Annotated in this window: 50 protein-coding genes, 1 other RNA gene and 1 pseudogene; 35 read left to right on the top strand and 17 right to left on the bottom strand. The window is 61.0% G+C overall.

Features of this window, described 5'->3' with window-relative positions; genetic code table 11:
- The 9 genes from KBF66_RS06535 to KBF66_RS06495 form a co-directional block, all read left to right on the top strand.
- Positions 1-651: chemotaxis protein CheW (locus KBF66_RS06535; protein WP_296654276.1), on the top strand; the 651-nt coding region annotated here is incomplete at its 5' end.
- A 145-nt stretch (positions 652-796) separates the two neighbouring features.
- A complete protein-coding gene (locus tag KBF66_RS06530; protein WP_296654273.1) occupies positions 797-2,452 on the top strand; it encodes a methyl-accepting chemotaxis protein in 1,656 nt (551 codons plus the stop codon).
- 11 nt (positions 2,453-2,463) lie between these two features.
- The gene (locus KBF66_RS06525) at positions 2,464-3,024 is read left to right on the top strand and encodes a chemotaxis protein CheW (RefSeq protein ID WP_296654271.1); all 561 of its coding nucleotides are present in this window, start codon (positions 2,464-2,466) and stop codon (positions 3,022-3,024) included.
- Between the two features lie 58 nt (positions 3,025-3,082).
- Positions 3,083-4,588, top strand: a complete 1,506-nt coding sequence (locus tag KBF66_RS06520) for a methyl-accepting chemotaxis protein (protein ID WP_296654269.1) — start codon at positions 3,083-3,085, stop codon at positions 4,586-4,588.
- Positions 4,589-4,694: 106 nt separating this feature from the next.
- The gene (locus KBF66_RS06515; RefSeq protein WP_296654267.1) at positions 4,695-5,504 is read left to right on the top strand and encodes a protein-glutamate O-methyltransferase CheR; all 810 of its coding nucleotides are present in this window, start codon (positions 4,695-4,697) and stop codon (positions 5,502-5,504) included.
- 1 nt (position 5,505) lies between these two features.
- A complete protein-coding gene (locus KBF66_RS06510; protein WP_296654265.1) occupies positions 5,506-6,048 on the top strand; it encodes a chemotaxis protein CheD in 543 nt (180 codons plus the stop codon).
- A 1-nt stretch (position 6,049) separates the two neighbouring features.
- Positions 6,050-7,117 (top strand): chemotaxis response regulator protein-glutamate methylesterase, encoded by a 1,068-nt coding sequence (locus KBF66_RS06505; RefSeq protein ID WP_296654263.1) that lies wholly within the window; start codon positions 6,050-6,052, stop codon positions 7,115-7,117.
- A gap of 73 nt (positions 7,118-7,190) precedes the next feature.
- Positions 7,191-7,577 carry a hemerythrin domain-containing protein gene (locus tag KBF66_RS06500; protein ID WP_296654261.1) on the top strand — a complete coding sequence of 129 codons (387 nt, stop codon included), beginning with the start codon at positions 7,191-7,193 and terminating at the stop codon, positions 7,575-7,577.
- Positions 7,578-7,595: 18 nt separating this feature from the next.
- Positions 7,596-8,447: a TatD family hydrolase gene (locus tag KBF66_RS06495; protein WP_296654259.1), complete on the top strand. Its 852-nt coding sequence runs from the start codon at positions 7,596-7,598 to the stop codon at positions 8,445-8,447.
- Here KBF66_RS06495 and KBF66_RS06490 read toward each other — a convergent pair.
- Together KBF66_RS06490 and KBF66_RS06485 are read right to left on the bottom strand one after the other, a co-directional pair.
- On the bottom strand, positions 8,422-9,447 hold the full coding sequence (locus KBF66_RS06490; protein WP_296654257.1) for a hypothetical protein: 1,026 nt from the start codon (positions 9,445-9,447) through the stop codon (positions 8,422-8,424). The two genes, KBF66_RS06495 and KBF66_RS06490, sit on opposite strands and share 26 nt — an antisense overlap.
- A 203-nt stretch (positions 9,448-9,650) precedes the next feature.
- The gene (locus KBF66_RS06485) at positions 9,651-10,145 is read right to left on the bottom strand and encodes a hypothetical protein (protein ID WP_296654255.1); all 495 of its coding nucleotides are present in this window, start codon (positions 10,143-10,145) and stop codon (positions 9,651-9,653) included.
- Positions 10,146-10,315: 170 nt separating this feature from the next.
- On the opposite strand from KBF66_RS06485, the gene KBF66_RS06480 reads away from it, so the two are divergent.
- A complete protein-coding gene (locus tag KBF66_RS06480; protein ID WP_296654253.1) occupies positions 10,316-10,834 on the top strand; it encodes a hypothetical protein in 519 nt (172 codons plus the stop codon).
- Between the two features lie 35 nt (positions 10,835-10,869).
- Here the strand turns inward: KBF66_RS06480 and ffs are convergent.
- An RNA gene (ffs, locus tag KBF66_RS06475) (signal recognition particle sRNA small type) lies at positions 10,870-10,966 on the bottom strand.
- 53 nt (positions 10,967-11,019) lie between these two features.
- Here ffs and dnaX point away from each other — a divergent pair.
- From dnaX to recR, 3 genes are read left to right on the top strand one after another with little or no spacing between them, the layout of a single operon-like run.
- Positions 11,020-12,888 (top strand): DNA polymerase III subunit gamma/tau, encoded by a 1,869-nt coding sequence (gene dnaX, locus KBF66_RS06470; protein WP_296654249.1) that lies wholly within the window; start codon positions 11,020-11,022, stop codon positions 12,886-12,888.
- Between the two features lie 59 nt (positions 12,889-12,947).
- Complete coding sequence (locus KBF66_RS06465) at positions 12,948-13,280, top strand: YbaB/EbfC family nucleoid-associated protein (protein WP_296654245.1); 333 nt, start codon at positions 12,948-12,950, stop codon at positions 13,278-13,280.
- A 30-nt stretch (positions 13,281-13,310) separates the two neighbouring features.
- Positions 13,311-13,901, top strand: coding sequence for a recombination mediator RecR (gene recR, locus KBF66_RS06460; RefSeq protein ID WP_296654242.1), 591 nt, complete (start codon positions 13,311-13,313; stop codon positions 13,899-13,901).
- Between the two features lie 17 nt (positions 13,902-13,918).
- Here the strand turns inward: recR and KBF66_RS06455 are convergent, their stop codons facing one another.
- The gene (locus KBF66_RS06455) at positions 13,919-15,481 is read right to left on the bottom strand and encodes a transglycosylase SLT domain-containing protein (protein ID WP_296654240.1); all 1,563 of its coding nucleotides are present in this window, start codon (positions 15,479-15,481) and stop codon (positions 13,919-13,921) included.
- On the bottom strand, positions 15,478-16,245 hold the full coding sequence (gloB, locus tag KBF66_RS06450; RefSeq protein ID WP_296654238.1) for a hydroxyacylglutathione hydrolase: 768 nt from the start codon (positions 16,243-16,245) through the stop codon (positions 15,478-15,480). Before gloB ends, KBF66_RS06455 begins: the two co-directional genes overlap by 4 nt.
- On the opposite strand from gloB, the gene KBF66_RS06445 reads away from it, so the two are divergent.
- The 4 genes from KBF66_RS06445 (at position 16,244) to KBF66_RS06430 (ending at position 19,285) form a co-directional block, all read left to right on the top strand.
- Positions 16,244-17,056: a methyltransferase domain-containing protein gene (locus tag KBF66_RS06445; RefSeq protein WP_296654235.1), complete on the top strand. Its 813-nt coding sequence runs from the start codon at positions 16,244-16,246 to the stop codon at positions 17,054-17,056. The genes gloB and KBF66_RS06445 overlap by 2 nt on opposite strands.
- 13 nt (positions 17,057-17,069) lie before the next feature.
- Positions 17,070-17,519, top strand: a complete 450-nt coding sequence (gene rnhA, locus KBF66_RS06440; protein WP_296654231.1) for a ribonuclease HI — start codon at positions 17,070-17,072, stop codon at positions 17,517-17,519.
- Positions 17,520-17,590: 71 nt separating this feature from the next.
- Positions 17,591-18,109 (top strand): DUF6795 domain-containing protein, encoded by a 519-nt coding sequence (locus KBF66_RS06435; RefSeq protein ID WP_296654228.1) that lies wholly within the window; start codon positions 17,591-17,593, stop codon positions 18,107-18,109.
- Positions 18,110-18,130: 21 nt separating this feature from the next.
- Positions 18,131-19,285 carry a lipase family protein gene (locus KBF66_RS06430; protein ID WP_296654224.1) on the top strand — a complete coding sequence of 385 codons (1,155 nt, stop codon included), beginning with the start codon at positions 18,131-18,133 and terminating at the stop codon, positions 19,283-19,285.
- Between the two features lie 29 nt (positions 19,286-19,314).
- Here the strand turns inward: KBF66_RS06430 and KBF66_RS06425 are convergent, their stop codons facing one another.
- The 5 genes from KBF66_RS06425 to KBF66_RS06405 all read right to left on the bottom strand — a co-directional run bounded on the left by KBF66_RS06425 (position 19,315) and on the right by KBF66_RS06405 (position 26,424).
- Complete coding sequence (locus KBF66_RS06425; protein ID WP_296654221.1) at positions 19,315-20,886, bottom strand: PAS domain-containing methyl-accepting chemotaxis protein; 1,572 nt, start codon at positions 20,884-20,886, stop codon at positions 19,315-19,317.
- A gap of 199 nt (positions 20,887-21,085) precedes the next feature.
- Complete coding sequence (gene glp, locus KBF66_RS06420) at positions 21,086-22,381, bottom strand: gephyrin-like molybdotransferase Glp (protein ID WP_296654218.1); 1,296 nt, start codon at positions 22,379-22,381, stop codon at positions 21,086-21,088.
- Positions 22,378-23,013 carry a molybdenum cofactor guanylyltransferase MobA gene (mobA, locus tag KBF66_RS06415; RefSeq protein WP_296654212.1) on the bottom strand — a complete coding sequence of 212 codons (636 nt, stop codon included), beginning with the start codon at positions 23,011-23,013 and terminating at the stop codon, positions 22,378-22,380. The genes glp and mobA overlap by 4 nt, the downstream gene beginning before the upstream one ends.
- A 1-nt stretch (position 23,014) precedes the next feature.
- Complete coding sequence (gene moaA / locus KBF66_RS06410; RefSeq protein WP_296654208.1) at positions 23,015-24,175, bottom strand: GTP 3',8-cyclase MoaA; 1,161 nt, start codon at positions 24,173-24,175, stop codon at positions 23,015-23,017.
- A gap of 170 nt (positions 24,176-24,345) precedes the next feature.
- On the bottom strand, positions 24,346-26,424 hold the full coding sequence (locus tag KBF66_RS06405; protein ID WP_296654204.1) for a sodium-translocating pyrophosphatase: 2,079 nt from the start codon (positions 26,422-26,424) through the stop codon (positions 24,346-24,348).
- Between the two features lie 233 nt (positions 26,425-26,657).
- On the opposite strand from KBF66_RS06405, the gene ppa reads away from it, so the two are divergent.
- Together ppa and KBF66_RS06395 are read left to right on the top strand one after the other, a co-directional pair.
- Entirely contained in the window at positions 26,658-27,194 is a 537-nt protein-coding gene (ppa, locus tag KBF66_RS06400) for an inorganic diphosphatase (RefSeq protein ID WP_296654199.1), read from the top strand.
- Positions 27,195-27,321: 127 nt separating this feature from the next.
- Positions 27,322-28,176, top strand: coding sequence for a fumarylacetoacetate hydrolase family protein (locus tag KBF66_RS06395; RefSeq protein WP_296654197.1), 855 nt, complete (start codon positions 27,322-27,324; stop codon positions 28,174-28,176).
- A 6-nt stretch (positions 28,177-28,182) separates the two neighbouring features.
- On the opposite strand, the gene KBF66_RS06390 is transcribed toward KBF66_RS06395, so the two are convergent.
- From KBF66_RS06390 to KBF66_RS06375, 4 genes are all read right to left on the bottom strand, one after another.
- The gene (locus KBF66_RS06390) at positions 28,183-30,138 is read right to left on the bottom strand and encodes a bifunctional diguanylate cyclase/phosphodiesterase (protein WP_296654192.1); all 1,956 of its coding nucleotides are present in this window, start codon (positions 30,136-30,138) and stop codon (positions 28,183-28,185) included.
- Positions 30,135-31,301, bottom strand: a complete 1,167-nt coding sequence (locus tag KBF66_RS06385) for a hypothetical protein (protein WP_296654189.1) — start codon at positions 31,299-31,301, stop codon at positions 30,135-30,137. The genes KBF66_RS06390 and KBF66_RS06385 overlap by 4 nt, the downstream gene beginning before the upstream one ends.
- 151 nt (positions 31,302-31,452) lie before the next feature.
- Positions 31,453-31,815 (bottom strand): carboxymuconolactone decarboxylase family protein, encoded by a 363-nt coding sequence (locus tag KBF66_RS06380; RefSeq protein ID WP_296654184.1) that lies wholly within the window; start codon positions 31,813-31,815, stop codon positions 31,453-31,455.
- Between the two features lie 28 nt (positions 31,816-31,843).
- Positions 31,844-32,569: a hypothetical protein gene (locus KBF66_RS06375; protein ID WP_296654181.1), complete on the bottom strand. Its 726-nt coding sequence runs from the start codon at positions 32,567-32,569 to the stop codon at positions 31,844-31,846.
- Positions 32,570-32,882: 313 nt separating this feature from the next.
- Here KBF66_RS06375 and KBF66_RS06370 point away from each other — a divergent pair, with 313 nt between their 5' ends.
- The 6 genes from KBF66_RS06370 (at position 32,883) to KBF66_RS06345 (ending at position 38,580) form a co-directional block, all read left to right on the top strand.
- Positions 32,883-33,548 carry a TetR/AcrR family transcriptional regulator gene (locus KBF66_RS06370; RefSeq protein WP_296654177.1) on the top strand — a complete coding sequence of 222 codons (666 nt, stop codon included), beginning with the start codon at positions 32,883-32,885 and terminating at the stop codon, positions 33,546-33,548.
- Between the two features lie 115 nt (positions 33,549-33,663).
- On the top strand, positions 33,664-34,242 hold the full coding sequence (locus tag KBF66_RS06365) for a TRAP transporter small permease (RefSeq protein WP_296654174.1): 579 nt from the start codon (positions 33,664-33,666) through the stop codon (positions 34,240-34,242).
- Between the two features lie 15 nt (positions 34,243-34,257).
- The gene (locus KBF66_RS06360) at positions 34,258-35,538 is read left to right on the top strand and encodes a TRAP transporter large permease subunit (protein WP_296654171.1); all 1,281 of its coding nucleotides are present in this window, start codon (positions 34,258-34,260) and stop codon (positions 35,536-35,538) included.
- A gap of 86 nt (positions 35,539-35,624) precedes the next feature.
- On the top strand, positions 35,625-36,632 hold the full coding sequence (locus KBF66_RS06355) for a TRAP transporter substrate-binding protein (protein WP_296654169.1): 1,008 nt from the start codon (positions 35,625-35,627) through the stop codon (positions 36,630-36,632).
- A gap of 103 nt (positions 36,633-36,735) precedes the next feature.
- Positions 36,736-37,569, top strand: a complete 834-nt coding sequence (locus KBF66_RS06350; RefSeq protein WP_296654166.1) for a ThiF family adenylyltransferase — start codon at positions 36,736-36,738, stop codon at positions 37,567-37,569.
- Between the two features lie 84 nt (positions 37,570-37,653).
- A complete protein-coding gene (locus tag KBF66_RS06345; protein WP_296654163.1) occupies positions 37,654-38,580 on the top strand; it encodes a hydroxymethylglutaryl-CoA lyase in 927 nt (308 codons plus the stop codon).
- A gap of 95 nt (positions 38,581-38,675) precedes the next feature.
- Here the strand turns inward: KBF66_RS06345 and KBF66_RS06340 are convergent, their stop codons facing one another.
- Positions 38,676-39,779, bottom strand: coding sequence for a beta/gamma crystallin-related protein (locus KBF66_RS06340; RefSeq protein ID WP_296654162.1), 1,104 nt, complete (start codon positions 39,777-39,779; stop codon positions 38,676-38,678).
- Positions 39,780-40,104: 325 nt separating this feature from the next.
- Here KBF66_RS06340 and citC point away from each other — a divergent pair, with 325 nt between their 5' ends.
- From citC to KBF66_RS06300, 8 genes are all read left to right on the top strand, one after another.
- Positions 40,105-41,193 (top strand): [citrate (pro-3S)-lyase] ligase, encoded by a 1,089-nt coding sequence (gene citC, locus KBF66_RS06335; protein WP_296654161.1) that lies wholly within the window; start codon positions 40,105-40,107, stop codon positions 41,191-41,193.
- Between the two features lie 167 nt (positions 41,194-41,360).
- Positions 41,361-41,657, top strand: coding sequence for a citrate lyase acyl carrier protein (gene citD, locus KBF66_RS06330; RefSeq protein WP_296654160.1), 297 nt, complete (start codon positions 41,361-41,363; stop codon positions 41,655-41,657).
- Positions 41,654-42,526, top strand: a complete 873-nt coding sequence (gene citE, locus KBF66_RS06325) for a citrate (pro-3S)-lyase subunit beta (protein ID WP_296654159.1) — start codon at positions 41,654-41,656, stop codon at positions 42,524-42,526. The genes citD and citE overlap by 4 nt, the downstream gene beginning before the upstream one ends.
- A 20-nt stretch (positions 42,527-42,546) precedes the next feature.
- On the top strand, positions 42,547-44,085 hold the full coding sequence (citF, locus tag KBF66_RS06320; protein ID WP_296654157.1) for a citrate lyase subunit alpha: 1,539 nt from the start codon (positions 42,547-42,549) through the stop codon (positions 44,083-44,085).
- Positions 44,086-44,141: 56 nt separating this feature from the next.
- Positions 44,142-44,693, top strand: coding sequence for a citrate lyase holo-[acyl-carrier protein] synthase (citX, locus tag KBF66_RS06315; RefSeq protein ID WP_296654154.1), 552 nt, complete (start codon positions 44,142-44,144; stop codon positions 44,691-44,693).
- Positions 44,665-45,582 carry a triphosphoribosyl-dephospho-CoA synthase CitG gene (gene citG, locus KBF66_RS06310; RefSeq protein ID WP_296654151.1) on the top strand — a complete coding sequence of 306 codons (918 nt, stop codon included), beginning with the start codon at positions 44,665-44,667 and terminating at the stop codon, positions 45,580-45,582. The genes citX and citG overlap by 29 nt, the downstream gene beginning before the upstream one ends.
- A 3-nt stretch (positions 45,583-45,585) precedes the next feature.
- The gene (locus tag KBF66_RS06305) at positions 45,586-46,188 is read left to right on the top strand and encodes an alpha/beta hydrolase (RefSeq protein ID WP_296654118.1); all 603 of its coding nucleotides are present in this window, start codon (positions 45,586-45,588) and stop codon (positions 46,186-46,188) included.
- Positions 46,178-46,921, top strand: a complete 744-nt coding sequence (locus tag KBF66_RS06300) for a sulfite exporter TauE/SafE family protein (protein WP_296654114.1) — start codon at positions 46,178-46,180, stop codon at positions 46,919-46,921. Before KBF66_RS06305 ends, KBF66_RS06300 begins: the two co-directional genes overlap by 11 nt.
- A gap of 61 nt (positions 46,922-46,982) precedes the next feature.
- On the opposite strand, the gene KBF66_RS06295 is transcribed toward KBF66_RS06300, so the two are convergent.
- Positions 46,983-48,002 (bottom strand): malate dehydrogenase, encoded by a 1,020-nt coding sequence (locus KBF66_RS06295; protein ID WP_296654111.1) that lies wholly within the window; start codon positions 48,000-48,002, stop codon positions 46,983-46,985.
- 165 nt (positions 48,003-48,167) lie between these two features.
- Here KBF66_RS06295 and KBF66_RS06290 point away from each other — a divergent pair.
- Positions 48,168-48,454: pseudogene (locus KBF66_RS06290) on the top strand (acyl-CoA thioesterase); the annotation flags it as partial.
- A gap of 12 nt (positions 48,455-48,466) precedes the next feature.
- Positions 48,467-48,784, top strand: a complete 318-nt coding sequence (locus KBF66_RS06285; protein WP_296654107.1) for a YkgJ family cysteine cluster protein — start codon at positions 48,467-48,469, stop codon at positions 48,782-48,784.
- 43 nt (positions 48,785-48,827) lie between these two features.
- Here KBF66_RS06285 and mfd read toward each other — a convergent pair.
- Positions 48,828-50,894, bottom strand: a 2,067-nt coding sequence (gene mfd / locus KBF66_RS06280) for a transcription-repair coupling factor (RefSeq protein WP_296654105.1), incomplete at its 5' end; no start/stop codon positions are given.

Here is a 50,894-nt window from a genome sequence, read left to right as displayed (position 1 = left end):
CGTGGTCTGGTCGAGGCCGGCCACCACATGAGCGAGAGCGAGATCTTCGGGTTGATCTTCGAGCCCGGCTTTTCTACCGCCGAAAAGGTGACCAACCTCTCGGGCCGGGGGGTGGGGCTGGACGTGGTCAAGCGCAACATTACCGCGCTGCGTGGCACGGTGGGCATCAGCAGCGAAGACGGCGTCGGCACTCGTGTCACCGTGCGCCTGCCGCTCACACTGGCCATCATCGACGGCTTTTTGGTGGGGGTCGACAAGGCGGTGTACGCCATTCCACTGGACATGATCGAAGAATGCATTGCCTTCTCGGCCGAGCCAGGGCACGACTACACCAATCTGCGGGGTCAGGTGCTGCCGTTTATCCGGGTGCGCGAGCTGTTCTCGGTGCCGGGCAAGCCGGCCAAGGGTGAAAACATTGTGGTGCTCAAACACGCCGGGCAAAAGGCCGGGCTGGTGGTGGACACCCTGCTGGGCGAGTTCCAGACGGTGATCAAACCACTGGGGCAGATGTTTGCGCAGAGCCAGTGCATCAGTGGCTCCACCATTCTGGGCAGTGGAGATGTGGCGCTGATTCTGGATGTGCCCTCACTGGTCCGCCAGGCGGTGGCCAAGGGCGGGCAGGGCATACAAGAGCATGCCGCGCTGGCCTAGCCAGCCCCTGCCTGACAGAAAGCAGCTATGAAGTTTAAAGCGATTAACCCAAGTGGATAAAGCGGTACAGGGATAAAAGGCTTGAAATCTCAAGCCAAAAGTCGGTTTCAGATAGTGATCTAAACAGTTTCTAAAGGGGTTTGACATGTTTGCAAATATGAAGATTGGCCTGCGTTTGACGCTGGGTTTTGCCGTCGTGCTGATACTGATGGCGGCGCTGGCAGTGGTGGGCATCAACGGGATGTCCAGTGTCCAGGGACGTCTCGATGAGATCGTCAAGGACAACATGTACAAGATCGATCTCAATAACAAAATGGCTACTGAGCTGAACAACGTTCAGCGCATGATCCGCACTCTGATGCTGGTCAAAGACCCGGCGGCACAAAACGCCCAGCGCCAGGCCATCGACAAGTCTCGGGCTGCTTACAACGAAGCCTTTGAGGAACTCAGCAAAACACCCGCCAGCGAAAAAGGCAAGGCCATGCGTGCCAAGATCAAAGACGCGGCACAGGTGGTTCGCCCGCTGAACGACAAGGTTGTTGAGCTAGGTACGACTGGAAAATCTGAGGAAGCCATTGCCCTGCTGATGGGCGAGGCCCGTCCGGCAGCCGCCAAATGGCAAGCTGCCCTGGACGAGAACATTGCGTTCCAGGAAGAAGGCACCAAGGCCGACTATCTGGCGGCACAGGCGGCTTATGAGTCAGCCAACCGGCTGATGCTGACCCTGGCAGGCGTGGCGATTGTCTTGGGCGCATTGATTGCCTGGGTGTTGACCCGTTCCATCGTTCGCCCGGTGAATGAAGCCCTGACGGTCGCCAATCGCCTGTCCGAGGGCGACCTGACCGTGCGCATTGACAACCCGTCCAAAGACGAAACCGGCCAGATGTTGCAAGCCATGAGCAACATGATCACCAAGCTCGGCCAGGTGGTGACCGATGTGAACGGCGGCGCACAAGCCCTGGCCAGCGCCTCCGAAGAGGTGAGCGCCACCGCACAAAGCCTGTCGCAAGCGGCCAGCGAACAAGCCGCCGGTGTGGAAGAAACCAGTGCCAGCATTGAACAGATGACATCGAGCATTGCGCAGAACACCGAAAACGCCAAGATCACCGACGGCATGGCCAGCAAAGCTGCCAAAGACGCCGCCGATGGTGGTGAGGCCGTGAACGCCACGGTCGAGGCCATGAAACAGATTGCCAAGAAGATCGGCATCATTGACGATATCGCCGCTCAGACCAACCTGCTGGCGCTAAACGCTGCGATTGAAGCCGCCCGAGCCGGTGAGCATGGCAAGGGTTTTGCCGTGGTGGCTGCCGAAGTGCGCAAACTGGCCGAACGCAGCCAGGTGGCCGCGCAAGAGATTGGCGAAGTGGCAGGCAACAGTGTGGAACTGGCCGAAAAAGCTGGCCGCCTGCTGGCCGAGATCGTGCCCAATATCCGCAAGACCAGCGACCTGGTGCAGGAGATCACGGCGGCATCCACCGAGCAAAGCAGTGGCGTAGGCCAGATCAACTCGGCCGTAAGTCAGCTCAACACCACCACGCAGCAGAACGCCAGCAGCTCGGAAGAACTGGCCGCGACCAGTGAAGAGATGAGCAGCCAGGCTGAGCAACTGCAACAAACCATGTCGTTCTTCAAGCTGGACAGTGCATCGCTTGGCGGTGGAGGCAGCTTTGCTGTGCACAAGAGCACCGCCAGCAGCAAGAAATCGGCAGCCAAGGCCGCCAAAGTTAAACCGGTACCCAAGGTGGTGGCATCCGCACCCGCCGCCGAGTTGGACGAGTCCCAGTTCACCAAGTTCTAAAGGAGTCTGCCATGACTGCTCTGGTGAAAACCGACAAGAAGCTGCTGCCGGCGCTGGCTGCCACGCAGGCTGCGGTGGAAGAAAAACAGTACCTGACGTTCATGTTGGGTGGTGAGATGTTCTCGATCAACATCCTGTGCATCAAGGAAATCATCTGGTACGCCAACCTGACCGAGGTGCCGATGATGCCCGAGTGCATTCGCGGCGTCATCAACCTGCGCGGTGCCGTTGTGCCGGTAATGGACCTCTCAAGCCGCTTTGGCAAGCCGTCCACCCCGGTGACCAAGAGCACCTGCATTGTCATCATCGAGGTGGAAACACAAAACGAGGGTGAGCGCCAGAACATGGGTCTGGTGGTGGACTCGGTGCAGGCGGTGCTGGAAATCGCCTCGAGCGAAATCGAACAGGCGCCCAGTTTTGGCGCCAAGATCAGGCCCGACTTCATTGAGGGTATCGGCAAGGTCAACGGCAAATTTGTGATCCTGCTCAACGTCAACCGGGTGTTGTCGATGGAAGAAATCGGGCAGATGGGCCAGGTGGCGGCATCGGCCCAAACCACGGGCGGGACCTGATCCGTCTCGGGCAGGCCGCGGCAGGCGGTGTCATTCACCCAACTCACTGGAGATAAAAATGGGCAACACAATGAAATTAGGAGTCAGGCTGGGGCTGGGGTTTGCTGCCGTGCTGGCGTTGACTGTGATCATGGCCGTGGTCAGCTATGTGCGGTTGGCAGGGCTGAACGCCGAAATCGAGAACATGGTCACCGACAAGTTCCCCAAGACAGTCATGGCCAATGATGCGGTGGATCAGATCAACATCACCGCGCGGGCCATTCGCAATGCCATGCTGGTCAAGTCGCCAGACGAGGCAAAAAAGGAGATTGACCGGCTCATGGAGGCCCGCCAGAAAACCGGTGAAATATTTGACAAGCTTGACAAGCTGATCACCTCAGAAGCGGGCCGGGCTGTTTTTGCGAAAGCCATGGAGGCGCGCCGACTGGCCTTGGTTGATCAAAACCAGGTGCTGGAGTTGTACAAGGCGGGCAAAAAAGACGAGGCGGTAGAAGTTCTGATGACGAAGGTGCGCAAGTCTCAGGGTGATTACCTTAAAGCGGTGGGTGATCTGATCACGTTCCAGGCAGATTTGATGGCCAAGTCTGGCGCAGAAGCTGATGCCCAGGCGGAGGGTGGTCAACGGCTGATGCTGATTCTGGGCGCAGTGGCCGCTGTGTTGTCAGTTGCCACAGCATGGTGGATCATTCGCAGCGTGTTGAAACAGCTGGGTGGCGAGCCCGACTACGCTCGTGATATGGTGACGCGGCTCTCCCAGGGCGACCTGACCATGAAGCTGGTTACACATCCCAAAGACAACTCCAGTCTGCTGTTTGCCATGAAAACCATGATTGGCAAGCTCAGCCAGGTGGTGACCGACGTCAACAGTGGTGCCCAGGCCCTGGCCAGCGCCTCTGAAGAGGTGAGCGCTACCGCCCAAAGCCTGAGCCAGGCTGCCAGCGAACAAGCTGCCGGCGTGGAAGAAACCAGTGCCAGCATTGAACAGATGACTTCCAGCATTGCGCAGAACACCGAAAACGCCAAGATCACCGATGGCATGGCCAGCAAAGCCGCCAAAGACGCGGTGGACGGTGGCGAGGCGGTGAATGCCACGGTCGAGGCCATGAAACAGATCGCCAAGAAGATCGGCATCATTGACGACATCGCCGCGCAGACCAACCTGCTGGCCCTGAACGCCGCCATTGAAGCGGCCCGGGCTGGCGAACATGGCAAGGGCTTTGCCGTGGTGGCCGCCGAAGTGCGCAAACTGGCCGAACGCAGTCAGGTCGCCGCGCAGGAGATTGGCGAGGTGGCCAGCAACAGCGTGGGCCTGGCAGAAAAAGCGGGTCGATTGCTGGCCGAGATCGTACCCAATATCCGCAAGACCAGTGATCTGGTGCAGGAGATTACGGCGGCATCCACTGAGCAAAGCAGCGGCGTGGGCCAGATCAACTCGGCGGTGAGCCAGCTCAACACCACCACGCAGCAGAACGCCAGCAGCTCTGAAGAGCTGGCGGCCACGTCTGAAGAGATGAGCAGCCAGGCCGAGCAACTGCAGCAAACCATGATGTTTTTCAAGCTTTGATGAGTGTTTCTAGCTGCGAGAGCATGGTGAAAATGTAGGTGTCAATACCCATGAAACATGGGCCGATGCCCAAAAGACACCTCGTCAATGAAGTCAGGAGTTGTTTGTGCAGGTTACGTCGATCTCTGATGCCGAGTTTGCGCAGTTTCAGCGTTTCATTTTCGACGCCGCCGGTATATCCATGGCCGACGCCAAGAAAGCACTGGTCACGGGGCGGCTCAACAAACGCCTGGCGGCGCACCAATTGGCGAGTTTCGGCGACTATTTTCGTCTGCTGTCGTCCGGCAAACACCCACAAGAGGTGCAGATGGCGGTGGACTTGCTCACCACCAACGAGACCTACTTCTTTCGGGAAAACAAGCATTTTGATTTTCTGAGGGTGCAGGCCATCAAGGCGCGCAACGCGTCGCAGCCGTATCGGGTCTGGAGTGCTGCAAGTTCAAGTGGTGAAGAGGCCTACAGCATCGCCATGGTGCTGGCCGACTGCATGCAGACCACGCCGTGGGACATTGTGGGCACCGACATCAGCACCCGTGTGCTTGAAGGCGCGCGCCGTGCGCTGTATTCCATGGAGCGGGGTCGACATATCCCGCCCGAGTTTCTCAAGCGCTATTGCCGCAAAGGGACCGGCCAGTACGACGGTACCCTGTTGGTGAATCAGGACTTGCGGCAAAAAGTAACATTCCGCCATGCCAACCTCAATACCGCGCTGCCAGAGATGGGCCGGTTTGACATCGTGTTCTTGCGCAATGTGATGATTTATTTCAATAACGAAACCAAACGCCAGGTGGTGGCGCGGGTCATTGCCACCATCAAACCGGGCGGCTATTTTTTCATCGGCCACTCCGAGAGTCTCAACGACATCAGCACCGCGGTGCAGATGGTGGCACCGTCGATTTACCAGAAACCGGGCTGATATGGTGCGCATCCCTGAACTGATGGACATCTTTTTGTCGCCAGGCGAGCTGTTTGTGGGCGACGCGGGCTTCCAGATTCGCACCATTTTGGGTTCGTGTGTGTCGATCACGCTTTGGCACCCGATTTTGCGCATTGGCGGCATGTCGCATTTTTTGTTGCCGACCCGTGGCGCAGCCAAAGGACCAGAAGGGCTGGACGGGCGTTACGGCGACGAGGCGCTGGAGCTGATGTTTGCCGACCTCAACGCGCATGGCGCGAACCCCTTGTTATGCGAGGCCAAGGTGTTTGGCGGCGGCAACATGTTTCCGGGCAACCAGCATGCGCGCGGGCATCAGAACATTGGTGTGTCCGTGGGGCGGCGCAACGGTGAGGCAGCGCGCGCACTGCTGCAGCACCATGGCATCAAGCTGGTGACCGAGAGCCTGTTTGGCATCGGGCACCGCCAGATTATTTTTGATGTCAGCAAGGGTGACGTCTGGTCGCGCCAGGTGCGGCCGTCGTCCGTCGAGATCGATGCTGAAACTTCGGCACAAGGAAAATGATATGAGTCGAATCAAGGTCATGGTGGTGGATGATTCTGCGGTTGTGCGGCAGGTGGTGGCCGGTTTGCTGGCCGCTGACCCCGATATCGAGGTGATCGCGGCCGTGGCCGACCCCATTTTGGCGATTGCCCGCATGAAGGTGCAGTGGCCCGACGTGATCGTGCTCGACATCGAGATGCCACGCATGGACGGCATTACTTTTCTCAAGAAGGTGATGGCCGAAAAGCCGACGCCGGTGGTGATCTGCTCCACGCTGGTGGAAGCGGGGGCGCAAACCTCCATGGCGGCGCTGGCTGCGGGTGCCGTGGCCATCATCGCCAAACCCAAGGTAGGCTTGAAGCAGTTTCTTGAGGATGCCTCCGAAGACGTGGTGGGGGCGGTCAAAGCCGCGGCGCATGCCAACGTCAAAGTGTTGCGCGCCAGTGCCAAAAACACGGCGGATGTGATTCTGAGCGCCGCCGACAAACATTCGGCCATGATCCAGACCACCGAGCGGGTGGTGGCCCTGGGCACTTCCACCGGGGGGACCCAGGCGCTGGAAGTGGTGCTGACCGCACTGCCACGGGTGACGCCCGGCATCGTGATCGTGCAGCACATGCCTGAAAAATTTACTGCGGCCTTTGCCGAGCGCCTCAACAGCCTGTGCCAGATCGAGGTGAAAGAGGCGCAGAACAACGACCGCGTCATCAATAGCCGGGCCCTGATCGCACCGGGTGGCAAACACATGCTGCTGCGCCGCACCGGTGCCCAGTATTACGTCGAGGTGATGGACGGCCCGCTGGTGAACCGGCACCGCCCGTCGGTGGACGTGCTGTTCAGGTCGGTGGCCAAATGTGCCGGTGCCAACGCGCTGGGTGTGATCATGACCGGCATGGGCGACGATGGTGCCGCCGGTCTGCTCGAGATGCGCAAGGCAGGTGCGCACACGGTGGGGCAGGACGAGGCCAGTTGTGTGGTCTACGGCATGCCCAAAGAAGCCGTCAAACGCGGTGGAGTGGAAAAGTCCGTGCCCCTGAACATGATCGGGCGCGAGATCATGCAGCAGCTCTCGGGCGTGATGGTTCGGTAGGCTGTTGTGGCATGCCCACAAAGGCATCGCCGGGCGGTATATAGTGGTCGGCTTAATTGTTGGAGTAACGCACATGAGTATTGACTGGAAAGACAGCTACAAGATTGGTGATCCGGACGTGGATGCGCAGCATGAGCATTTGTTTGATCTGACCAATCAGTTCATTGCTGCCGACGGCCTGGGTGCCATGCGTGCCCTGATGATCCTGCTGTACAAGCACACCCGCGAGCATTTTGAAAAAGAGGAACAACTGATGCGCACGGTCGGCTTTCCGGGGCTGGCGCAGCACCAGGAGCATCACAACAAGCTGCTGTGCCGTTTGAGTGAGCTGAGCATGGACGTGGGCAAGGGATACATGAACAAGCCCGCCATCGTTGGTTTGATGACGGACTGGGCGACCAAGCACATTCCGCTCGAAGACGCGCTGGTCGTGGCGCACCTGCAGAAGCAGCCCGGCTGAACCAGGCCGTGGCGCGCGGTGGACTGGATCGACACCCATTGCCACCTTGATGCACATGAATTTGGTGGCCTAGCCCATACGGTGCGGGAGCTTGCAGCTACACAAGGTGTAGCGAAATGCGTGCTGCCGGCGGTGGAACCCGGCAATTTTGATGCGGTCCGCACGCTCGCTCACGCCTTTGGCGACGGCTATTGCCTGGGCATTCACCCGCTGTATGTGGCGCAGGCCAGCGAGCAGGCGCTGGCGCAGCTGGCCGACGCACTTGCCCTGCACCATGGCGATCCTCACCTGGTGGCGGTGGGCGAGATTGGCCTGGACTATTTTGTTTCTGAGTTACGCCAGCCCCCCTTGCGTGAGCGGCAAATGCATTTTTTTGTCGAACAGCTCAAGCTTGCGCGTTTGCACGATTTGCCAGTGGTGCTGCATTCACGCCGAGCGGTGGATGCCGTGCAGCTGGCGCTGCGAACGACCGTTGGGCGAACCGGACCCTGGCATGGCATTGCGCATGCCTTCAATGGCAGCCTGCAGCAGGCAAACGGCTTGATCGGGCTGGGTCTGAAGTTGGGCTTTGGCGGTGCGCTGACCTATCCGCGCGCCTTGCAGCTGCGTCGCCTGGCCAGCGAGCTGCCCTTGAGCGCGCTGGTGCTGGAAACCGACGCACCCGACATGGCGCCGCAGTGGTTGTATGTCAACGCCGAGCAGCGCGCGGCAGGCCTGGTGCAGTCGCCCAATTCCCCGGTAGAACTGCCCCGCATTGGTGCCGAGCTGGCTGAACTGCGTGGCATCAGCGTGGCCGATCTGGCGCAGGCGACTTGCCAAAATGCGTTGGATGCGCTGCCACGGCTCAGTCGGTTACCCGCTGCATCATGATCATGTTCATCTCCTTGGCACCGATGGTGCGTGCCACCGAATCGTTGCACAGGTGAACATTCAAGGCCGCATTGGCGCGAACAGCGTCGTTACTCTGCTGTTTGGCATTCAACGCGTTCCATGCCAGCGCAGCAGCTTGTTCACAGGGGAAGGAGCGAATGTGGCGCTTGATGCCAGCAATCGTGCCATGAACCTCCCCGGATGGATCGATGTTGTTGCCCCAGAGCTGGTAGACATTGATGCTGTCCTGGCAGGCGGCAATGCCAGGCCCGCCAGAAAACAGCGGATCGTCTTTGTCGAGTGCCGCGTCGCCGACACAAAGGTAGCGACCGCTCAGGCCGAGTTGGGTGTAAAGGCCGTTGGCAACCATCAGGGCAATCTTGCCACCTGAACTGAAGCCGCGGATCAGAACGCGGTCGATACGTATACCTTGCCGTTTCATGCGTCCGGTCTCGCCGAGCACCTCACGCACGACTTTGTCGCGTGCGAGGTAGTGGGTTGTGTAGTCGAAGGTTTTAAGCGGGTGGTGCGTGCGCAGGTATTGCGCCGTGTTGACACGCTGCGCCAGCGCGGTCAGCGCGGTGTTGTCGCTGGTGACGGTCCCCCCTTCGAAACTCATGCAGATGTCTTGCTTGAGTGAGTCGGTGTCTTCGATGATCAGCCGACCGGTGCGCTGCTTGCTGTTGAGCCACTCCAGGTCCATTTTGCGGATCGTGCCGGTTCCGACAATCTTGTCGGCAACGGTCTGGCCGGGCCCAAAGATGCGCCGCTTGTTCTTGTAGGCGGCCACTGCATTGGCCGTGTCTTCGCCGTACTCCTGTTTGTTGAGTTCGGTGGCGCTGATGTTGGCCTGGTCCAAGTCCTGAAGCGCTTGCTGAATGGCTCTGACGTGGGGGCCTCGCTCGCGCGGGGACTTCAGCATCACATGAGCCACATCGCGCTCGGCGCAGTCTTGTAGCCGGGCAATGTCTTTGAACAATTCGGATTGGAGCATGCCCATGGGGTTGTCCTGTGAAGAGGTGGCGAAGTTCCGCGACTTTATCGGTAAACGCCAAAGTGCGTTGGCCAACCCATCGGCTGCACACATTGTGCTACCTCAGAAATCGATCACGGCTCCGGCACTGACCGCCTGGACCCCAACCGCAAGGCTGCCAGCTGGGCGCGCGAGGGGCGCGATGAATAGCAGTGATCTCCAGCCCTGTTTCAGGGTATGTAGACCTCGTCGTGACCCATGCACTCAGGTGGCTGGCCGTAGCCGGTTGAGCGGACCTTCTGGTCCTGCGTCAACTCAATCTGAAACCATTGGCAGGCATAGTTGTCGTAGCGGTAACTCCACACTTGACCGCGCGAACGCGCCAATCCCTGTACCTCGCCGGGCGGACCGAGCCGATGGCGAACCTCGTCTTGGGGCATGTCCGGGGTGATGGCATTGAAGTTGGCCTCGGTCAAGACCTGCTCGACCCGGATCACCTGACCTGCCGCATCCACATCGACAAACCAGGTGTGCTTTCCGTACGGTCCTCTGGGAAACTGCAGTCGAGTGCCGTTGGCTGTTGGCAGCACCGCGCCAGGTGAACCCATCCGGGCCAGCAGCGCGTCCCGGTTCATGCCGATTGCCTGGTCGGGTGGCGCATAACTGCTGCATCCAACCAGAACGGGCAATGCAAGAATCCAACTCAAGAGAAAGCGAAATTTCATCTGAAGTCAACCGTTTGTGTGTGCTGCGCATTTTGCATGGAGGAGCCACTATAACCACCCGCGCTTGAGGCGCCAATGGACAGGCATCCAGGGGTCAAATCCTGCATCGTCCGGTTGATAACAGACGCCGGTTGACCACAGGATTGCCCACAATCGTCTATGCTGGCAGCATGAACCCCATCCCCTGGTTACTTCAATTGCTGAAAAATGCTGCCAGTGTGCTGATTGCGCTGCTGGTGCTGTTTGAAGAGTGGGGTTGGGAGCCGCTCAAGAAACTGCTGGCGTGGGTGTCGAGGCTGCCGCTGCTGCGGCAGCTGGAGCGCTGGATTGTGTCTTTGCCGCCTTATGCCGCCCTGGCGGTTTTGCTGGTGCCCAGCCTGCTGCTGTTGCCGGTGAAGCTGTTGGCACTTTGGCTGATGGCCAGGGGCATGGTGTTGGCCGGCGGCATGGTGATCGTGGCGGCCAAACTGGCGGGCACGGCGCTGGTGGCCTACCTGTTCGGGCTGACGCAACCGGCCTTGATGCGGCTGGCCTGGTTCGAGCGCATCTACCACCGCTGGACCGGCTGGAAGACTTACTGGCTGGCGCAGGTGCGTCAGTCCTGGGTCTGGCGAGTTGGAAGAGTGTTCAAGCGGCGCCTGCGTGACCGCTGGCAACGTTGGCGCACGGCCTGGGGACTGGGTCGATAGTCCGCATCGCAGGCTCTGCACGCAATCAAAAAGGGGGTGACGAGCCTTGACCCCGGCACTGGCTCCACAGTTAGGGCTGCTTGGTTCCCCACCTGACCCGGTTGGCCGCTTTACCATGCGGGAAGGCCCGTCGGGGTGCATTGTAGCCACAGCGTCGGGCTGACCCGGCCCTTAGAATCGCGGCCATGTCTTACCTCGTGCTCGCCCGCAAGTACCGCCCCCGCAATTTCTCCGAGATGGTTGGGCAGGACCATGTGGTGCAAGCCCTGAGCAACGCGCTGACCAGCCAGCGCCTGCACCATGCCTACCTGTTTACCGGCACGCGCGGGGTGGGCAAGACCACGGTGTCGCGTATTCTGGCCAAGTCGCTCAACTGCCAGGGCGCGGACGGCAGTGGTGGCATTACCGCAACACCCTGCGGCGTATGCCAGGCCTGCACCGACATCGACAGCGGCCGGTTTGTCGATTACACCGAACTCGATGCGGCCTCCAACCGCGGTGTTGACGAGGTTCAGACCTTGCTGGAACAGGCGGTCTACAAACCGGTGCAGGGGCGCTTCAAGGTCTTCATGATCGACGAAGTGCACATGCTGACCAACACGGCGTTCAACGCCATGTTGAAAACGCTGGAGGAGCCGCCCGACTACCTCAAGTTTGTGCTGGCCACCACCGACCCGCAAAAGGTGCCGGTCACGGTATTGAGCCGCTGCTTGCAGTTCAATCTGCGTCCGATGGCGCCTGAAACCATCCGCGAACATCTGCAACGCGTGCTGCTGGCCGAGCAGGTGCAAGCCGATACCCAGTCGCTCAAGCTTCTGGCACGGGCAGCGCGTGGCTCCATGCGCGACGCCTTGAGCCTGACCGATCAGGCCATTGCCTTTGGTGCGGGAACACTGGGGGAGCTGACGGTGCGACAGATGCTGGGCAGTGTGGACCGCAGTTATGTGTTTCGTCTGCTGGATGCGTTGGCCACGGCCGATGGCAAAACGGTGGTCGAAACCTCCGAGGCGCTGCGTCTGAATGGTTTGAGTGCGGCCTCAACCCTCGAAGAAATGAGCGCCGTGCTGCAGCGCATGGCGGTGATCCAGGCGGTGCCAGCGCTGGCCGGCGAAGATGACAATGACCCCGAGCACGCCGAGCTGCTGCGCCTGGCGGCGCTGATGCCGCCGGACGAAACCCAGTTGCTCTACAGCCTGTGCCTGCACGGGCGTGGTGAACTCGGTCTGGCACCTGATGAATATGCGGCCTTGACCATGGTGCTGTTGCGCTTGCTGGCGTTCAAGCCCGGGCAGCCGGTCGCGGCGGCGGAAAAAAAAACTCTGAAACCGGCGGCTTCGGCCATTGAGCGCGCGCCGGTGGCGGCAGCTTCCAAGCCGGCGCCTCCACCTGTTTTTGAACAAAAATCGGCTCCAGCGCACACCCAGACTGATGAAGATGCTATAAAAAAAGATGGCAACGTGGTGCTGCCAGCGGGCCAGCGTTTACCGGTTCTGGACCGGCCAGGGCCAGTTGGCGGGGTCGCCGCTGTGCCCGGGACGCCGGTCCCGCGTCTGGCGGGGGGGGCCATGCCGGCGGCCCAGACGTCCATCGAGGCGGTGCAGGTCAGGGTGCAAGCGGACTCGTTGCGTGATGGAGTGGCCGCTGCCGCAGCCGTGCAAACCCTGAGCCCGAGCGCCGAGGGTGATTTCTGGCACGCCACCGTGCAGGCACTGATTGCCAGCGAGGCGATTGCCGCCATGGTGCGCGAGCTGGCGCTGCAGTCGCAACTGGTGGCGCGCGACACCGACCAGTGGCTGCTGCGGGTGGAGCGCGAGTCGCTCAACCAGAGTGGCAGCCGCGAACGATTGGCGGGTGCGTTGGCCCATGCGGGTTACCCGGTGCGTCTGGTGATCGAGGTGGGCCGGGTCAGCGACAGCCCCGCCCGGCGCAATGCCGCGGCGGCAGCGCAGCGCCAGTTGACGGCCGAGAAAATCGTCTTTGATGACCCGTTCGTGCAAACCATGATGCGTGATTTTGGGGCGAAAATCGTCCCCGGCAGTATCAAGCCGCTTTAGCGCTGCGCTGGCGCGGACTTGGGTGCAACACATCTGATCAATTAACTCCAAGGAATTCCATGTTCAACAAAGGACAACTCGCTGGCCTGATGAAGCAGGCGCAGGCGATGCAGGACAACATGAAAAAGGCCCAGGACGAACTGGGCAACATCGAGGTCATGGGCGAATCGGGTGCGGGACTGGTCAAGGTGACCATGACCTGCAAGCACGAAGTGCGCCGCGTCACCATCGACCCCAGCCTGCTGGCCGACGACAAAGACATGCTTGAGGACCTGGTGGCGGCGGCGTTCAATGCCGCCGTGCGCAAGGCGGAAGACACGTCGACCGAGAAGATGGGCAAGATCACCGCCGGTATGCCGGGGTTGCCCGGCGGCATGAAGTTCCCGTTCTGAACTTTTGCAGCCCGGTGCACGCAGGTCTGCATGTCTGACATCAATGCGCTGGAGGCGCTGATCCAGTCGCTGCGTTGCCTGCCAGGGGTGGGGGTCAAGTCGGCGCAGCGCATGGCCTTTCATTTGCTGCAACACAACCGGGGTGGTGCCATGGCGCTGTCGCGGGCGCTGGCGCAGGCGGCCCAGCACATCCAGCACTGCGAGCGTTGCCACACCTTCACCGAACACAGCGTTTGCGACACCTGTCTGGACCCGCGCCGTGATGCCAGCAAACTGTGTGTGGTGGAAACGCCGGCCGATCAGTCGGCGCTGGAGCGCACCGGTGCGTACAAGGGGCTTTACTTTGTCCTGATGGGCAAACTCAGCCCGCTCGATGGCATCGGTCCCAAAGACATTGGGCTGAAAAAGCTGTTTGACCGTGCGCTGGACGGCACGGTGCAGGAGCTGATTCTGGCCACCAACTTCACCGCGGAGGGTGAGGCCACGGCCCATGTGATCAGCGAGGGGCTCAAGTCGCGCGGCCTGCAGCTGACCCGACTGGCCCGTGGCGTGCCGGTGGGCAGTGAGCTGGAGTATGTCGACCTGGGCACCATTGCCCACGCGCTGGTCGACCGGCGCTGACGCCGCTGCGTCCGCGCCTATTGGCGCGCGGCGCTTTTCTTTTTGCCTGCCGGAATTTTCTTGGTGGGGGACGCGGATTTGCCGGCTGCCCCTTTGCCGCTGGTGCGTGCAGTTTTTGCCGACGAGCTGGCCCGCCCGGTCAGGTAAAGTGTCACTTTCTGGCCTGGTTTGAAGGACGCGCCCTCGCTGATATGGTTCCAGTCGGCCAGCGCCGCCACACTGACGCCATATTTTTTGGCCAGACTGGCCACCGTGTCTTTCTTGCCTGCCTTGACGGTCTGTTGGCGCAACACCACCTCGGGTGCCAGCGACAGTTGAGCATGATCGGCCACGTGTTCGCTGACATCCGTGTTCAAGCCGTTGCCACGCCTGACCAGCAGCGTAGACCCGGCGCGGATCAGCATCCGCGGTGGAATGGCATTGACCGCGCGCAATTCGGCCTCGCTCATGTCAAATCGCCGGGCTGCATCGGCTGGCTTCAGTGCGGTGGGTGCGACCCATGCGGTCCAGCTGGCCAGCCGTCCTCCAGTGTAGGCCTCCAGATTGCGCTGAAACAAGGTTGCGTTGTCCCACGGCAGCAGGATCTGTGGCGTGCCAGCGGCCAGCAGCAAGGGTTTGGAGGCCGACGGGTTGAGCGCCCGGAAATCGGCCAGCGACACCTCGGCCAGCTTGGCTGCCACGGCCACGTCGATGTCACGCCGGATATCGACGGTCTGGAAAAATGGGTGATTGCCAATCACCGGCAACTGCACGTTGAGCGCCTCGGGTGCGGCCACGATGTTCTTGATGGCCTGCAGCTTGGGCACGTAAAAACGCGTTTCCATCGGCATTTTGAGGTCGGTGTAACCGGTGCTCAGGCCGAGCTTCTGGTTTTTGGCAATGGCGCGCATGACACTGCCTTCACCCCAGTTATAGGCTGCCAGCGCCAGATGCCAGTCGCCAAACATGTCGTGCAGTTTTTGCAGGTAGTCCAGCGCGGCTCGCGTGGAGGCCAGCACGTCACGCCGGTCATCGCGAAACATGTTCTGTTTGAGCTCAAAGGTGCGACCGGTGGCCGGCATGAATTGCCACATGCCGGCGGCCTTGGCGCTGGACACCGCCTCCGGATTGAAAGCGCTCTCCACAAAGGGCAGCAGCGCCAGCTCGGTCGGCATGTTGCGCCGCTCCAGCTCCTCCACCACATGGAACAGGTACTTGCGGCCCCGCTCGGTCATGCGCTGGATGTAGTCGGGGCGTGTCTTGTACCACTGCTCGCGGTCGCGAACCAGCTCACCTTGCAGGTCGGGCATGGCAAAACCGCGGCGGATACGGTCCCAGATGTCAGCCGGCGGCACCAGCGCATGCACCGCCCAGGCATCCACCGGTGCCGCTGAAAGGGGTCTAAGCCCGCCGCTGGGGTACACCGGGGGCCTCAGGGTCGGCGCGCTGACGCCCGGCGGTGCCAGCGTGATCTCTGAGGGTTTGACCGGCGCACTGGCGCTGCTGGCCGGAGGTTTTGCCGGTGGTGCCGACGGCGGTGCGGCACAACCGGCCAGCCACAGTGTTGCCACCAGTGGCCAAAGGAGGGACAAATGTTTCAAAACTGGTTTTTCCAAGTTCGCAACGCGGCAAAAGTGCTGACCGGGTCGCACGCGCTGGCATCCAACTGCCGGATGCGGGTGATCACGGCGTCGATGTGGGTACGCAAGAAAGGATTGATGGCTTTTTCAAGTCCGATCGACGAAGGCAGGGTGGGCAGGTTCTGCTCACGCAACTGGCTGACCTGGACCTGGTAAGAAATCAGGGCCTGGTTTTCCGGCTCCACGGTGCGCGCAAAGACCAGGCCGCTGGCGGTGTACTCGTGAGCGCAGCAGACCCGTGTGACATCGGGCAGCGCCGCCAGCCGGCTCAAGGACTGCAGCATTTGCGCGGGCGTGCCCTCAAACAGGCGTCCGCAGCCGGCGCTGAACAAAGTGTCGCCGCAGAACAGAATGGGGTCCTGCCCGGGGGGCTGCACCACGTAGGCGATGTGCCCAGCTGTATGGCCTGGCACCTCCAGCACCGCAAACGTCAGACCCAGCACTTGCACAGTGTCACCGTCGGCAAGCCGGGTCAGAGGCTCGGGCATACGCTCCTGGTGCGGGCCATACACGGCGGCACCGGTGGCCGCGCGCAGCGCGCTAACCCCTGCCGTGTGATCGCCGTGGTGGTGCGTGACTAGAATCGCCTGCAGCTTGAGTCCGTGCTGCTGCAGTGCCTCAAATACGGCCTCGGCATCGCCGGGGTCCACCACCACGGCGGCTTGACCGTCGTGCAGCATCCAGATGTAGTTGTCGTTGAAAGCAGGTAGTGGAATTAAGTTCATGAGCGGTCAAATTATAGGGATGCCCCCATGGCTGGCCAGCCCGCCGGGCCAGTACCTGCTGGCGTGGGAGCGTGCGCAGCTGGCAGATACGGTGGCCAATGTGTTTGGTTATCACGCGCTGCAGTTGGGGTTGCCGGAGCTGGACGCGCTGGAGAGCAACCGTATGCCACATCGCTGGCTGGCCACAGAAACCCCGCTTGGCGATGACGTGGCCGGGCTGCCTGGTGCGGCGCGGGCGGCCCTGGTGACTGACTTTTCAGCTTTGCCGTTTCCGGCCAATAGCCTGGACCTGCTGGTGCTGCCACACGCGCTGGAGCTCAGCCGTGACCCACATGGGGCGCTGCGCGAGGTGGCGCGGGTGCTGGTGCCCGACGGGCGGGTGGTGATTTGCGGCTTTAACCCGATGAGTCTGTGGGGCTTGCGCCAAAGGCGCGGTCACCTGTATCGACGGCTGGGCCTGGACCGGCTGTTTTTGCCTGAGGCGGGCGAGTTCATTGGCTATTTGCGCTTGCGCGACTGGCTGCGCTTGCTGGACCTCGAAATTGAATCGGGTCGCTTTGGCTGCTGGCGACCGGCCTTTGCCAGTGCCGGGTGGTTGCAGCGGTTTGCCTGGATGGACACCGCCGGGGCGCGCTGGTGGCCGATACTGGGTGCCACCTACATGGTGGTGGCGGTCAAGCGGGTCCGCGGCATGACGCTGCTCTCGCCGGGCTGGAAAACCTCCGGCTGGCTGCAGAATTCTCAGGTATCTGTCGCTAACAGCACCGGTGGCTCAAGGGCTGGACGGCAAGAAGTGCAGCAAACTGAATGAAGAGGATCATCTTGTGAATGTGGTTGAGATCTACACCGACGGTGCCTGCAAGGGCAACCCCGGGCCGGGCGGCTGGGGTGCCTTGCTGACGTCAACGCAATCCCGCAAGGAGCTCTATGGCGGTGAAGCGGGTACCACCAACAACCGCATGGAGATGCAGGCGGTGATCGAGGCACTGTCTGCGCTGAAGCGCCCGTGCAAGGTGTTGCTGCACGTTGACAGCCAGTACGTGCTCAAGGGTATGACCGAATGGCTACCCGGCTGGAAAGCGCGCGGCTGGAAGACCGCGGCCAAGGAGCCGGTGAAAAACGTCGACCTGTGGCAGCGACTGGATGCACTGGTGCAGACCGGCGGACACCAGATCGAATGGCGCTGGGTGCGCGGTCACAACGGCGACGCAGGCAATGAGCGTGCCGACCAACTGGCCAATATGGGCGTGCAGGCCGCGCTCCGGCGAGCTTGACGGTGGATCCTGAGCCCAAGGCGCAAGCTGTGATTTAATTCAATTTTCCTGCACATTTCCTGATTTGTGACATGACTGCTCAAACGGTTTGCCTGCCGCTCCAACGCCCCGACGCCGTGGCCGGGCACGGTTGGCGTCTGTTGACGCTTTTTGCGATCTTTCTGTTGTTGTCAGCCTGCTCGGAGTCTTCGATGGCCAAGTATGTTTTGTTTTCACCGGTGAGCGGCAAAGTCGTGCTCGCCGGCAAACCCGTGGCAGGCGCCACGGTCAAGCGCTGGTACCGTGGCGGTTACAGCGACAAGGAGGGCACCGAAACCACCACCACCGACGCATCAGGCAGTTTTTCGTTCGGTCAGGTGACCTTCAGTTCCATCATGGCCGGCTTCATGCCGCATGAGGCGGTCATCACGCAAAAGATTTTTGTCGTGATCAACGGCAGCGAGACCCTGATCTATGCCACGGTCAAGCGCAATTACGACGTCAACGGCGAGTATGGCGGGCAAGCGTTGAATTTCGTGTTTGACCCCAGCGCCGAGCCCAGTTTCATTGGCCCGTCGCCCGGTATCCGGGTCACCCTGTCAGCTCGCTGAAGTCCTTGTCTGGAGTTCTTGATGCCTCAGCTCAAACCAATCGAAGCGGCCGGGTTGGCCAATGCAGCCTACCTGGTGAAAAACATGGAGATCAGCCTGATCAATCCGGTCGAGCTGAAATTGCCACCCGGATTTGTCGTCGGCAGCCGGGTCAGTGGTGTGAGTGGCCTTGGCCCCGGCACCTTGTCCGGCTTTGGCTTCGTTGCCAGCGGCAACAGCGATGCAACCCGCCGTGAGGTGATCCTGTCGATCCGGGGCACCGACGGTGCCGCCGATGCGCTGACCGATGCCCTGATTGGTCCCGGCGTGCCAGGGCCTTCGGGCACCACTGTGCATGCGGGCTTCAACCGCACCTGGAAGACCTTGCAGGAGCAGATTGATCGCCGCCTGCCGGTGCAGGGCTTGTCGGGGGTGACCGTGCACTGTGTCGGTCACAGCCTGGGCGGCGCCCTGGCCACGCTCGCCGCCGATCACTTGAGCCTGCGTGGTGCCCAGGTCAAGGTCTATACCTTTGGCTGTCCACGCGTCGGGATGATTGACTTTGCCCAAGGACTGACCAACCGCGCCGGTGCCGGCAACCTGTTTCGCGTCTACCATCCGGCCGATCCGGTGGCCATGGTGCCGCTGTTTCCGTTCACCCATGTCCCCAAGGGTGAGACCGGCTACGCACTGGCCTGTAGTGCCAGTGAGCGCATCCGGCCCGGTGCCCACAAGATGGTCGACAGTTACATGCAGCTGATCGGTGACAAATCCTATGCGGCGCTGGCGGCCAACGGTAGCCAGACCCTGTCGGACCGGCAGATCGAGGCCTGGCTGCGGCGTATCAAGGACGGCGGCTGGGTCCAGAATTACGGTGCCCGTGCCATGGAGATGGTGGGCATTGCACTGGATTGGGTGTTGCGCAAGATTCTGGAAGGTGCGCTGATCGGCCTGCAGCCCTATCTGGCGGCAGGTGTCAGTTTGCTCGACACGTTGGCTTATGTTTTGCATGCGGGGGCCAAACTGGTCAAAGACGTGGCCTGGTATGTCGAGGCCATCATGCTGGCCGTACTCAAGCTGGTCGGACGTACTGCCGCCGCCGGGGCGTCATTGACGCTGGAGTTCATCCGCTGGGTGCTGCAGACCATGATGCAGGACATTCTCGGTATGGCCCGCACCGTGGTCAGGCAGCTTTAGGCCGCCACCCGCAGTGGCCGTGCGGCGTTCTAGTCGCTGTTGAGCGAGAACACCGTCACCACCCGCTGCAAGTTGTTGGCGCGCTCGGCCAATGCCTGGCAGGCTTCGCTGGATTGCTGTACCAGGCTGGCGTTTTGTCGCGTTACCTCGTCCAGAACGCACATGGCATCACTGATCTGTTTGACGCCGGCCGACTCTTCGCGGGTGGCCAGTGTGATGGTGCCCAGCCGTTCGGTGACCAGATGGACCTTCTCGACGGCAACATGGATGGTGTCCGCGGCCGCATCGACGTTCTGGGTTCCCTCGGTCACCTGCAGGGACGAGGCCTGAATCATTTCGCGGATCTGTGTTGCCGCTTTGCTGCTGCGATGCGCCAGCGCGCGCACCTCACTGGCCACCACGGCGAAACCACGCCCATCCTCACCGGCGTGGGCGGCCTCAACCGCCGCGTTGAGTGCGAGCAGATTGGTCTGGAACGCCAGTTGTTCAATCACGTCAATGATGTCGGTCACACGCTTGGACGACGACTCGATGCGGTGCATGGAGTCCGATACCTGACCGATCGACAAGGCCCCTTCGGCAGCACCGGAACTGGCCTCCGAGCTCAGACTGGCCAGGCTCTGTGCCGTGTCGGCAGTTTCGCGCACGATACTGGCAATCTGCATGACGGACGCCGAGGTGCGCTCGACCTCATCCGCCTGTGCGTCGGTTCTGCCGGCGAGTTCAAGACTGCCCTGCAGCAGGTCGTCGGCCGCGTGTCGGACGCCAGCGACCTCGGAGCGCACATCGGCGACGATGGCCCGCATGTTCAGATTGGTTAGCCATAGCCCACGCATCAGCGTGCCCAGCGGACTGGTGGTGTCGTAGCTGTATTGCCCATTCAGATTGCAGCCTGCCAATTGGCTGGCCAGCGCATTGGCACTTTTCAGGGGGGTGGTCACCTGCGCAGAGAACCAGCCGACAAACAGGGCCGCGCCCAGGATGCCGCCACCGAACTGCAGCCCGAGCCGCATGGGGGTGTCGAGGGTGTCGAACCACCAGCCAGGCAACAGGGTCAGCAGCAATATCAGCACCAATCCAATGCCGATGCGATGGTTGAGCGTGAGCCGATGCAGTTTGCCAAACGTGTCGCGCCAACCCAGCGGGCGGACGTTGCCAGCGTGGAGCCTGAAGGTGTGCCGGCCACTTTGCCGCTGCTCGGCGATCCGGGCGTAGAGCGCCTGGGCCGCATCGACCTGCTCCCTGCGCGCCTTGAGCCGCACGGACATATAGGCTTTGGGTTTGTTGTTTTCCATGACCGGTGTCACGTTGGCCTGAACCCAGTAGTGATCGCCGTTCTTGCGACGGTTTTTGACGATACCGGACCAGGGGCGCCCATGGCCAATGGTGGACCACATATCCTTGAAGGCTTCGGATGGCATATCCGGGTGGCGCACGACGTCGTGGGGCTGCCCCAGCAACTCGTCGAAGTCAAAGCCACTGGCATCGACAAATCCCTGGTTGCAGTGAGTGATATGTCCACTCAGGTCGGTCGTGGACACCAGAATGGCATCGTCGGGCAACTCATGCTCGTGCTGTGAAACAGGAAGATTGACTTTCATGGGTGTGCGTAACTCTGAACCAACGATGATGACGGCGCTCTTTGACTGCGCCCTGATACTGCCAATATTTTGTCTGCCATCCAGGCAACGTCACCGTGGGTGCCGACCGGATGCAATGCCTGATCATCCCCGATCAGAACAAAAAAATCAATCTGATCAAACGGTCAAATAGTTCGGAAATTCCGGCACCGGAGCGTTTTCAAATGTTGCCATCGAACATCATCACATCCACCATATCGCCCGCCGCAACCGATGCCTGACTGTGCTGCAACACGATCAGTCCATTGGCTTGCACCATGGAGCGCAGCACGCCCGAGCCCTGATTGCCGGTGGTTTTGACCTGCAGCCGACCGTCTGCCGCGGTGCTGACGATGCCACGCTGGTACTCGGTGCGACCAGGTTTTTTGCGGATCGGCTCCAGACATTGCGCCTTGAGCATCGGCGTAGCGTCGCGCTTGCAGCCCATCAGGCGCAGCAAGGCCGGCCGCACAAAAGCCAAAAAGGTCACCATCACCGCCACCGGATTGCCGGGCAGTCCAAACAGGATCGCTGAACCGCCTGATTTGCCTTTGGCAATCTGACCGACCGCCATTGGGCGGCCCGGACGCATGGCAATTTTCCAGAACGCCACATCACCGAGTTGTTGCATCATCACCTTGGTGTAATCGGCCTCGCCCACGCTGACGCCACCACTGGTGATGATCACGTCGGCCTGCGCCGCCGCCTGCAGGAACGCGGCTTCGAGCCGTGCCGGTTCATCCCGCACGACACCCAGATCCACCACCTCGCAGCCCAGGCGCGTCAACAGGCCAAATACGGTGTAACGGTTGCTGTCGTAGACGGCCCCTTCGCGTGGCGGTTCACCCAGACTCAAAATTTCATCCCCGGTCGAAAAAAAGGCCACCCGCAGGCGCCGCCATACCGTCAGGGTTTGCATGCCCAAACTGGCCACCAGCCCAAGAGCAGCGGGCGTTATCAGCTCTCCTTGGTGAAGCGCTGGACAACCCTGACGCAGGTCCTCCCCGCAATGGCGACGGTTGTCGCCAGCCCGCAGAATGCCCGCCGGCACGGTGATGAGGCCGGGTTTGGCGTCGCCCGCCAGACTGACAAACTCCTGCGGGACCACGGTGTCCAGCCCGGCGGGCATGATGGCACCGGTCATGATGCGCACACATTGACCCGCTTGGACCTCGCCCTGCCAGGCGGCACCGGCCAGTGCGGTACCCACCACCTGCAATGCCAGCGGTGCCTGGTCTGACAGCTGTGCTCCGTCAAATGCGTAGCCGTCCATCGCCGAGTTGTCATGGGGAGGGACGCTGATCGGCGACACGACGTCAACCGCAAGCACCCGCCCAAGTGCCTGAAAGATGGTCACTTCCTCGGTCTGGGTGACAGGTTCGCCCAGTTGTGCCAGAAACTGGGCAACGGTTTGCGCAGTCAGGGCCTGCGGGTCGTAGCCTTGCAGTGCAGCGGCAATTTGCTCCAGGGTTTTCATGGGGTGGTGTGTTCGAGTTGTTGCAGTTCGGCCAGGGTGTTGGCGTTGCAGAAGGCCATCGCGTCATCTTCAGCCCGGTCAAACGCGACCCGCGTGGTGCGATGCAAAGCGGTCCAGCTTCGAACCTTGCGGCCACCGCCGGCCATGAAAGTGGTCAGACTTTCGGTCAAAGAGCGTCTGAGCAGACAAAAAACAGGCTGCTCCCTCAGATGAAGGCTGCCATCCGGATCAGGTTCTGGCGCGACTGCCACCGCGACATCGGCATCATCAGCGCACATCGCTGCCGCCAATCTTGATGCCAGATCGATTGGCAACCGTGGTGTATCACACGGCACGGTCAGGAGATAGGGCGTGCTGCAGTGGGTCAAGCCTGTCAGGAAACCGGCCAACGGGCCAGGGTAGTCAGCCAGGCTGTCGGGCCACACGGCTACCCCCATCGACTGGTAATCGTCCAGGTTGCGGTTGGCGTTGATCATGAATTGGCCAATGCTGTTGCTCTGACGCAGGCGGCACAGAATGCGCCAAACCAGCGGCGTCCCTTTGAAGTCCTGCAGCCCTTTGTCGACGCCACCCATGCGGCGACCGAGACCCCCCGCGAGGATCACGGCGCTAATGTCATGCGCAGCGATCACCTCAACCTCCGATGTAGCTCATTTCAACCCGCCGCTGCGAGCGGCCGCTGTCCGCCGGTTGCGCACTGCGCAGTTCTGAGTAGCGGTCACTGCGGCCTTGCCAGATGTGGCCGATGGCGCTGGCAAGGGTGGCATCGGCCATTCCGCCGCGCAGCAGCCGGCGCAGGTCAAAGCCTTTTTCGGCAAACAGGCACAAATAAAGCTGGCCCTCGGTGGACAGTCGGGCGCGATTGCAGTCGCTGCAGAATGCGCGTGTGACGCTGCTGATGACACCCAACTCGCCGGCGGTCAGGTCATGCCTGCCATTGGCGTCGGCAAAACCCCAGCGCTGTGCCGTCTCACCGGGTTGTGACGGCTCCAGCGGCAGTAGCGGCAGTTCCTGCTGCAGCAGGGAAATGACCTCGGCCGACGGCAATACGTCGTCCATGCGCCAGCCATTGGTGGCGCCCACATCCATGTACTCGATGAAACGCAGCACCATGCCGCTGCCGCGAAAGTGCCGCGCCATGGGCAAAATCTGCTGCGCATTGGTGCCACGTTTGACCACCATGTTGATTTTGATGGGCCCCAGCCCAGCAGCACGCGCCGCCTCAATACCGGCCAGCACGTTGGCCACCGGGAAATCAACGTCATTCATCTGCCGGAAAATCAGGTCGTCGAGCGCGTCCAGGCTGACGGTGACGCGCTGCAGACCGGCGTCCTTGAGCGATTGGGCCTGGCGTGTCAGCAGGGCTCCATTGGTCGTGAGTGTCAGGTCCAGCGGCCTGCCTTCCAGGGTGCGCAGTGCGGCCAACTGTTCAATCAGGCGCGGCAGGTTCTTGCGCAGCAGCGGCTCGCCACCGGTGAGCCTGATTTTCTGCACCCCATGGGCAATAAATACCTTGACCACCCGGGTGATTTCCTCAAACGACAACAAATCACCATGTGGCAGGTAACTGTAGCGGTGGTCGAAAACCTCCTTGGGCATGCAGTAGCTGCAGCGAAAGTTGCAGCGATCGGTCACGCTGATGCGAAGATCGCGCAGCGCCCGGCCTCGCGTGTCGGTCAAGGTGCCGGAGGGCGTGAGGTGAAACCGGTCGTCCAGCGCAGCCGCTGGCAGTGGATAGGTCGATGGCCGCAGGTCTTGCAGCGGAATCACGCGGTGCGTGTGAGGGTCTGACATGGGAATGGAGCAGAAAGCAGGGTAGGGCGGGCACAACCAGTCGAATCGATGCGCACCCCCGGATTCTGTCATGAGTCAATAGGCCTGATGGTGGGCTGCTCTTTGACGGCGCCAAAGAAAAGAACCCGCACCGGGCGGGTTCTTTTTGACTGCGCAGGGCGGGTGGCGAATCAGCCGCCGTGAATCTTCATCATCACCGGCACGATCAGCAGCGCCACGATGTTGATGATCTTGATCAGCGGGTTGACGGCCGGACCCGCGGTGTCCTTGTAGGGGTCGCCCACGGTGTCGCCGGTGACGGCGGCCTTGTGCGTTTCAGAACCTTTTCCGCCAAAGTGGTCGTCTTCAATGTACTTCTTGGCGTTGTCCCAGGCACCGCCGCCGGTACACATCGAAATCGCCACAAACAGACCCGTCACGATGGTACCCATCAGCAGGCCACCCAGCGCTGCCGGGCCGAGGATCAGGCCGACCAGAATCGGCACCACCACCGGCAACAGCGACGGGATCATCATTTCCTTGATGGCGGCGGTGGTCAGCATGTCAACTGCCGTGTCGTACTCGGGCTTGCCGGTGCCGTCCATGATGCCCTTGATCTCGCGGAACTGGCGGCGCACTTCGACCACCACGCTGCCGGCAGCGCGGCCCACAGCCTCCATCGCCATGGCACCAAACAGGTAGGGGATCATCCCGCCGATAAACAAGCCGATGATGACCATCGGGTTGCTCAGATCGAAGGTGATGGTCTTGCCGTAAGCGTCGAGCTTATGGGTGTAGTCGGCAAACAGCACCAGTGCGGCCAGGCCAGCCGAGCCGATGGCATAACCTTTGGTCACGGCCTTGGTGGTATTGCCCACTGCGTCCAGCGGGTCGGTGATGTCGCGCACGCTCTTGGGCATCTCGGACATTTCGGCAATGCCGCCGGCGTTGTCGGTGATGGGGCCGTAAGCGTCCAGCGCCACCACAATACCGGCCATGCTGAGCATGGAGGTCGCAGCAATGGCAATGCCGTACAGGCCAGCCAGCCCGTAAGCCGTGTAGATGGCCATGCAGACAAACATCACCGGCCAGGCGGTCGAGCGCATCGAAACACCCAGACCGGCAATGATGTTGGTGCCATGTCCGGTGGTGGAGGCTTCAGCAATGTGCTGCACCGGCTTGTACTGGGTGCCGGTGTAGTACTCGGTGATCCACACCAGCGCAGCCGTCAAAATCAACCCGACCGAACAGGCCCAGAACAGGTTCATGCTGCTGATGGTCTTGCCGTCAGCCAGTGTCATGGTCGCGGGCAGGGCACTTTGCGTGACAAAGTAAAACGCCACCAGAGACAGACCACCCGCCACCGCCAGGCCCTTGTACAGCGCGGGCATCACATTGGTCATGCCCGGCGATGCCTTGACAAAGAAGCAGCCAATGATCGAGGCCACGATAGACACCGCACCGAGTGACAGCGGATACACCACGGCAGCGGCGCCACCGCTGGTGACCATCAGCGCGCCCAGCACCATGGTGGCGATCAGTGTCACCGCGTAGGTTTCAAACAGGTCAGCGGCCATACCGGCGCAGTCGCCCACGTTGTCACCGACGTTGTCGGCAATCACCGCCGGGTTGCGCGGATCGTCTTCGGGGATACCGGCTTCAACCTTGCCCACCAGGTCCGCACCGACGTCGGCACCCTTGGTGAAAATGCCACCGCCCAAACGGGCAAAGATGGAAATCAGCGAGGAGCCGAAGGCAAAACCGATCAGCGGGTTGAGCAAATGCGCCAGGCTGTGCTCGGGGGTGATGACCGCGTTATTGGTCAGAAACCAGTAAAAACCGGTCACACCCAGCAGTCCCAGACCCACCACCAGCATGCCGGTGATGGCACCACCGCGAAACGCCACATCCAGCGCCGGGCCAATGCCCTTGGTGGCGGCCTGAGCGGTGCGCACATTGGCGCGCACCGACACGTTCATGCCGATGAAACCACAGGCGCCCGAGAGCACCGCGCCAATCACAAAACCAACGGCGCTCAAGCTATCCAGAAACACCGCGATCAGAATCGTCAGCACCACGCCAACAATCGCAATCGTTTTGTACTGCCGCGCCAGATACGCAGCCGCACCGGTCTGAATGGCGGCTGCAATTTCCTGCATTCGCGCATTGCCTGCGTCTTGCGAAAGAATCCAGCTGCGGGCCCAAAACCCGTAGCCCACGGCGATCAAGCCGCAGATAAGCGCCAGCATCAGCGCTGAGTTGCCTGTCATAAGTGAATACTCCTGTTGTTGTTTCGCGAGTTTGTGATGCAACGCTGGAGGTGGCATCACCGCTGCGTTGCTTCCTCGCCGACAGGCTTTGTGATGAGCCCGACAGTGGCAATTGGCCAACGGGGCAGACTTTAACGCCAAAATGGGGCGTTTTGACGCGCGCAAGTGGCAAGTAAGTAAAATCTGGGCTAATCGGGTGCATCCCCGATCCATCCAACCCGTGAGCTTCAATCATGTCCCTTGACAACGTCACCCCTGGCAAGAACGCCCCCGAACAGTTCAACGTGATCATCGAGATTCCGATGAATGCCGACCCGGTCAAGTACGAGGTCGATCACGAAACCCACGCCATCTTTGTGGATCGTTTCATGAGCACGGCCATGCATTACCCGACCAACTACGGGTATGTGCCGCAGACCATCAGTGGTGACGGCGACCCGGTGGACGTGCTGGTGATCACGCCGGTGCCATTGATCCCCGGCGTGGTGGTGACCTGCCGTGCCATTGGTATCCTGAAGATGGAAGACGAAGCCGGTATGGACGGCAAGGTGCTGGCTGTGCCGATTGATAAAATCCTCTCGCTCTACACCCGCTGGCAAAAACCGGAAGACCTGAGCCCGGTGCGCCTGAAGACCATTGCCCACTTCTTTGAGCATTACAAAGACCTCGAAGTCAACAAGTGGGTCAAGATTTTGGGCTGGGAAGGCCCTGAGGCAGCCAAGCAAGAGATCATCGAGGGCATTGCCAATTACCAGAAGGCAGGCCATTGATTTTGAGCGTTTTATGCCGCTAGCCCTTTACTGGTAAGCGCAAGCTGCTCTATTTAGTAAAGCGCCTGCTGACCTGCGTCAGCAGGCGTTGTCGTTTTGAGGTGGTGGTGTTGCTAGGAATTCGACCATGAAACTGCTGCGTTATGGCCCGCCTGGCCAGGAAAAACCGGGGGCACTTGATGCCTGGGGCAATGTGCGCGACTTGAGTGCGCTGATCGAGGACATCGGTGGCGACACGCTGTTGCCGCAGAGTCTGGCCCGCTTGCGCCAACTCGACCTGGAGAGCCTGCCGCGGGTCGATGGCACACCGCAGCGTGATTTGCGCCTCGGGCCATGCGTTGCCAGGGTAGGCAAGTGCATTTGTATCGGCCTGAACTACGCCGACCACGCCGCCGAGTCCGGCATGGCGGTGCCGCCAGAGCCAGTGGTGTTTGGCAAATGGACCAGCGCCATTGGCGGCCCTGACGACGACGTGATGATTCCGCGAGGCTCGACCAAAACCGATTGGGAGGTGGAACTGGCGGTGGTGATCGGGCAGGGTGGGCGTTACATTGCGCAGGCTGATGCCATGGCACATGTGGCGGGCTATTGCGTGATGAATGACGTGTCAGAACGTGACTTTCAGCTCCATCGCAGCGGTACCTGGGACAAGGGCAAGGGTTGTGACAGTTTTGGTCCACTCGGGCCATGGCTGGTCACAGCCGATGAGGTGCCCGACCCGCAGAATCTCGATCTGTGGCTTGAGGTGGATGGAAAGCGCTACCAGAACGGCAGCACTAAAACCATGGTTTATCAGGTGCCGTTCCTGATTCATTACCTGAGCCAGTTCATGAGCCTGCAGCCGGGTGACGTGATTTCTACCGGCACCCCGCCGGGTGTCGGCATGGGACAGAAGCCGCCGGTCTACTTGAAAGCCGGGCAAACCATGCGACTGGGCGTGCAGGGACTGGGTCAACAGACGCAGCGCGTGGTGCAGGGCTGAACCGGATCAGGTGTCAAGACCGGCCGCTCCCGCCAGCGGGACCTTGCGACGGACGAAGGCGACAAATTCGTCGGGCGGCATCGGTTTGGCATAGGTATAGCCTTGGCCCAGATCACAACCATGCTGCTTGAGCCAGGTGGCGGTGTCCGGGTCTTCGATCCCTTCAGCCACCACACTCAACCCGAAGTTGTGCGCCAACGCGATGGTTGAAGACACGATCGCCTGGTCTGCTGCGTTGGACAGCAGTTTGCGCACGAAGGTCTGGTCGATTTTCAGCTCGTCGATGGGCATGCTCTTCAGGTACGACAGCGAGGAATAACCTGTGCCGAAGTCGTCGATGGACAGTCGCAGTCCCGAGTCGTGCAGACTGTGCAGCATGCTCATGGTGCGTTGAGGCGAGTCCATGAAACAGCTCTCGGTGATTTCCAGATTGACATAACGCGGGGGTAGAGCCGTTTCGGTCAGCGCGGCCTGCAATGCATCGGGGAGTTCGGGGTCGAGCAGATTCAACGCCGACAGGTTGATGGAAACGTTGAGTACCAGCCCGTCGCGGTGCCAGCGGGCGCACTCGCGCATCGACTCGGCCAGCACCCACAAGGTCAGCTGGCGGATCAGCCCTGACTCTTCTGCCACCGGAATGAACTCGGCCGGGGAAATGTGCCCTTCCACCGGATCGCGCCAACGCACCAGCGCTTCGGCCCCGATGACATGGCCGGTTCGCAGGTCGATCTGTGGCTGGAAGTGCATGCTGAGCTGGTGTTGCAGCATGGCGTCGCGCAACTTGCCAAACAGCAGGTGGTGGCGGGTGAACAACTGCTCCTGTTGCGCGTCGTAAATCGACCAGCGCTGCGCGTTCTTGCGCGCCTGCAGCAGTGCTTGCTCGGCCTTCTTGAGCAAAGTGGGCGGATCCTGGCCGTGCTCGGGGCAGACCGCCAGGCCAAGCGTGAGTTCGATATACAGCGAAAGGCCCGACTCGTGCACGGGAATGTGCTGGCGTGCCAGAAAGCGCGCCAGTGCCGCGGCGTCCACATGCGTGGTGTTGGTGCGGTAGGTCATGGTGAACTCGTCGCGCCGGACTCGCGCCAGCACCCCGTGGCCGGCCATGATCTGACTGAGCTGCGCGGCGACCTGCTTGATCACGCTGTCGGCGCCAGCCGATCCCAGGACGTTGTCAAATTCCATCAGACGCTCCAGCCGCAGGGTGCACACCACCAGCCCCTGATCCAGAGCCTGTGCTTGAGCGACCTCTGGCGGTAGCAGGTCAAGCAAATGGACGCGATTGGGTAGCCCCGTGGTGTCGTCGTGCGTTGCGAGGTATTGCAGGCGCGTCAATAGTTTCTGTGCTTCGGCGGTACGTGTGGCCACGCGCTGGGTTAGTTTGTCTTCAAACCGGCTGCGAAGCAGATTGAAGTTGGCCGCCAGCAGGGTGTAGAAAGCCAGCGACAACAGGTAGTGGAGGACGGTGTCGGGTGGGTAATGGTAGGCGAACGGCAACCGGTGACCGCCCAGACCGAAGTACACCGCCGCAAGAAGTACAAAGGCCGAGCCATACCACCAGCCCTGCTTTTGCCCCTTGAGGAAAAAAGCCACAAATGGCGCGGTGTAAGTCCAGTACAGGCCTGTGCCTTCGATGCCGCCAAACACAATCAAACCCGACAGAATCACCAGCGCCGCCGCCAGCATCAGGCCCTCGGCCAGGTCCACCCAACGCGGCTGGCGCGCCAGGCGGGTAGCCGGCACCAGCAAAAAAATCACCGCTGCCAGCTCGACTTGCCCCAGCCCGGCCATCCCCGGCGTGAGCATGTTGAAAACCGAAAAGGTGCTGCCAACGCATATACCGATCCAGCCGGTGATGCTCACCTGCCGCTGACGCTCGTCAGTTTCCATACGGCTATGCAAATGCAAGCCCAGAACCTCGTCCAGATGACGCAGCAAACGCTGGCGCAGCGCGAGTTGGCTCATGGCACTGGCAGCGCCGTCTGCGCCAGACTCTCAGCATCCTCCCAGACACGCTCCAGGGCACCCTTGGGCAGCAGGTCGTGAAAGTCGTCTGGCGTGATGGTGATGCGCTCAAGCACCTTGAAACGGGTGTTGAAAGGCACCAGCGGGTGCAGCGCGTGGGCCAGCGGTTTCAGCTCCAGTGCACCGAGTACCCCACGCAGGCAGTAATACACCAGCTCGGCGCAGCTGAAACGGTTAAATTCTGTGGTGTCGCTGCAATCAAAATCATAGGCCTCGCCGATTTTTTCGAGGGCTGAAGTGCGTGCGGCCTGCACCACCTGTGCGCGTGTGACCGCGCCCCCGGCCTGCAGTTGCAGCAGCAACGCCGTCACCAGCGGGTCGGAAACGCTGGGTGGTTTGGTGTGCGCACGCGCGGAGCGCAGGTCGGCCAGCGCACCAGGCGCCAGCGTCAGTTCGGCCTTGACGCGCAGCACGGTCAGGTAGTCGCAGCGCAAGAAAGTCAGAATGTCCTCGGTGTGCACGCCTTTGGCCATTGAGTGGACCACCATTTGCGGGCCGGGTGAGAAATAGCCGGTATCCCGTTGAAACCCGGCTGGCACCAGTGCCCGGTCTGCCTCCGTCAGCTCACCCACATAGAGTGCCGCATGGGTGAACCAGCCGGGACGAAAACCGTGCTGCGAGGTCACCGATGAGCGGCGAATGAAGGCCCCGTCCACATACCCCTCATAGCCGCGCAACAAAATGTCGCCCGGTTGCAACACATTCAGAATGGCACGGGTGTTGGCACCCGAAATGCGGTAACCCCGAGGGTTCTCGACAAGATAGCTTGACGGCCAGAAGAGTTTGACCGCCGCCGCCCCTCCGGTGTTGTTGAATTTTTTGAGCGTCCCGAACCAAGACAGGAAGGCGCTTTGGCCGGGGTTGGGGTCGTTGGGAGTTTTTTCTCTGTAGACAAACAGCACGGCGTAGGCGGCTGCCAGCAGGTAAAGTGCCATTGCCACAAAGGCACCGCGAAACAGCCACGGCTCACGCGCCGGATCACCCAGCCATAGCGCCCCCAGCGCACCAAGAAGCGCCAGCGGGAACAACCAGCACCACAGTGAATAGGTCAGGTACGCACTGCGCACCAGACCGAGTAAAACCGGCCAGACCAACTTCATCATGCCCCCCATCACAGACAGGTTGCAAGACTAACTCAAAAACCCTCCGCTGTGCAGCCTGTGCCGGCTCTAGACGGGTTGACAGGCGCCCGGACCTCGCAAACCGCGCTTGGTGTCGGAGCCTTGGCGAGCGCTGACGTGGGTTGGGGCCGGGTCAGGCGCCAGGCGACGGGGCAGGCTCCATCGCCTCCCAGGCCGCAATGGCCTCTGCCGCTTCCATCAGCCCGGGGCCACCAGCCATGTAAACACACAGGGCAAGCACCTCATCGAGCTCGGCACGGGTACCACCCAGTCGGCGCAGCGCCTTGACGTGAAACGCGATACAGCCAGAGCAATGCTGGGTAATGCCGATGGCCAAAGCGATCATTTCCTTGTGTTTGGCACTGACAGCGCCCTCAGCCATGGCGGCTTTGGACATCTGACCAAAGCCTGTCATCACTTCGGATTGCGATTTGCGAAACGGTGCCAGGTTCTCGTTGATGCTTTTCATCAAACCCACGGCGTCATACGAACTCATGAAAACTCCTTGTTCCAACCAAGACAGATCAGCCAAACTTGGCAAACAGTTTGCTGTAGGGACCTTTCAGTTTGCTCACGGCGTCTTTGACGGCCGCCAGGTCCTGGTTCAGCAAGGCAGCGTCCAGCGCCGCGACCGATTTGTTGACCGCGTCGACCAGACTGGTGAACTCCGGGTTCTGCGAGTGACTGGCCGGTGCCTGGGTTGTCAGGCGCTTGGCCAGGTAGCTCAGGGCACCGGCCTGGCCGGTGAGCAGCAGCATCCCTTTGGGTTGGGCCAAGGTGTTGTTGCCATCCACAATGATGTGTTCCATCACGGCGTGGTAGGCATTCATGTGGTCGCTGAACACCACCACATTGTTGCGCTGGCGCATATCGGCCATGATTTCGCGGGCGTCTTCCAGCGTGTTGTGCGCGCCTTTAAGGTCATTGGCGGCGATCTCTGTCATCGCCTTGGCGTAAACCTGCGACACCGCAGACACCGACTTGCCGAACGCAGCGTCGCGGTCGTAAGGTGCAGACGGCTTGCCACCCACTTGCGCGTTGAGCTTTTCCCACGCCTGCTGCGCCTGGGTGAGTGCCTGCTGCGCCTCAGCCTGCGACGTGCCATTGGTCTTGTACAAGGCCATGCGATAGGGGCCATTGGCCGCTTGCATGGCGTCGGTCACCGGATCGGCGGCCTGGGCCAGGCTGGTGCCGGCCAGCGCAATGGCCAGACAGGTGAGTTTGATCATTTTGGGGAAAGGGTGGGTCATGATGCTTGTTCCTTGGGTTGTTGGGTTGAGTGTGACTTTGTCAGGTAAAGCGTGCATGGTGCAAAGTGTCGGTATTGTAAAGATCAGTTCGGACTGATATCTTGAGTCGGAAACCTGTAGGGGTCACAACTTCAATGATTAAAAATAGCTGGAAACGCAATAGGATATTGGGCTGGAAGTGTGTCTTATTGATAAATCAGCACAAATGTCGCGCCGCCCGACACCCGCGATGTTATTCACATGCTCCGCGTGCCATTGGTTTGAGCGCCACAGGGTCTTGTCACGCGCACAGGTCCACTCCTATACTCCAAGAATGAACGAACCAGTACATTTGAGTGGGGCGAGCGCTGGCAAGACGCCTACACGCACCAATGACCCGGCACGCACCATGGCCGGTATTTTGGAAGTAGCCACCAAGGAGTTTGCGGAAAAAGGCTTGAGCGGTGCCCGCATTGATGCCATTGCCGATGCCACGCGCACCAGCAAGCGCATGATTTACTACTATTACGGTAGCAAAGAGGGTCTGTACGTGGCGGTGCTTGAGGACTCTTACCGTCGTATGCGGGCGATTGAGGCCGAGCTGCATCTGGAAAACCTGGCGCCCGAGGCGGCGTTGCGCCGTCTGGTCGAGTTCACGTTCGATCACCATAGCGGCAACGAAGACTTTATTCGGCTGGTGATGAATGAGAACATAGAACGCGGGGCCTATCTGGCACAAAGCAAAGGTATTCAGGAGCTCAACGTCCCTGCCATTGCGGCCATTCAGGAGCTGTATGACCGGGGTGTGGCGCAGGGCGTGTTTCGCCCCGGATTGGACGCCACCGACATCCATGCGTCGATTTCCGCGTTGACTTTTTTTACGGTGTCCAATCAGCACACCTTTGGCCTGATCTTCAAAGACGCACCCAACCGCGGTGCAGCGGTTGCGACCCGACGGGCCAACATCACCGAGATGGTGGTGCGCTTCGTGCTCGCCTGATTTCCTCCCGGTTTCCCAGCCTTCGCAGATAGATTTTGCAAACCTAGGGTAAACACTAATTTTTCTAAAACTAACCAGTTAGTACATTAGCAATACAAGACATCTGGAGACAAAAATGATTCATAAACTCATCGCTCGCTACTGCCAGCTGCTGACCCTGATCACTGTGGTCTGCCTGTTTCTCATGGTCATCATGGTGTTTGGCAATGTGGTGATGCGTTACGCCTTCAATTCAGGCATCACCGTGTCTGAGGAACTTTCCCGCTGGTTGTTTTTGTGGCTGATCTTTCTAGGTGCCAGCGTTGCGGTGCACGAACAAGCCCACATGGGCAGCGACATGGTGATGGAAAAATTGCCACCCAAGCTGCAACGCATTGGTGCCGTCATCGGCCAATTGTTGATGTTGTGGGCTACCGTGTTGATTCTCAAAGGCAGCTGGGCACAGACCGCGATCAATTGGGAGGTGCAGGCACCGGTCACCGAGTATTCGATGGCCTGGGTGTACAGCACCGGGGTGGTGTTTTCCGTGGGCACCGGAATCATGCTGCTCAGCGACCTTTGGTTCACGTTGCGTGGCGAGATGACGCCCACCCAAATCCGCAAGGCACACCAGGCCGCCGAGCAGGCCGAGCGCGAGCGCCTCTCGACCGAGGCGGCCCAGGCCGACATCCGCAACGCGGCTGCCACCAAATAACCCGGAACACCCAACATGACGATCCTGATATTTCTCTCGGCGCTTATCGGCGCGGTGGCGCTGGGCATTCCAATCGCCTACTCGCTGTTGCTCTCGGGCGTGGCCCTGATGGTGCACCTGGGCAACTTTGACGCACAAATACTGGCGCAAAACGTGCTCGAAGGTGCCAACAGCTTCCCGCTGCTGGCCGTGCCGTTCTTTATGCTGGCCGGTGAAATCATGAACGCCGGTGGTTTGTCGCGCCGCATTGTGGACCTGGCCATTGCCCTGGTCGGCCATGTGCGCGGTGGCTTGGGTTACGTGACCATCGTCGCCGCCTGTCTGATGGCATCACTCTCAGGTTCTGCGGTGGCCGACACCGCAGCGCTGACCGCCTTGCTGCTGCCGATGATGGTGCGTGCCGGCCACCAGAAGGCACGCTCGGGTGGCCTGATCGCCTCGGCCGGCATCATCGCCCCGATTATTCCGCCGTCGATTCCGTTCGTGGTGTTTGGTGTGACCGCCAACGTGTCGATTGGCAAGCTGTTCATGGCCGGTATCGTGCCGGGGATCATGATGGGTACCGCCTGTGCCATCGCCTGGTGGATCACCGCCCGTTCTGAGGCCGTGGTGACACCGCCCCGCGCCAGCCGAGCCGATGTGTTCAAGGCGCTGCGTGAGTCGTCGTGGGCACTTGTGCTGCCATTTATCGTGCTGGTTGGGTTGAAATTTGGCGTGTTCACACCCACTGAAGCCGCCGTGGTGGCTGCCGTGTACGCGTTCTTTGTCGCAACCGTGGTTTATCGTGAATTGAACTTCAAGCGCTTGTACGAGGTGTTTGCGGCATCGTCCAAAACCACCGCCATCATCATGTTCATGGTGGCTGCTGCGTCGGTGAGCGCCTGGCTGATTGCGGTGGCTGACCTGCCGGGGCAGCTGATTGCCATTCTGGAACCCTTCATGCAAAGCCCAACCACTCTGCTGCTGATCCTGATGGCGGTCTTGCTGATGGTCGGCATGGTGATGGACCTGACGCCCACCATTCTGATTCTGGCCCCGGTGATGGTACCGGTGGTCAAGGCGGCTGGCATTGACCCGGTGTACTTTGGCGTGCTGTTTGTGCTCAACGGCGTGATTGGTCTGGTCACACCGCCCGTGGGCACCGTGCTCAACGTGGTGGCAGGTGTTGGCCACATGAAGATGGACCAGGTGGCGCGCGGGGTCATCCCGTTCCTGATTGCCGACGTGATTGTGCTGGCACTGCTGGTGGCGTTCCCCTCGATTGTGTTGGTGCCACTGAAGTTCTTCTACAGCTGATTTTTCTCGGGTTGAGGTGGTGCTGGGCACGCCGCCGCTTCAACCCTTTTATCGGCGTCCCGATTGCAACGTAGATGGAGACTTATATGAAACGCTTGATCCTCAAATCCCTCGTCGCCGCTGTCGCTTTGGCTGCCGTTGGCATGGCTGTCGCGCAAGACATCAAAGAACACAGCTTCAAGTTCGCCACCAATGGTGCGGGTGCCCATCCGTCTGTGGCGGGCATGACGAAATTTGCCGAACTCCTGGCGGCCAAGTCCGGCGGCAAGATGCAAGTCAAATTGTTTACCGGCGGCATTTTGGGCAGCGACCAGGCCAATGTGTCGGCCATTCAGGGTGGCACGCTCGACATGGCGGTCATGAACACCGGTATTCTGGCCAGCGTGGCCAAGGAAATGGCTATTTTTGACTTCCCGTTCCTGTTTGCCAATGAAAAGGAATCTGACGCCCTGGTAGATGGCCCGGTGGGCAAACGCCTGCATGAAAAACTCAACGAAAAAGGCCTGATCGGCCTGTCGTATTGGGAACTGGGCTACCGGCACATTACCAACAGCAAGCGCGCCATCACCAAAGTGGAAGACGCTGAAGGCCTGAAGCTGCGCGTGATTCCGAACCCGATCAATGTGGCCTGGGTGAAAGCTCTGGGTGCCAACCCGACACCGCTGCCTTTCCCCGAGGTGTACGCCGCGCTGGAGCAAAAAGCCATTGACGGCCAGGAAAACCCGGTGTCGGTGATTGCCACCAGCAAGTTTTATGAAGTGCAGAAGTTCATGACGCTGACCAATCACCAGTACAACCCGCAATCGGTGATCTTCAGCAAAAAGGTCTGGGACAGCCTGACACCTGCCGAGAAGAAGATCATTGACGACTCCGCCGACGAGGCCACCAAATTCCAGCGCCAGCAGGCTCGCGCCGCCGTGGCCGTCAACATGGACGTGCTGAAAAAAGGCGGCATGACGGTCAGCGAGTTCTCGCCAGCCGAAGTGGCCAAGCTGCGTGACAAGATGAAACCGGTGATTGCCCAGTTCAGCGCCAGCGTGGGTGAAGCAACCGTGAATGAAGTTCAGGCCGAGCTGGCCAAGCTGCGCAAGTAAACCGCAGTCAGTGAGACCGGCACGGGCGTGCCGGTCTTACCTAAAAATTATAGCGTATACCGCTTTATCCATAAGGGCTGGAGCCTGATTCCAGTTATAAATCATGCGCATCGACGGCAACACCGAAATCATCGCCCACATTGGCTACCCCACCTATGCTTTTCGGGCGCCGCTGATCTACAACCCCTGGTTTGCCAGAGTGGGCATCAACGCCATCGTGGTGCCGATGTCGTGCCAGTCTGAACCCTACCCGCGCTTTCTGCGCTCGGTGTTCCATTTGGGCAATATCCGTGGTGCGCTGATCACCATGCCACACAAGGTCACCACCGTGGGCATGCTCGACGATATTCTGCCCACCGCGCAGATCGCCGGCAGTTGCAATGCCGTGCGTCGCCTGCCCGATGGTCGTCTGCAGGGTGACATGTTTGACGGCGAAGGTTTTGTGCGCGGCCTCAAACGCAAGGGCTTTGACCCCAAAGGCCGACGCGCTTTGGTGGTGGGTGCCGGTGGCGTGGGCTGCGCCATTGCCGCGTCACTGGCCGCCGCCGGGGTGCTGGAAATGGACCTGTTTGACATGAACGACGCCTCGGCCAAAGCCTTGGCCTCACGTCTGATGCAGCATTATCCGAACATGACGCTCCACACCGGCTCCAATGACCCGGCCGGGTACGAATTGCTGGTGAACGCGACCCCGCTGGGGATGAAAGATGGTGACCCGCTACCGGTGAACATGGACCGGGTCGACGCCAGTACCTTTGTGGGTGAAGTGGTGATGAAAACCGACATGACGGCATATTTGAAAGCCGCGCAAGCCAAGGGTTGTCGCATCCAGATGGGGGCTGACATGTTGTACGAGCAGATTCCGGCGTATCTGGAGTATTTTGGTTACCCGGTGCCCACCCCCGATGAACTGCGTGCTGCAGCCGAAGCATCCTGAATCACTGTTTCATCCAGAAAATCAGCCTCTAGCCCAAGCAGCTTAGGCGCTGATAGCTCCTATTTTCTAACCACTTACAACACCATGACAACCCCAGTGCCCGATATCCTGATTTCTGAAGTCGGCCCGCGCGACGGCCTGCAATCGGTCAAGGCCACCATGCCCACGGCTGACAAGTTCAAGTGGATTGACGCGCTGGTGGCCGCGGGCTTGCGCGAGATCGAGGTGGGCTCATTTGTGCCCGCCAAACTGTTGCCGCAAATGGCCGACTGCGCCGAGGTGGTCAAACATGCCTTGCAGTACCCGGGTTTGACCGTGATGGCGCTGGTGCCCAACCTCAAGGGGGCTGAAGGTGCGCTCAAGTCTGGCGTGCACAAGCTCACCATTCCCTGCAGCGCTAGCGAGGCGCATTCGCTGGCCAATGTGCGCAAAAGTCGCAAAGACATGGTGGAAGAAGTGCGCGCCATCGTCAGACTGCGCGACGAGATTGCCCCAGGCGTGAAGATCGAGGCGGGCTTGTCCACAGCCTTTGGCTGCACCATTCAGGGCATCGTGACCGATGCGGACGTGGTCTGGATGGCGGAGCAGGTCATTGAAGCCGGGGCCGATGAAGCCGGTTTGTCAGACACGACCGGCATGGCCAACCCGGCGCAGGTGCGCCGTCTGTTCAACCTGGTGCGCGCCGCCATTGGCAGCAAAACCGGCGCCGCGCACTTGCACAACACGCGCGGCCTGGGACTGGCCAACTGCCTGGCCGCTTATGACGTGGGCGTGCGCACGTTTGACTCGTCGCTGGGTGGCCTGGGTGGCTGCCCTTACGCGCCGGGGGCGTCGGGCAATGTGGTCACCGAAGATCTGGTCTTCATGTTTGAGGCCATGGGCATCTCAACCGGCGTGGACATTGAAAAACTCATCACTGCACGCGAACCCATGCAAGCCGGGCTGCCGGGCGAGCCCATCTACGGCATGACACCGCTGGCGGGTCTGCCCAAGGGGTGGGCGCAAGCCTGACAGGCAACGAAAAAGCGCATGCACCACACCCCGGCGATGCCGCCCGCGGCTGCATGGCTGCGGCGCAGCGCCCAGGCCTGGCAAGGCACCAGCGTTCAGGTACGCGGCTCACCTTGCGCGTTGACGGTGATCGTCGCACCTGGCGCGGCGGTCATTTGCACCTGGTGCTCTTGCCCACGGAAACGGTAGGTGACGTCCCAGAACAGGGGTTTGGCGTTGCTGGGTACCTCCCGGCAGCGTTGAACCTGCTGCGTCGTGGTTGACGGTGTACTGTTGTTGCGCCCGACATTGGCGCCAATGGCCGCGCCCGCCACAGCGCCACCCACAGTGGCCAGGTCTTTGCCGGCACCACCGCCCACCTGGTGGCCCAGAATACCACCCAGCAGCGCACCGGCGATGGCACCCGGCACGTTGGATTGGCGCGCGTCGGTGGCCACCTGCTCACGTTCAATCCAGCAACGCTGCTCCGGTGGGCCAAGCACGGCATGCGCGGCGATCACATCCGCCTCAAACAGGCGCTCATCGGCGCGGCGATCAAATGCGGCGTCACCGGCAACCCACTGGGGTGGCGGCGGATCGGTTTGCGTGGCAGCAGCCACGATGCGAATCGACGAAATCCGGTTGTTCAGCCCCATGGCGGCAAGCGTTGGATAACGGCCGGCCCGCAACAGCACACATTGCCCGCGAAACCTGGCGTCCTCGCAGACTTGCCATTGCCCGGCCTGCACGTCGACGGACGAGGCGCGGTCATTGAAGCTGTCGCGCTGGAAGTTCACTATGGCGGCTTCGGCCACATAAGCCTTGCCGCCATAGTTGGCTCGCTCGTACAGGGTGATGCGGGCAACATCGGGCACCGGGGCATAGCGGAAATCGCTGATGCGTGCCGTGCGACTGATGGCACGCGCTGATGACACCGGATCGTTCAAGGCCATGGCTGACAACGACGGATAGCGCCCGGCGCGCAACACCACACAGCGTCCGCCAAAACGGCGGATTTCACAGACTTCCCAGCGTTCACCCAACACGACGGCGGAAGACGCGCGGCCGTTGAAGCCAAAGCGCTGCAGGTCGTTGACGCTCTTTTGGGACACAAAAGACGCACCTCGAAAATCTTCCTGCTCAAAAAAAGTGACTTCTGCCAAGGCAGGCACCGCCAGCGCTACGCCTGCCAGTGCCAAGAGGTTTCGGATGGTTGACATCATGCAATTGCTCCAGTTCGACGCCGCTGTGCCCACTGGCCAGACCGGATCGCAGGACGCCACTGTGGCCCGCCGGGCTGCCCGGGTCTGTGCGCTTGCGAACCGAGCGGTCGTTGCTGCCTGGAGTCAGATGGCCAGCCTTGTCTTGACACAAAATGAACCATTCGGTACATTTTGGAGTTCATGTATCTCTGCCGAGCATCGAACCTGACAAGTACCTGTCGATCGGGGTTTCCCGTCTCCCGTTTAACGGCTGACAGGGTGTTGTCGCGCCTGGTCGACAGGTGTTTGCTGCGTTTGTGGTGAGCCCTGGAATCCTCCGATCTTGATCCAGGACTGCTACTCCGAATACGCCACGTTCACCAGCGGTGGGTTGGAGTGGGCGATCGAAAACTTGTCGGACAGCCCCAAGCTACAGCCCGAACTGGCGGCTTTTCTGCAAAGCTGCGACCTGGAGCTCGATGCCAATATTGCCGACTTTGTGACGGTACGCGCCGGCAAACGGTTGGTGGCCTGCGCCGGTATGGGTGAAAACGTCATCAAATGCGTGGCGGTGTCGTCCGAGTTGCGCGGGCAAAACATCACCTTGCGACTGATCTCGGATGTCACCAACCTGGCGGCCGACATGGGGCGCTACCAGTTGTTTTTGTACACCAAGCCGGACAACGTCGACACCTTTGCCAGTTGCGGTTTTTACCCGCTGGTGGAGATGCCGGGGGTGATTGCGCTGATGGAAAACTCGCCGGTGGGCCTGTCGCGCTATTGCAAAGGTCTGGCCGAGGCGCACCAAAGCGGCGGCAAGATCGGCTGCATCGTGATGAACGCCAACCCCTTCACCTTTGGCCACTTGTATCTGGCGCAGACGGCGGTCGAGCAGTGTGACTGGCTGCATGTGTTTGTGGTGGGCGAGAACTCGTCACTGATCACCTACGAAGACCGCTACGCGCTGGTTCGCGACGGCCTCAAACACCTGCCGCGAACCACGGTGCACCCGGGCTCGATCTACATGATCTCCAAGGCCACCTTCCCCAGCTACTTCCTGAAAGACCGGGGCATTGTGGACCAATGCCATACCGCGCTCGATCTGATCATCTTTCGCGAGCATGTGGCGCCTGCCTTGGGCATTACCCACCGCTTTGTCGGCACCGAGCCGTTTTGCCCGGTGACGCGCAAGTACAACGAAGACATGCAGCGCTGGCTGGTGCATGAGCCGTCCAAAGCACCGGCAGTGACGGTTGTCGAGCTCGAGCGCAAACAGCAGTCTGCGCGCGCCATTTCCGCTTCGGAGGTGCGGCGTTGCCTGCGCGCCGACGACTTTGAACACATGGCGCAGCTGGTGCCGCAAGCCACCATCGACCTTCTGCGCGCCAAGTACTATGACCCCGGTGCGCGGGTGGCGACAGGGACCGGCTGAGATGCAAGCGCCTTGCCCATTCGTCCGCAAAATTTGGGGTCAGAGCCGTCTTTGCTTCGCTACGCGGATCCGTCCCAAATTTTGCTGCGTCGTATTGATGCATGGCATCCAGCAAGGGTTGATCAACAAATCTGGCTTTAGCGCTTATCAATAAAGGATAGTTTGCTATGAAGATTATGAAAGAAGCGGTGGCGGGCACGCTTGAATCGAGCGATCTGCTGGTCAAGGTGGCACCCGGCACGCCCAACCGGCTGGACATACACATCCGCAGCGAGGTGATTCGCCAGTTTGGCGGGCACATTCGCAGCGTGATTGACGACACGCTGGCCAAACTCGACGTGACCGAGGGCGACATCACCGTTGAAGACAAGGGTGCACTGGACTGCGCCATTCGCGCCCGCCTGCAGACTGCGCTACTGCGTGCTGCAGGCAGCCCCACGATTGACTGGGAGAAACTGGCATGAAGCTGCGAAGAAGCATGTTGTTCATGCCAGGTGCCCACGCGGGCATGCTCAGCACGGCGTTTGTTTTCAAACCTGACTCGATCATGTTTGACCTTGAAGACGCGGTCACCCTGCGCGAGAAAGACGCGGCGCGGCTGTTGGTGTTTCATGCGCTGCAGCATCCGTTGTACCGCGAGATCGAAACCGTGGTGCGCATCAACCCGCTCGACACCCCGTTTGGCCTGGATGACCTGGAGGCGGCAGTGCGTGGCGGCGTGCAGATTGTGCGGCTGCCCAAAACCAATACCGCTGCCGACGTGCAGCAGCTGGTGGCTGAGATCGAGCGCATCGAGCACTCTTGTGGCCGCGCCGTGGGTTCGACCCAGGTGATGGCGGCGGTCGAGTCGGCCTCTGGCGTGGTCAACGCGGTGGCCATTGCCACGGCCAGCCCGCGCATGATGGGCATTGCCTTGGCCGGCTTTGACTATGTGATGGACATGCAGACCGAGCGCGGTGACGGCACCGAACTGTTTTACGCGCGCTGCGCCGTGCTGCACGCCGCCCGTGTGGCCAGGATCGACGCATTTGACGTGGTGTTTCCCGATGTCAATGACGAAGCCGGCTTTTTGAAGGAGGTGGACCTGATCCGCCGGCTGGGCTTTAACGGCAAGTCACTGATCAACCCGCGCCAGATCGAGTTGCTGCACAACGCCTACGCGCCCACCGAGGAAGAGGTGGACCACGCGCAGCGCGTGGTGGCGGCTGCCGACAAAGCCGACCGCGAAGGGCTGGGCGTGATTGCGCTTAACGGCAAGATGATCGACGCCCCAATAGTCAACCACGCCCGGCGGGTGATCGCCAGCGCATTGGCTTCGGGCGTGCGGCAATGAATACGCAACAGGCGCACACCATGAACACAGAACTGAGCCCGCAGCAGCTGCAGGAGCTGCAATCCAACCACGCCCTGCAAGGCTTGCAGCCGTTTGCCGGGGCGCACGCCCACACGCCGTACCTGGGCAACCTGCAGCAAAAATACACGCGCAAGATCGTGGACACCGTGCAAGAGGCGGTGCAACGCGTGGGCCTGAAAGACGGCATGACCATCTCGTTCCACCACGGCTACCGTGAGGGCGACCGCTGCATCAACTCGGTGGTGCAAATACTCGCCGACATGGGCTTCAAGAACCTCACGCTGGCTCCGTCGTCGCTGATGGCGTGCAACACGCCACTGATTGCACACATCCAGTCGGGCGTGATCCGGCGCATTTACACCTCGGGCATGCGCGGCAAGCTGGCCGAGGCGATCTCCAACGGCCTGATGGCCGAGCCCGTGCACATTCATTCGCACGGCGGGCGTGCGCACCTGATCCAGACCGGAGAAATTGCCATCGACGTGGCGTTTTTGGGCGTGTCGGCGTGTGACGAACTGGGTAACGCCAACGGCGTCAATGGCCGCTCGCGCTGCGGCTCGCTCGGTTACGCCATGGTCGATGCACACTTTGCCCGCAACGTGATCATGCTGACCGAAGAATTGGTGCCGTTTCCCAACACGCCGGTGAGCATTTCACAGGATCAGGTCGATTACATCGTCAAGGTGAAAGAGGTGGGTGACCCGAGCAAGATCAGTGTTGGCGCGGCGCGCGCCACCAGCGACCCGCGCGAGCTGCTGATTGCGCGCCATGCAGCTGACGTGATCGAGCATTCGGGCTATTTTGTCGATGGGTTTTCGGTGCAGACCGGCTCGGGGGCGTCATCCACCGCCGCCACCCGCTTCATGGAGCACCGCATGCGCAAGAAGGGCATCACCGCCGCGTTTGCGCTGGGTGGCATCAGCGGTGGCATTGTCGATCTGCACAAAAAAGGCTTGATTGGCAAGCTGATCGACACCCAGAGTTTTGATGCCGATGCCACCGAGTCGCTGCGCACCTCGCCCACGCACTTTGAGGTGTCCACCAATGAATACGCCAACCCAAGTTCCAAAGGCACGTTTTGCGACCGCGTTGATGTGGTGATCTTGAGCGCGCTGGAAATTGATGTGGATTTCAACGTCAACGTGCTGACCGGCTCGGACGGCGTGATGCGCGGTGCCTCGGGCGGGCACAGCGACGTGGCGGCGGCTGCCAATCTGGCGATTGTGGTCGGCCCGCTGATTCGCAGCCGCATCCCCACGGTGGTGAAGCACGTCACCACCGTGGTCACACCGGGTGAATGTATTGGTGTGCTGGTGACCGACCACGGTATTGCCGTCAACCCGAACCGTCCTGAAGTGGCGCAGCGCCTGCGCGAGGCTGGTCTGCCGGTGATGCCGATCGAGCAACTGTATGCGCGCGCGCTGGAGATCAGCGGCGCGCCCGCGCCGATTGACTTCCTCGACAAGGTGGTCGGAGTGGTGCGCTACCGCGACGGTACGGTGATTGATCTGGTGCGCCAGATCAAGCCGCTGGATTGACCATAATCTCACCCCGGTTGCCGACCCGACCACACCCACCCGAGGAGTTCAGATTGATGATGACGCGTTCGTTTGAAGCCAGCGGCGACCCGATCAGCCTGGCGCAAATGCTGGACCGGCGCGAGGGGCGTTTTGCCACCCAACAAACGCTGCTCAACCGTTTTGGCCGCACACTGGCACAACTTACTTTGGTGAATCCTGGCCCGGTCAAAGATACGCCGCAGGCGCGTTTTGTGTTTGACCAGGGCCTGGGGGCCTTGCAAGATGCCTTGAACCATGCCGGCTTGGCCGTGTTGGCCTATGAAGGCAGCTACTTTGCAACCGGCCCTGAAATATTGATGGTCGTTGATGCGGAGCCCTTGTCAGTCAAGCGCACTTTGCTTCAATTGGAAGAGCATCATCCGCTCGGCCGGTTGTGGGATGTGGATGTGATTGACCCAACCGGGGTCAGTGTGTCGCGGCAGCGGCTGGAGCTGCCGGCGCGCCTGTGCCTGCTGTGTGACCAGGCGGCACACGCCTGTGCCCGCAGTGGTGCGCACGCGCTGCATGATTTGCAGCGCGCCGTGGAGGACAAAATCCATGCCTACCGCAGTAGCCTGGCGTGCTAGCGCACCCGCGCCTCAGGTGGGCGATTTGGGCGTGTCCCTGGTGCGTCTGGCCCACGCTGCGTTGCTGCGCGAGTTGCGTCTGACTCCGAAGCCAGGGTTGGTGGACCGCGCCAACTCAGGTGCGCATCACGACATGGATCTGCCCATGTTCCGCGCCAGCGCGGCGGCCATCGCACCCTGGCTGGCGGTTTTTTTTCAGCGTGGCGTGGCGCACAACCAGCTCGCACCCAGCGCTTTTCTGGCCACCCTGCGCGCTGACGGACTGGCCTGCGAGCGCGCCATGTTGCGTGCCACCCAGGGTGTCAACACCCACAAAGGCAGCATCTTTGCCTTTGGCCTGCTGTGTGCGGCAGGCGGGCGATTGGCCGGACGCGGCGATGTTCCGGACCGGGAATCCATCTGCGCCGAGGTGGCTGCTTTGTGCAGCGGGCTGGTCAGCCGCGAGCTGTGTCGGGCCAACAACAGCCAAACTGCCGGTGAGCGGCTGTATGCACAACATGGCCTGACCGGCGCGCGCGGCGAAGCGCAGAGCGGTTTCGCCACAGCCCGCAGTGTCGGCGTGCCACCCTACCAGCTGGCGTTGGCGCTCGGACTGGGTGAGGAGCGTGCCTTGCTGGAGGCGCTGCTGCACCTGATGGCGCGCAACCCGGACACCAATCTGGTCGCCCGCGGCGGCTTGGCCGGGCTGGCTTTGGTACAAAACCACGCCCGCCACCTGCTGCTGGGTCCCTTGCCGACCACCGCCGTCCGCAAGCGTCAGCTGCAGGCGTTTGACCAGCTGCTGATCCAGCACCATTTCAGCCCCGGCGGCAGTGCCGATCTGCTGGCGGTGAGCTGGTTTCTGGCCCATCTGGACCAGGGCCTCGACTTGTCCCAGGACGCGTTTTAAGTCATGCACGACCGCACCCAACTCCAGTGCCAGAACGCGCTGCGCGGGGCTGCGCAGCGCTATGACCTGGTGCTGGTGCCGGGGCGCTTCAACAGCGGGCCAGAACACTGGCAATCCATCTGGCAGCAAACCCTGCCGATCTGGCAGCGCGTTGAGCAGCGCCACTGGAACGACCCCGACACGCACCGTCTCAATGGTTCATTGCGCCGCTTGCTGGCCGGCTGCAAGCGCCCGGCTCTGCTGGTGGGACACAGCCTGGGGGCCTTGTCATCGGTGTGTCTGGCGGCAGAGCTGCCACAGAAAGTGGCCGGCGTGATGCTGGTCGCCCCGGCCGAGCCGGCCAGATTTCATGCCGAAGACGACGTGCACTGCGCCAGTTTGGGCGTGCCGGGCTTGCTGGTGGCCAGCCACACCGACCCTTTCATGAGCTTTGCCCGCGCTGAGCACTGGGCCGCGCTGTGGCGCTGTGAGCTGATTGATCTGGGTGAGGCCGGTCACATCAACGTTGATTCGGGCTTTGGCTCCTGGCATTACGGACTGGAGCTGCTGTGCCGACTGGTCGCGCGGATGGATGCCGGTGATCCTGGGATGGACCATGGTGCATGACAGTTTTTTCTGGCTCGCGGCGCTGGCGGCCTTGCTGGTCGGTCTGTCCAAGGGCGGGTTACCGGCGGTGGGGATGCTGGCGGTGCCGATCTTGTCAATGGTCATGTCGCCCGTCAAGGCGGCTGTGCTGCTCTTGCCGATCTACGTGATCTCGGACCTGGCTGGCATCTGGCTGTACCGGCGCGACTACAGTGCCGCCAATTTGCGTATCCTGATTCCAGCGGGCATTGTCGGCGTGGTGGTGGGCTGGCTGACGGCCTCGCTGGTGTCTGAGCGCGCCATCACCTTGATGATCGGCGGCATGGGCATCGGGTTTTGTCTCAACATCTGGCTGCGCAAAGCCTCCAACGCGCCGGCCCAACCGGTACAGGCGCTCAAAGGGTGGTTCTGGGGGACGCTGGCCGGGTTCACCAGCTTTATCTCGCATGCCGGGGGGCCACCGTTCCAGATTTACCTGTTGCCACAGAAATTGCCCAAGGTCCAGTTTGCCGGCACCGCCACGCTGCTGTTTGCGGTCATCAATGCCGCCAAGATTCTGCCGTACCAGCTCTTGCAACCCTATGCGGCGCCAACGCTGTGGCGTGCTGCGGCACTGGTACCGTTTGCGCTGGGCGGTGCTGTGCTGGGCGCCTGGCTGACACGCCGGATCTCCGACGTCTGGTTCTACCGCGTGGTACAGATCAGCCTGTTTGCGGTGTCATTAAAACTGGTGGCCGACGCGCTGACGGGTTAGGGTCTGAACGGTCGCCTTGTGATAGATAAAGGGTAGCAACTTGCGCCGTATCAGCAGGCGCTCAAGGCAAATGAACCTGGGCAAAAAGATCGGGTAACAGCGGTTGAACGACGGCAATTTCCGACTCGATCTCGCGCACATTGGCGTCGATGCGGCTGCGGGCAAAGTCATCCACGCTCAAGTCGCTGACGATGTGATAACGACCGGCTTCGCATACCACCGGAAAGCCAAACACCAAACCCGACGGCACACCGTACGCACCGTCCGATACCACACCCATGGTCGTCCATTCACCCTGGGTGCCCAGCCACCAGTCGCGCATCTGGTCGATGGTGGCGTTGGCGGCTGATGCTTCGGCAAACACGCCGCGGGCCAAACGCACCGCCTGACCACGCTGGTCCACACTGTTTAAAAAGGTGTCCTGGTCCCAGGAAATGTCGCCAATCAGCGCGGTGACGCTGTCGCCGTGGGCGCTGACAAAACGGTCATCGGGGTAAACCTCAGGAGAGTGGTTGCCCCAAAGTGCAAGGTGCCGAAGACTGGCGACCGGACGGCCGGTTTTTTGTGCCAACTGCGCCAGGGCGCGGTTGTGGTCCAGGCGCAGCAGGGCGGTAAAGTTCTGTGGCGCCATCCGGCCAAATCTGGTGGCCGCGTGCATGGCCACATAGGCATTGGTATTGCAGGGGTTGCCCACGACCAGGACCTTGCAGTCAGGGTGGGCATGCTGGCCAATCACCGCACCCTGCACCCAGAAAATCCTGGCGTTGTCGGCCAGCACGTCCAGGCGTTCCATACCCGAACTGCGCGAGCGCGCGCTCACCAGCAGGGCAATCCGGGCGTTGGTGAACGCCACCACCGGGTCGTCGGTGGCCACCATGCGCCTCAGCAAGGGAAAGGCGCAGTCCTGCAGTTCCATCAGGACCCCCTGCATCGCCTGTTTGGCGCGCGGCAGGTCAAACAACACCAGATCAATGGGTTGATCCAGACCGAACATGTCACCACGGCACATGCGAAACAGCAAGGCATAAGCGACCCGACCGGCAGCGCCGGTGACGGTCACGCGAATCGGGTCTTTTTTCATCCGATCAGTTTACCCCCGTGTGCTGGAGCGCTTTTTTCTGGCCAAAGCGCTTGCGCTGACCGGTATGATAATTAACCATTCGGTACATGGGTTCTTTGTACCAGCGGCGCAGGCCTTGAGCTTGTCCATTCAGGAGTTCGATTCATGGATTTACCCATTCTTGCCGGGGAACTGGTCACTGTTCTGGCCTCGGTCAACCATACCGGCACTTCATCGATGGAGATCGGCATCAAGGTGATTGCAGAGAACATCCAGAACCCTGTCGTGCGCCATGTCAACAGCTGCTTCTTCACCCTGGTGGCTGTGGATGACGAGCGAAGGCCCGCGTTAGTCGCGCCCCGCTGGCACCTGTTATGCCTGGCGCGCTTCGCCGCCACGCGGCCGCCATCGTGCGCAAGGACATGTGCCGGGAGATGGAGCAGCGCTTTACCGCGACACGCAGCACTGCATAGCAGCTCGCCGTCATGACGCAATGCACCAGTTGCGGCGCCTGTTGCGCCAGCTTTCGGGTCGATTTCTCACGCGATGAGCTCGACGAGATGGGTGGCCAGGTCCCGGTCGGGCTGAGCGTGGATGTCACGGCCAGTATGTGCCGGATGCGTGGCACCGACCATCGGCCGGCGCGCTGTGCTGCGCTGACCGGAAAGATCGGCGACACCGTGGCTTGCGGGATTTACCCTTGGCGTCCATCGCCGTGCCATGAATTTGCCGAGGCTGGCGATGCCTGCCAACGGGCCCGGCTGCGTCACGGTTTGCCGGTACTGAGCCCATCCGGGCCGTGATGCGGCAAGTCAGGGTGAGACGCGTCGTTGCCGATGCGCCGGACTAAACGACTTGTGGTTGCCCCAGATTTTTCAGCACGTCGCGCACCATCTGCGCCCGGTCTTGTGCCAAGGGCAGGGCGCGTTCAATGCGCAGCTTTTCGTTGCCCGCCAGCTTGATGTGCTTGTTTTTCTGGATCAGTGCGATGATCTTCATCGCATCAATCGGCGGATTGGGCTTGAAAGTGATGGTGATCACGCCGGGTGCGGCATCCACCTTGGTCACTCCGTAGGGCTGGCTCAGCACCCGCAGGCGATGCACGTCGATCAGCGTTTGCGCCTGCGACGGCAGTTTGCCAAAGCGGTCGATGATCTCTTCCATCAAGGCATCAATCTGGTTGGCGGTTTTTGCGGTGGCGAGTTTTTTGTAAAAGCTCAGGCGCAGGTGCACATCGCCACAAAAATCATCGGGCAACAGCGCTGGGGCGTGCAGGTTGATGTCGGTGGTGACGTTGAGCGGGCTCAGCAAATCCGGCTCTTTGCCCGCTTTGAGGCAGCGCACGGCCTCGGCCAACATCTCGTTGTAGAGCTGAAAGCCCACTTCGAGCATGTTGCCGCTTTGGCTCTCGCCCAGCACCTCGCCGGCACCACGAATCTCCAGGTCGTGCATGGCCAGATAAAAACCGCTGCCGAGTTCCTCCATGGCCTGGATCGCGTCCAGCCGCAGCGTGGCCTGCTTGGTCAGCCCTTCCAGATCCGGCACCATCAGGTAGGCATAAGCCTGGTGGTGGCTGCGACCCACGCGGCCGCGCAACTGGTGCAACTGCGCCAGGCCAAACTTGTCGGCGCGGCTCATCACAATGGTGTTGGCTGTTGGTACGTCAATGCCGGTCTCGATGATGGTCGAGCACAACAGCACATTGCTGCGCTGGGCCACAAAGTCGCGCATCACAGATTCGAGCTGCCGTTCAGGCATTTGGCCGTGGGCGACGGCGATGCGTGCTTCGGGCAACAGCTCTTCGAGTTTTGCGCGGCGGTTCTCAATGGTCTCAACCTCGTTGTGCAAAAAGTAGACCTGCCCGCCGCGCTTGAGTTCGCGCAACACCGCTTCGCGGATCACGCCGTTGCCCTCGGTGCGCACAAAGGTCTTGATCGCTAACCGGCGCTGTGGCGCAGTCGCAATGACACTCAAATCTCGCAATCCTTCCAGCGCCATGCCCAGCGTACGCGGAATCGGCGTGGCGGTGAGTGTCAGCACGTCAACCTCGGCGCGCAGCGCCTTCATCTGCTCTTTGTGGCGCACGCCAAAGCGGTGTTCCTCGTCGATGATGAGGAGCCCCAGGTCCTTGAACTTGGTCGATTCACTGAGCAGCTTGTGCGTGCCCACCACAATGTCGATCGTGCCGTCGCTCACGCCCTTGAGTGCAGCGGTGATTTCCTTGCCCGAGCGAAAGCGGCTCATCTCGGCCACTTTCACCGGCCATTTGGCAAACCGGTCCACCAGCGTCTGGTAGTGCTGCTCGGCCAGCAGCGTGGTCGGCGCCAGAAACGCCACCTGTTTGCCGCCTGTGATGGCAATAAACGCGGCACGCAGGGCCACTTCGGTCTTGCCAAAACCCACATCGCCACAAACCAGCCGGTCCATCGGGCGCGGGCTGATCATGTCCTGGATCACCGCGTGGATGGCGGCTTTCTGGTCGGCGGTTTCCTCAAAGCCAAAGTCGTTGGCAAAGGTTTCGTAGTCGTTAGGGCTGTACCTGAAGGCATGGCCCTGGCGCGCGGCGCGGCGGGCATAAATGTTGAGCAACTCGGCGGCGCTGTCGCGCACCTGTTCAGCGGCCTTGCGTTTGGCTTTTTCCCACTGGCCGCTGCCGAGTTTGTGCAGCGGTGCTTCATCCGGGCTGACGCCGGTGTAACGACTGATCAGTTGAAGCTGGCTCACCGGCACATACAGCGTGGCTTTGTCGGCGTATTCCAGGTGCAAAAACTCCTGGATTTCCGGCTCGCCATTGGGCAGCTTGTTACCCAGGTCGAGGTTGATCAGCCCGCGATAACGGCCAATGCCATGGGCGCTGTGCACCACCGGGTCACCCACTTTAAGCTCACTCAGGTCCTTGATCAGCGCCTCAAC

It is taken from the genome of Rhodoferax sp. (assembly GCF_018063565.1).
Classification (GTDB): domain Bacteria; phylum Pseudomonadota; class Gammaproteobacteria; order Burkholderiales; family Burkholderiaceae_C; genus Rhodoferax.
The sequence above is the reverse complement of the archived record's forward strand: the minus strand, read 5'-3'. Positions and strand labels throughout refer to the sequence as shown.

Excerpts from the sequence above, each read along its gene's own strand:
- KBF66_RS06530 (WP_296654273.1), top strand. The coding sequence starts at position 797 with ATGTTTGCAAATATGAAGATTGGCCTGCGTTTGACGCTGGGTTTTGCC.
- KBF66_RS06525 (WP_296654271.1), top strand. The coding sequence starts at position 2,464 with ATGACTGCTCTGGTGAAAACCGACAAGAAGCTGCTGCCGGCGCTGGCT.
- KBF66_RS06520 (WP_296654269.1), top strand. The coding sequence starts at position 3,083 with ATGGGCAACACAATGAAATTAGGAGTCAGGCTGGGGCTGGGGTTTGCT.
- KBF66_RS06510 (WP_296654265.1), top strand. The coding sequence starts at position 5,506 with ATGGTGCGCATCCCTGAACTGATGGACATCTTTTTGTCGCCAGGCGAG.
- KBF66_RS06505 (WP_296654263.1), top strand. The coding sequence starts at position 6,050 with ATGAGTCGAATCAAGGTCATGGTGGTGGATGATTCTGCGGTTGTGCGG.
- KBF66_RS06500 (WP_296654261.1), top strand. The coding sequence starts at position 7,191 with ATGAGTATTGACTGGAAAGACAGCTACAAGATTGGTGATCCGGACGTG.
- KBF66_RS06490 (WP_296654257.1), bottom strand. The coding sequence starts at position 9,447 with ATGGGCATGCTCCAATCCGAATTGTTCAAAGACATTGCCCGGCTACAA.
- KBF66_RS06485 (WP_296654255.1), bottom strand. The coding sequence starts at position 10,145 with ATGAAATTTCGCTTTCTCTTGAGTTGGATTCTTGCATTGCCCGTTCTG.
- KBF66_RS06480 (WP_296654253.1), top strand. The coding sequence starts at position 10,316 with ATGAACCCCATCCCCTGGTTACTTCAATTGCTGAAAAATGCTGCCAGT.
- dnaX (WP_296654249.1), top strand. The coding sequence starts at position 11,020 with ATGTCTTACCTCGTGCTCGCCCGCAAGTACCGCCCCCGCAATTTCTCC.
- KBF66_RS06465 (WP_296654245.1), top strand. The coding sequence starts at position 12,948 with ATGTTCAACAAAGGACAACTCGCTGGCCTGATGAAGCAGGCGCAGGCG.
- recR (WP_296654242.1), top strand. The coding sequence starts at position 13,311 with ATGTCTGACATCAATGCGCTGGAGGCGCTGATCCAGTCGCTGCGTTGC.
- KBF66_RS06445 (WP_296654235.1), top strand. The coding sequence starts at position 16,244 with ATGAGCGGTCAAATTATAGGGATGCCCCCATGGCTGGCCAGCCCGCCG.
- gloB (WP_296654238.1), bottom strand. The coding sequence starts at position 16,245 with ATGAACTTAATTCCACTACCTGCTTTCAACGACAACTACATCTGGATG.
- KBF66_RS06435 (WP_296654228.1), top strand. The coding sequence starts at position 17,591 with ATGACTGCTCAAACGGTTTGCCTGCCGCTCCAACGCCCCGACGCCGTG.
- KBF66_RS06430 (WP_296654224.1), top strand. The coding sequence starts at position 18,131 with ATGCCTCAGCTCAAACCAATCGAAGCGGCCGGGTTGGCCAATGCAGCC.
- KBF66_RS06425 (WP_296654221.1), bottom strand. The coding sequence starts at position 20,886 with ATGAAAGTCAATCTTCCTGTTTCACAGCACGAGCATGAGTTGCCCGAC.
- glp (WP_296654218.1), bottom strand. The coding sequence starts at position 22,381 with ATGAAAACCCTGGAGCAAATTGCCGCTGCACTGCAAGGCTACGACCCG.
- moaA (WP_296654208.1), bottom strand. The coding sequence starts at position 24,175 with ATGTCAGACCCTCACACGCACCGCGTGATTCCGCTGCAAGACCTGCGG.
- KBF66_RS06405 (WP_296654204.1), bottom strand. The coding sequence starts at position 26,424 with ATGACAGGCAACTCAGCGCTGATGCTGGCGCTTATCTGCGGCTTGATC.
- ppa (WP_296654199.1), top strand. The coding sequence starts at position 26,658 with ATGTCCCTTGACAACGTCACCCCTGGCAAGAACGCCCCCGAACAGTTC.
- KBF66_RS06395 (WP_296654197.1), top strand. The coding sequence starts at position 27,322 with ATGAAACTGCTGCGTTATGGCCCGCCTGGCCAGGAAAAACCGGGGGCA.
- KBF66_RS06390 (WP_296654192.1), bottom strand. The coding sequence starts at position 30,138 with ATGAGCCAACTCGCGCTGCGCCAGCGTTTGCTGCGTCATCTGGACGAG.
- KBF66_RS06385 (WP_296654189.1), bottom strand. The coding sequence starts at position 31,301 with ATGATGAAGTTGGTCTGGCCGGTTTTACTCGGTCTGGTGCGCAGTGCG.
- KBF66_RS06380 (WP_296654184.1), bottom strand. The coding sequence starts at position 31,815 with ATGAGTTCGTATGACGCCGTGGGTTTGATGAAAAGCATCAACGAGAAC.
- KBF66_RS06375 (WP_296654181.1), bottom strand. The coding sequence starts at position 32,569 with ATGACCCACCCTTTCCCCAAAATGATCAAACTCACCTGTCTGGCCATT.
- KBF66_RS06370 (WP_296654177.1), top strand. The coding sequence starts at position 32,883 with ATGAACGAACCAGTACATTTGAGTGGGGCGAGCGCTGGCAAGACGCCT.
- KBF66_RS06365 (WP_296654174.1), top strand. The coding sequence starts at position 33,664 with ATGATTCATAAACTCATCGCTCGCTACTGCCAGCTGCTGACCCTGATC.
- KBF66_RS06360 (WP_296654171.1), top strand. The coding sequence starts at position 34,258 with ATGACGATCCTGATATTTCTCTCGGCGCTTATCGGCGCGGTGGCGCTG.
- KBF66_RS06355 (WP_296654169.1), top strand. The coding sequence starts at position 35,625 with ATGAAACGCTTGATCCTCAAATCCCTCGTCGCCGCTGTCGCTTTGGCT.
- KBF66_RS06350 (WP_296654166.1), top strand. The coding sequence starts at position 36,736 with ATGCGCATCGACGGCAACACCGAAATCATCGCCCACATTGGCTACCCC.
- KBF66_RS06345 (WP_296654163.1), top strand. The coding sequence starts at position 37,654 with ATGACAACCCCAGTGCCCGATATCCTGATTTCTGAAGTCGGCCCGCGC.
- KBF66_RS06340 (WP_296654162.1), bottom strand. The coding sequence starts at position 39,779 with ATGTCAACCATCCGAAACCTCTTGGCACTGGCAGGCGTAGCGCTGGCG.
- citD (WP_296654160.1), top strand. The coding sequence starts at position 41,361 with ATGAAGATTATGAAAGAAGCGGTGGCGGGCACGCTTGAATCGAGCGAT.
- citE (WP_296654159.1), top strand. The coding sequence starts at position 41,654 with ATGAAGCTGCGAAGAAGCATGTTGTTCATGCCAGGTGCCCACGCGGGC.
- citF (WP_296654157.1), top strand. The coding sequence starts at position 42,547 with ATGAACACAGAACTGAGCCCGCAGCAGCTGCAGGAGCTGCAATCCAAC.
- citX (WP_296654154.1), top strand. The coding sequence starts at position 44,142 with ATGATGACGCGTTCGTTTGAAGCCAGCGGCGACCCGATCAGCCTGGCG.
- citG (WP_296654151.1), top strand. The coding sequence starts at position 44,665 with ATGCCTACCGCAGTAGCCTGGCGTGCTAGCGCACCCGCGCCTCAGGTG.
- KBF66_RS06305 (WP_296654118.1), top strand. The coding sequence starts at position 45,586 with ATGCACGACCGCACCCAACTCCAGTGCCAGAACGCGCTGCGCGGGGCT.
- KBF66_RS06300 (WP_296654114.1), top strand. The coding sequence starts at position 46,178 with ATGGTGCATGACAGTTTTTTCTGGCTCGCGGCGCTGGCGGCCTTGCTG.
- KBF66_RS06295 (WP_296654111.1), bottom strand. The coding sequence starts at position 48,002 with ATGAAAAAAGACCCGATTCGCGTGACCGTCACCGGCGCTGCCGGTCGG.
- KBF66_RS06285 (WP_296654107.1), top strand. The coding sequence starts at position 48,467 with ATGACGCAATGCACCAGTTGCGGCGCCTGTTGCGCCAGCTTTCGGGTC.